The organism is Bacillus sp. DB-2, assembly GCF_003315125.1.
Lineage (GTDB): Bacteria > Bacillota > Bacilli > Bacillales > Bacillaceae_G > Bacillus_A > Bacillus_A mycoides.
In genome coordinates this window covers 115,344-173,014 of the sequence record NZ_QNRN01000014.1, presented here as the reverse complement: position 1 = coordinate 173,014, position 57,671 = coordinate 115,344, and the positions used below count along the sequence as shown (strand labels likewise).

The window sequence follows — 57,671 nt, the reverse complement described above, 5'->3', positions numbered from 1 at the left end:
AAGAAATATAAGAAAAGCTTTCTGCATATTGCAGAAAGCTTTTCTTATATTTCTTTTTCACTTTTTATTTTTTTCATATATATGTATATAAACAAACTAGGAATTAAAAAGCAAACAAACATAATAAGTCCTGTTATACTAATTTCCTTTATCGAAATATCCGGTGTTACAATGATACAAATAGCTAAAATCCCAATAACAATCCCTACTGGAATTAATAATAGTTTCATGAAATAACTACGAGATACTCCCCCTGTATGCTCATACACTTCCACCGAATTTTTTAAGTTTAAAAAGTTAATAACTATTATCCCGCCCATAAATACCATTAATAAATCCGAAACACTTTCATACCCTGCCCCTTGCAAGACGTAACGGTAAAAAACAATGCCTAGTATGACGACATTTTGTAAGATGAAAGCCAATCTAATATGTTTTAATCCCTCAATCATTAAACGTTCATCTTTCACGATTTTCACCCTATCACTCCTTTTCCTCCCAAAACAAATCATTCAATGTTTTATCTACTGCATAACAAATTTTCAAACATAAATCTAAAGATGGATTGTATTTCCCCTTCTCAATTAAACTAATTGTTTGCCTTGTGACGCCTACGTTTTCTGCTAATTGTTGTTGTGTTAAATCTAACTGAACACGTGCGACTTTTATTTTACTTACAGCCATTCATGTTCCTCCTCTGCCTTTATTGTAACATATATATTCCATTAAGTAATTTATATTTTACGTAATTGATTTGTTTTTTTCACTTTATTATACACAAAAAAGGAGCCTCTCATAAGAAGACCCCTTTCCTATCTCTATACTATAAGAATAAATGACATCCAAATAAAATTGTAAATAAATATAGTAACGGATGTACTTCCATCCCTTTCCCCTTCACAATTTTTAATACTGGATACACTAAAAATCCAATTGCAATTCCATTTGCAATACTAGACGTTAACGGAATACCAACGAAAATCAAAAATGCTGGTAATGCATCTTCAAATTCATTCCAATTAATATCACGAATGCTTTGTGCCATTAAACTACCTACAATAATTAATGAAGGAGCTGTAATAGCAGCTACACTTGATAAAGACGCGATAACAGGGCTGAAAAATGCCGTTATAATCGTTAGACCAACAACTACAATACCTGTTAATCCAGTTTTACCACCTGCAGCAATACCAGCTGACGATTCAATCGTTGCTGCTGTTGGGCTTGTTCCGAAGATAGAACCTGTCGTTCCGCCAATCGCATCTGCAATAAACGCTTTGCCAAAACGTTTCTCTGTATTATCTGTAATTAAACCAGCTTGTTTAATTAAACCGAGTAATGCACCTGTCGTATCAAATAAAAGTACAAGTAAAAATGAAAATACAACACCATATAATCCATACTGAATTACATCTGAAAAAGCATTGATTGGATTTGAAACGATAATACCCTCTGGTAAATGAGGCATCGCTACAATTTTATCCTCAAACTTCAGTTGCCCCGTAAAGAAGGCGATAATTCCTGTCACAATCATACTAATAAATAATGCACCACTCACACGTAATACCATTAATACTGCCGCTAAAATTAAACCAATTAAAGTTAAAATAACGGCTGGAGAATGAAAATCACCAATCGTAACTAAGTTAGATGGATGATCCACGATAATTCCAGATAGACGTAATCCAATAAAAGCAATAAATAGTCCAATTCCACCTGCAATTGCATGTTTTAAACTGTCAGGAATTGCGATAATTAGCTTTTGCCTAAATGAAGTGAAAGATAATAAAAGAAAAATGATACCTGTTACAAATACTGCCGAAAACGCAATGACATACGTAATCCCCTCTGCCTGTTGAACGACAGAATAAGCAAAATATGCATTCATCCCCATAGCTGGAGCAATAACAATTGGATAATTAGCTAAAAACGCCATACATAGCGTCCCAATAACTGTCGCAATAATAGTTGCCGTAAACGCTTGATCAAATGGTACACCTGCATCAGATAATATTTTCGGATTGATGACAAGAATATACGCAAATGTAAAAAAAGTTGTGATGCCCGCTAAAAGCTCTTGCTTCACAGAAGTGTTATATTTTTGTAATTGAAACATGGCTATGTACCCTTCCTACACCTGAATTATTATCACACATTCTTTTCTTACTAGTATGTGAGAAAATATAATACTTAATCTTAACAATCAATAAAAAGAAGAGTCAATATATTCTCTAATAGTGAGAATTTTAAGTTTAAGTCTGACAAGTTCAGATGTAGTACAGTTCATTTTGATTATTTTTGTAGCATAACAGATATAAATGTTTTATAATTTGAAATAGTTAAATATTTAGGCAACTCATTCTACAAGGGGGATTCTTCTTATGCAGCACACAAACAAATCTGGAACTTTAAATCGAGGTTTAAAAGAACGACATATTACTTTAATGTCACTCGGTTCGGCTATTGGCGTTGGGCTATTTTTAGGATCTGCTTCTGCTATTAAACTAGCTGGTCCTTCCATCTTACTAGGTTATATGATCGCTGGACTCGTTATTTTTTTCATTATGCGAGCGCTCGGAGAAATGGCAATTGAACAACCGGTTGCCGGCTCTTTTAGTAAATATGCTAATGATTATATCGGCCCACTTGCTGGCTATATTACTGGTTGGAACTACTGGTTCTTATGGGTTGTTACTTGTATGGCTGAAATTACGGCGGCTGGAATTTACATGCAGTACTGGTTCCCAGATATCCCGCGCTGGACTTGGGCACTACTCGCTCTATTATTAATGAGCGCTTTCAACTTCTTATCAGTAAAAGTATTTGGAGAACTTGAGTTTTGGTTTGCTCTCATTAAAATTGTCACAATTATCTGTATGATAGTGATTGGCTTTGGTATTATTCTATTCGGATTTGGAAATGGCGGCGTTGCAACTGGTATTTCAAATCTTTGGGAACATGGGGGCTGGTTCCCAAATGGCTTCTCTGGATTATTGCTTTCCTTACAAATGGTATTATTCGCTTATCTAGGCGTTGAACTAATTGGTGTTACGGCTGGTGAAGCTCAAAACCCGAAGAAAACACTCGCAAAAGCTATCGATAACGTATTTTGGAGAATCCTAATCTTTTACGTCGGGGCATTATTCGTTATGATGGCAATTTATCCATGGAACGAACTTGGCGAGAAAGGAAGTCCATTCGTATTAACATTCCAACAAATCGGCATTGCAAAAGCAGCAGGTATTATTAACTTTGTTGTATTAACAGCTGCACTTTCTTCTTGTAACGGTGGTTTATTTAGTACAGGGCGTATGCTATTTACACTAGCACAACAAAAGAAAGCACCTGAACGATTTGGACGTTTAAATAAAAATGGCATTCCAAGTCAAGGTATTATAGCAACTGCGATTGTTTTACTCGTTGGCGTTATATTAAACTATCTTGTTCCTGCAAAAGTGTTTACATGGCTAACTAGTATTTCAACTTTCGGGGCAATTTGGACTTGGGGTATAATATTAGTCGCTCAAATTAAATTCCGTAAAGGATTACCAACTGAGAAAAAAGACAAGCTAACGTATAAAATGCCTTTACATCCATTAAGCTCTTACTTCTCACTTGGCTTCCTCGCACTTGTACTAGGTATTATGGCGTATTCAGAAGATACACGAATTGCATTAATCATTGGCCCAATTTGGCTTATCGGCTTAGCTATCGTGTATTACATGAAAGGGTTTCATAAGATCGATGAAACACCTAATTCAAAAATTAGTTAAACAAGCTATCCCTTCCTTATTAATTGGAAGGGATTTTTTATTGCCTATATAAATATTTCTCAACAAAATTCACGTTATTTTTACAATTTTTTAATATTTTTTACGTTTTCTGTCTTTATTTTTTCAGAAAAATAAATTACATTATTAAAGCACATATATTTATTATTAGGGGGATTCTTCTATGAAGAATAAAAAATGGATTACATTTTCTTTAGCAACAGCAATTACACTTAGTATGGGGAGTTCGTTCATACCGTCTACTTATGCCGAAAGCTCTGTAGACCCAGCTCCTGAAATTGCTGCAAAGGTTGTAAATCAAAACAATGGGAAGAAAGTATTATTCGATAATACGCACGGTCAAACTGCCGGGACAGCTGACTGGGTTATTGATGGCGGCTTTTCTGATTTCGGAAACGGCATTGCCCAAAACGGATATCATGTAAAAGAACTTCGTAAATCAACACCTATTACATACGACGACTTAAAAAATTACAACGTGTTTATCGTTCCAGAGGCAAATATTCCTTACAAAAAATCTGAACAAGACGCAATGTTACAATACGTGAAAAATGGCGGCAGTATTTTCTTCATTGCCGATCATTATAATGCAGATCGTAATAAAAACCGCTGGGACTCCTCAGAAGTGTTCAATGGATATAGACGCGGGGCATGGGATAATCCAGCAAAGGGAATGTCTAATGAAGAAACAACTTCACAAGCTATGCAAGGAGTAGAAAGCTCTGATTGGCTATCCGATAATTTCGGTATTCGCTTCCGTTACAATGCACTTGGTGATGTTTCAGCTAAAAATATTGTCTCACCTGTGCAATCATTCGGAATTACAACTGGCGTTTCATCTGTAGCAATGCATGCCGGCTCTACCCTTGCGATTACAAATCCAAAACTAGCGAAAGGCCTTGTATATCTTCCAGAAAATCCATCAAAATGGAATAACGCTGTTGATAGCGGCGTTTATAACGGTGGTGGCGTTGCAGAGGGGCCTTATGCTGCTATTTCGAAAGTTGGCCTTGGAAAAGCAGCCTTTATTGGTGATTCTTCTCCTGTTGAAGATGCTACGCCAAAATATGTTCGCGAAGATTCAGGTCAATCAAAGAAAACTTATGATGGTTATAAAGAAGAAAACGATGCTGTTCTATTAGAAAACATCGTGAATTGGTTAGCGAAGCAAGAAACATTTACAAGCTTAGATCAAGTGAGTGGTTTACAGCTTGATGCCCCTACAGCTCTACAAACATTTGAACAACCAAGTTTATCAACAGAACCACAACCAGAACCTTGGAGTGCACCAAGTCAAGGTTACCAGTGGTTCAATACAAATACTTTCAAACCAGGTTCATACGGCTATAACGGTGCAGTGACAACGAGTGATTACGTAATTACTCACCCTAGCATTCTACCAAACAATGAAGTGTTCCAAATGACGATTCAAGTAAATAACTTATTACCAAATACAACGTACAATAATTATTCTTTAGGTATTTTCACAACTGGCGGAACACAGGTAGCAAAAGTTCAAAATACAAATGGCACTTGGCCGTCTTCTTTCGGATATAGCAGTACATTCTCTTTCATAACAAATAACCAAGGATCTGCTGAAAAAATTGTGAACGTACAACTTGCCCCAAATACAACTGGACAAGCAACACTTCGCCTAAGACAAAACACAACAGCTAAATATAATGAGGCTGTAACGATTGGTAAGAATTAAAGTAAAGTAAAAGAAAAGGCAATCCGTAAAGGGATTGCCTTCTTCTCACTTCTCTTCTTTTGAGAAAAACATTCTTGAAATAACGATACCTATACTACCTACGATTAAGAATAACACCGCCCTAATCATCATCGACACCTCTGGTAGGTCGAGAAGGAATAACTTCCCTACTGTTACTACTAATACGACTAATCCAGCATATAATATTTCGTTCATCTGTCTATAACGGCCAAACCAAACTGCAAATAAAGCATATACCATCCATAATAATGATACAGATACGCTAATTATACTTCCATCTGTAGAAAGAACTTCACCGATCCTAGTAATTGTAATAAACACAATAACCATTAACGAGTAGAGCGCTATAGAGTACACATATTTACCAAAACTCGCTAACACTTCTTTCGCTTGTCTCATGCAATAATAGAACGTTCCTATCAAAATAATATGAGCGACAAATCCTGCCGAAATGAAATGATCAAACGGGCTAAAAATCGTCTGCACCATTCCAATCGCATAAATCGTTGCACTTACATACAATTTAATATTTTGCTTTACTTTAATAGCAGTAACCATACCGAGGAAACCTTGTAACAATAATACGATTGCTGCATTCACCAAACTGTACTCGTATAAAATTGCTAAACTAAATGACCCCATTGCAAATCCAAATATTAGATTTGAAAATACAGAATGTTTATTCTTCCTATATTCAAGTACAAACATAACAGCATGCACAAATGCACTTATAACTAATCCCCACGTTGTAAATTCAGGAATTTGGGAGATAGCTAAAATAAAGAAAACTGCATTCGCACTAAATATCGCCAATCGTGCTTCTTGTATAAAACTTCTCTCCGAAAACATATGCCAAAATAATAGTAAATGAATTGCACCGTATACAACTGTTAACTGTACTTGCACATTCTCTACTAATATTGACATAACAACAAAGAAGACAAATAGGACAATTGCCGCAACAACATAAGAAATCATATACAAGTACTTATAACGGTTTCTCAATGCATACCATAATAGGCTAATTGTTAATATCGTCTCATAACTAAAGAAAATATACGTATTAGGAGTCGTACTATTTAACAAGAAAGGAACAAAAAATGCTCCCACCGCCACGAAAATAGCGAGATATTCTGATCTATATCTTTTCGCTAAATAAATCCCTAAAATAACCCATACAATATTACAGATAAACGCAATACTTGCAGGAATAAACTCATATAAATAATGTGCCGCAAACGTTGTTAAAACAATACCTGTAATACTTCCTCCAGCTAATACTAATCCTAACGATTGCCGCTCTCGTTTAATTTGAATATCCCCTATATAATACAAACCGATAGATAAGGCGATACCAAACACAATTCGTATCGCTGGTGTTAATAAACCAGCATCTACCCCTGCTTTAAATAACCAAATAACGCCAAGTAGCATAATACCGACAAATATACGCGGCAACCATGTTTGGCAAAACTTAATAATATTGAATGGTTCCGGTTTAAAAACAGATATATTTACTTGTTTTTCCTCAACTTTTTGAACAGGCTCTTTGATTTTCACTACATCTTCTTGTAACTTTTCATTACTTACCGCTTCAATATATTCTTTCTTTTCCTTATTAACATTTTGTTGAACTTTATCTACTTCTATTTTTCTTTGTTTCGCTTTCAATTCATAAAGTGTCTCTTGCATCGTTTCAATTGCCGTTTCGAGTGCTTCTATTTTCTTATTCAAATCCTCCTTCATACGCTCCCCCCTCATCACTCATGTAAAAGCTATATATTACCAATTACCCTTATCATACTATTAGTCTATTCATGTTCGATACTATTTTTCAAAAAAAAGAAAGGTGTTTTCCGAAATAGGAAAACACCTCTTACTTATTTATTCTTATTTATAGCAATACTAGCAATCATACCGAGGCAGGCACCTACAAATGCCGGAACAATCCAACCTACACCTTCTGTATAAAACGGAAGAACTTTTAGTAGTGGTGTCCATTTATTCATCAGTACACTTTTGTTTAAAATATCAATCGCACTAAATAACGCTACGATTCCAATCGTGACCGAATATACGTATACATACTTTCCAATATACTTATGGAATAACCCTAAAATAATAAGCGTTAGTGCAACTGGATAAATAAATCCCAGAATCGGTACCGATACTTTTAAAATTTGCGTTAATCCTAAATTAGCTAAAACCATACTAACAAAACTTAATATAAATGCCCAAACTTTATAAGATACTTTCGGAAATACACTTGCAAAAAACTGACTACAAGACGTAACCAGCCCAATTGAAACACATAAACATGCGATAGTAAAAATAAGGCCTAATAATACTACTCCGCCTTGTCCAAATAATGTCGTCATAACTTGTGCTAACACTTTCGCACCGTTATCAAATGTACCCAATGAACCACTAATTGAACCAACATATCCAAGAATGACATAAATAATAGTTAGTAATAGTCCTGCTCCAATACCAGCAATACTCATATATTTCGCTAAACCTTTATCATCCGCTACACCTTTTGCACGCAGAGCATTTGCAATAACAATCCCAAATATTAAAGCTGCTAACGCATCCATCGTTAAATATCCATCTAAAAATCCTTGGAACATAGGAGCTTGTCCATAATTTCCTGCAGGCTCTTTCACACTGCCTACTGATGTAAACATACTTTTTATAAATATAATAGCAATCATACATAATAATAAAGGCGTTAACACCTTTCCAAACAAGCCCATTAATTTAGACGGTGATAAACTTAACCAGTAAACAATACTAAAGAAAATAGCCGTGTACAATAACAAAACTACGCTACCCGCTTCTGGGAACAACTGACCTGGCCCCATTTCAAAAGCTAAACTTCCTGCACGTGGTATACCAAGACCTGGTCCAATAAATAAGTACACAATACACGGAAAAATAATTGCAAATGAAGAATGAACCCTGCCCGCTAACGTTTGAAAACTCCCTGCTTTCGCAATAGCGATAACACCTAATATAGGAAGCCCTGTTGCTGATATAATAAAACCTAACAATGCAATCCATACATGTTCTCCTGCTTCATATCCAAGGAAAGGTGGAAATATAAGATTTCCGGCCCCAAAGAACATAGAGAATAACATAAGACTAATAAGCAAAATTTCTTTTTTCTGTAACAATTTCATTTCTTTCTCCTTCTTCAATTTCACCTTACATGAAATCAATTCCACAAATAAAAAAATGCGGTAATCCGCTTCCTTACAAAGAAAACATAGTCCATAGTCTATCACAAAAGAAACACCCATTCTATAGCTATTTCCCTTTTCAAATTTCTTCTGAAAAATCAACCTTTATTGACTTATAATAGTTAATAAGGTAAAATATTAATCATGCAATACTATTAACTTTGTTTTTTGCTTGTGTCAGGAGGAAAATATTATGGAATCAGCGATACAACTAGAAAGAGAACAACAAAGAAAAAAGAAACATCCTCCAGGTTTATACTTACTCTTCTTTACAGAAATGTGGGAAAGATTTAGTTACTATGGATTACGAGGATTATTAACATTATATTTAACAACAGCTTTAGTAAGTGGTGGTCTTGGGTTTAGTCCCGCTTGGGCACTCTCTATTTACGGATTTTATACTGGTGCTTGTTATTTCACACCATTGATCGGTGGATACTTAACGGACCGTTTTCTAGGCAAACGAAAAGCCATCACAATTGGTGGTATAACAATGGCAATCGGTAACCTTACACTATTTGCCTTGCAAAACCAAGTCGGTCTATACCTCGGATTAGCGCTTATTATTATCGGTAATGGATTCTTCAAACCGAATATCTCTACACTTGTTGGAGAATTATACGAAGAAAATGATCCAAAACGTGATAGTGCATTTACAATATTCTACATGGGTATTAACGTCGGTTCATTTTTAGCTCCACTCGTTTGCGGGTTTTTATCAGAAAATTTATTCAAAACAACAGTAGATGGCGTTGCTCATTTCGGATTCCGTTACGGTTTCTTAGCCGCTTCAATCGGAATGATCATTGGACAAATTTTATTTACAACACTATCAAATCGCTTCCTTGGTGATATCGGTAAAAAACCAACTCGCGATTTGCAAACGGATGCTGGACAACAAACAATAGGAAATACACCGTTAACAAAAAAAGAAAAACAACGTACAACAGTTATCGTCATTTTAACATGCTTTGTTGTCTTCTTCTGGGCTGGATTTGAACAAGCTGGTAGTTCGTTAACATTATATACAAACAAATTTGTAGACCGCTCTGTATTCGGATGGGAAGTTCCAACATCTTGGTTCCAATCGGTCAATCCGTTATTTATTATTTTACTTGCACCAGCTATTTCAGCATTATGGGCGAAACTGGCAACTAGAAAAAATGGTGACATGAAAATCCCAACAAAAATGGGACTTGGTATGATCTTACTCGGTATCGGTTATATTGTTCTTGTTATCGCTACGTTAAAAACAGGCAGTGACGAACATAACATTACAGAAAAAGCAAACTTACTATTTATCGTCTTTACGTATCTTTTCCATACGTTAGGTGAGCTATTCTTATCACCTGTCGGGCTATCAATGGTTAGTGCTCTTGCTCCAGTAAAACTTGCTTCTTTATTAATGGGAGTATGGTTAGCAAGCTCAGGTATTGCTAATATTTTAGGCGGACAGCTTGCAAGCTTCACAACTTCACTTGGATATGCTGAAGTATTCACAGTTATTGGCGCTGTGGCGATCGTTTTAGGTTGTGTTTTATTATCAATTTCTAAGAAATTAGTGAAATGGATGGATTAAAAAAGAAGGTTCACTCTTTAAAGAGTGAACCTTCTTTTTTCTTTATTTCTTAGCCTTTGTTCCTACTAAATCACCAGCAACAACGTAACGCTTAGAATTATCTTTCACAGATACACATGTAATAAGCGTTATCTCATCTTTCCCATGATCCTCTACAACTTCCCATTTATCAGGAGTTACTTCAGATACACCAGTAACCGCATATTCATATTCGTTTTCATTATCATACAAATACATTTTATCGCCTTTTTTCAAAGTTGCTACATCACTAAATAAAACACCTTTTTTAGACATGTTATGTCCTGCTAATGCATAATTTCCTTTTCCCATTACTTGATTTTCTTTTACTGTTGCTGCACCTGATAATAGGTTTTTCTCAGTAGAAGATTTTAAAACAGGAAGTTCTAATGAAACACTCGGGATCGAAATACGACCAATTACTTGTTTCTTATCTAATGATGCATTCGCTACTTCTGCCAAGTCTGGTTGATCAATTTTCGAAGCATCTACAAATTCCGTCTCATGTTTTTCATAATCCATCTTTTGAACAGCCTGTACATTTTTAGTCTGTTTTTTTTCAGCCTGATATCCATCATAAAATGGCTTTCCGATTAACACACCACCTACAACAAATAGAAGGATTGCTACTATACTATAAATTCTTTGCTTATTCATATACAATTCCTTTCCCTTACAAAATCTTACTCTATATAAAATGATAAGATAATATTGCTATATGTACAAGTGTAAGCTGAAAAGAAACCTTCTTGCCGATGCAAGAAGGTTTCTTTTTAAGCGATTTTATTTCGATATAAGGATACGTGAAAAATCGTCATTTGAATAAAGAAAATACTAAATCCAATATATATCGGATATGCAGGAACATATAGATTAGCAATTGGAGAAAGAGTTAAAAAACCAACCGCACAAGGCAACACGTACCATAGTGACATAAATGTAGTACGACAAGCCTTTTCTGTAATTGCCTTTTCTCTCTCATCCTCTTGAGGAAATAATAGTGGAAACATCCAATACGAGAGCTCTTTATATTTTTTCTTTTGAATTTTATAAAGAACAGTCGATACAATACCAAATATTAAAAGTAATCCTAGCGGCATTAAACTCAGTGAAATTTCAGATGGTACTCTCTCCGTTTGAATAAAATTAGCGACTTCAATAGTAAAATAATACAACTCAATAAACGCCCAACCTGCTAATACCATTAAAAGTACATTTAGCATATAAGAAAATACGAGTCTATTCATCCTCTTCCCCCTCCTTATTTAAAACAAACACATCTTCCATCTTTAACTCGAATACATCACAAATCGTCAATGCTAGTAACAATGAAGGAACGTAATCCCCCTTTTCAATTGCTGCGATCGTTTGTCTCGTCACTCCGACTTTTTCCGCTAATACACTTTGTGTAAAATTAAAACGCGCTCTTAATTCCTTCACTCTATTTAAAATGGTCAAATTTACCACCTCTCACCATTATTGTATGATACTCTTAACAAAATGTAAACTCAACTTAACATTATTTTTACAAAAAAATCCAACTTTACGTTTTGTAAAGTTGGATTACGTTTTAGTTTAAAATTGTAACTTTAACATTTTTTCTGCCCCAATTACTAGACGAAGCTTTATCTGGCATTAAAACATCGATTTTGTGACCTTTAATCGCGCCACCAGTATCTGCTGCAATTGCAATTCCATAGCCTTCAACATTTACAGTAGATCCTAATGGAATAACAGATGGATCCACCGCAATTAATTTCATTCCTGGGTTTGCAGTTAGATTATAACCGCCCCATGCAGAATACACTTGTTGACCTGCTGCATAACCATTTTCAGATGGATCTGCTGTATAAGCTGTTGCGTGTACATACATTTCTTTTCCGCCAGCAGTTACTTTAGGCTGTTCAGGCTCTACTTTCGAACTATTATTAGCAACTGGTTCAGCTGGTTTATTAGCTTTTTCTTGCTTTTGCTTTTCAGCAACTTCCGCTTGCGCTTTCGCTAAAGCTTCTTGCTCAGCCTTTGCAGCTGCTTCCGCTTTTGCACGCTCTTCCGCTGCAATTCTTGCTGCTTCTTGTTCACGAGCGATTGTTTCTTGTACTGCCTTCATATTTGATTCAATTTTAGCCTTTTCTTCTGCTGCTAAATTAAGTTGGCTTGCAACCTGATTATATTTAGCTTGAACTGTTTGTAAGTTATCTTGACGTTTTTTCAAGTTATCTTGCAAATCAGCTTGTGCTTTTGCTAATTTTTGTTTATCTACTACTAAAGATGCTTCTTTTTCATCAATCTCTTTTTTATCTTCTTCAATTTGACGAAGATCTTGTTCTTGTAGACGTAAAATTTCTTTATCTGCTTCTAGAATAGTCGTAACTGCGTTCATACGTTGTATGAAATCTGCAAAGTTTTTTGATTCTACAACAACTTCTACTACTAAACTCGTATTTGAGCTATTTTGAACAGAAACCATACGTTTTTTCATAATATCCTTACGAGCAAGGACTTTATCTTCTAAAACGACAATTTCGTTCTTTTTTTGTTCAATCTGCTTATGTGTTTCATCGATTTTACGTTGAATAGCAGCTTGATCCTCTTTATTTTTTGCAATTGTATTATTTAAATTATGTAGTTCATTTTCGATACCTTGAATTTCTTTACTAACAGCTTGCTTCTCTTGCTCTTTCTTCTGCATATCTGCATCGTTTTGCTGCAATTGCTGTTGCATGTTGTTAAGTTTCTCGTCGTTTGACTCTGCTTTTACAGCGACTGTACTAGAAAGAACGATAATTCCTGCTAATACTAGACTACTGATTCGCTTAAAATAGTTCATAATCCGACTCCCTTCTTATACAGTTATACATGATTTATTTTACAGTTTGTTTACAGGACCATTAAATACAGTTTATTTTTCATGACAAAAAAAGAGAATTGTGAACAAAATGTAATAGATTCTTAAATATTTAACAATTCCTATATTTAAAAATTATAAAAGATGCTAAAATCCAAATATAGAGAAATTAAAAATCCCAAAGGCGGTTGAATTAAATAAAATGTTTACTCAAAAGAAATCACTCCAACATAAAATTGATCAACTAGAAACTCATATACATGAACTAGAAGCAGAATTAAAACAAAAAGATGTGGAAAAACAAGAAATTATATCTTCTATCCATAATCGTGTAAAAAGCGTTATGCAAGAGCACGAACTTGTAAATAGCCAACATCATACACTCCAAAACTTAATTCAACAATTGAACGCATGCTTTGAAAATGTTTCTATGCGTACTACACATTCCAACGAATTAAATAACGAAATGCTACAAAAAGAGCAAAACTTAATTCAATCTATTGAAGAAATTATCGATTGCTCTAATGAAGGAAAAGAATCCGTTCATCGCTTACTCATTGTAATTAATAGATTAGGTGAACAATCTCAACGTACTTCTAATAGTATGAATCATTTAAGCGAACGCTCTAAAGAAATTGAACAAATTGTAGAAGTGATTCAAAACATTGCAGCACAAACAAATTTACTAGCGTTAAATGCAAGTATTGAAGCTGCACGTGCTGGAGAACACGGTAAAGGATTTGCTGTTGTTGCTAATGAAGTAAGAAAACTAGCTGAAAGTACAGCTGAAAGTACAAAAAACATCGGTAACTTAACGAAAAAAATTCAAGAAGAAATTGAAAAAGCATATGAAAATACAAAAGATAATTTACATTTAGTTGATGAAGGTGTAGAAATGAGCGCTGATACTAACGCTAGAATTGAAAATATTTTAATGATGATTCAAACATTACAAAGTGGCGCTACAAATGTTATTAAAGCTATCGAAAACCAAAAATCTTGTAATGATGATATATTAAGAGAATTTGCAAACACTCAACAAATGTTCCAAAAATTAAATACTACTATTATGAGCCATATTCATGATGCTGAAAAAGTCGATGTTCAATTGACTAAAGGTCTTCAAGAAACAGTATCTTCTCATTAACAATAAAAACCCCTTATATCGCTATAAGGGGTTTTTATTATATTTCGAATATTTATTCCTTCTCAATATTCATCTATATCTTTGTTATAATGGAAAAGTTATTTCTTTCGACTAATACACAAGGAGGATGTTATGGAACAATTTTATTACATTTTAAAATATTTAATTCTTGGTCTATTCCAAGGACTAACAGAACCAATTCCGATTTCTTCAAGCGGTCACCTCGTTTTAGCACAGCATTTGCTAGGACTAAAAATAGAAGGATTTAGCTTTGAGCTACTTGTTAATTCAGCTTCATTATTAGCTGTATTACTTATTTATAGAAATGACTTAATTCGTCTAACAAAGAATGGTCTATCTTATATATTCACAAGAGCAGAAGATGCAAAATCAGATTTTTTCTTTATTATTTACCTTGTTATTGCAACCATTCCAGCAGGTGTAATTGGAGTTTTATTTAAAGATTATATCGACCACTATTTAAAAGGTGTTAAAATGGTTGGGGTTTCCCTTCTTATTACTGCTATCGGCCTTTGGATTATTCGAAACTTGCGTGGACGTAAAAGTGATGGCGACCTTTCTATGAAAGATGCAATCATTATTGGTCTAGCACAAGCTTGCGCACTAATTCCTGGTATAAGCAGGTCAGGTGCTACAATCGTAGCAGCAATGTTACTTGGTATGAAGCAAGAAACCGCTCTTCGTTTCTCATTCTTACTATACATCCCTGTTAGCTTAGGTGGTTTATTGTTAAGTATTACAGACATTGCAAACGATCCAAATTTAGATACATTATTTGTACCTTATATTGTTGCTTTCATCGCAACATTTGTCATGACATATATTTCATTAAAATGGTTTATGAACATTATGGCGAAAGGAAATTTAAAATATTTCTCTTTCTACTGTATTATCGTAGGTGTGCTAACTATCATTTTCTTATAAAGTGAAACTTTAATCAGTGGGGGTTTTGTTCATCCCCCCTGATTATTAGCCCTCACCAATCGGGATTTTACGGGCAGCAGGGCTCCCACCTAACTTCTTTGCTCCGGCCGAATTTTGAGGTGGAAGTTTTACTGCCCACAAATAGCGGGATAAAAAAAGCCTCTTACTGCCCTCATACAGTAAGAGGTTTTTCCTTATGCATAAACTTTCTTTTCCTGACAATACAAGCGAATAACATGTGTATTTTTTTGAAACAAATCATGTGTTAAGCGAATAATAATAAAATTTCGTTTTGTATTATCATCATGAACAAAAATCTGTTCTCCCTCTTGAAAACGCCACGCGCTTTCAAAAGTTGTAATATGATCCCCACTTACAGAAAAAAGCTCATATCGCATGTCTTGTACCCTCTCTCAACTTATAATAATCATAATATCCTTATATTAAATTTAGTATAACTTAATTTCGATAAAATTTGTAATTCTTTCTATTTCGAAATATTTTAACTTTGTTTTAAACTCCTTTTAGCGCTATAATGATAAACGAATTTTCATTGAAAGGAGTTTCATTTTGACTGCATATTTATTTCCAGTAAAAACAGCATTTATTTTATTTCCTATTTTAGCAATGTTTCTCTTAATCCCTTTTTTAATATTTAATTATCAAAAATACGGTTATTTAAATAAATGGCGTTCATTTATTTTGTATTCATTACTACTCTATTTATTAAATGCCTATTTTCTTGTTATTTTGCCGTTACCACAAACGTATGATACTTGTAGCCTACAACCCGCTAATACACAGCATATGCAACTCTCACCATTTTATTTCATACAAGAGATTAGTAATCATACATCGGCAATTTTAACGAAACCTACTACTTATTTCTTGTTATTAAAAGAATCTGCATTTTTACAAGTTGCTTTTAACGTTCTATTAACCGTTCCATTCGGTATTTACTTACGTTATTATTTCCGACGTAGTTTCTTCCAAACAGTGTGCATTTCTTTTTGCCTTTCACTGTTCTTTGAATTAACACAAGTAACTGGATTATATGGTATTTATAATTGTGCATATCGCTTATTCGATATCGACGATCTGTTTTTAAACACACTAGGCGGCGTAATCGGTTTTATCATTGCACCAATATTTACGTACTTCCTGCCAAAAACAAGCGAATTAGATAGTCATATTGATTTGGAAACGAAACCAGTCGGATTCGTTCGTCGTCTCCTCGCTATGCAAATTGATTGGATTTTCTTATCTATCGTTGTACCTTTCATTAAAAACAAAGGAAACTCACTATTTATTTCTAACATCCAATCTTATACAAATGTATACGAATTCCTTTTCATTACATGTTCAATCTTAATTTACTTTATTATCATCCCATATTTTACAAATGGAAGAACAATAGGGAAAGCGTTGCTTCGTATTTACATTAAAGGACAAGCAGAGCGTATTACACTAAAAGAATTATTCATTCGTTACGGTATATTCTATTTCATTTTAGGTGGAATCAATTACATTCTTTCTAGTAGCTCTATTTTAAATCATACAGAGCCTTTAGTATTACTAGTTATACTGTTATTCCAATTTGTAATTAACGGGCTATTTATTATTCATGTTTTATTACATGTATTTAGCAGTGATAAATTACTATTTTACGAGCGTATTAGTCATACAAGAAATGCAATTACACTTAAAAAAGCTGACAAATACTAATTTGTCAGCTTTTTTTCATAATCGTAAATAACTTTTCTGTATAAGGGCTTAAAAATATTCCTGTTTCATCTAGTGACTTCCTCACTTTTAGAAACGAATGCAATTCTGGATATATATTTTGCAATTTTTCGTACGTTAACGTATGCATTTTCCCCCAATGCGGGCGCCCTTCATACTTTAGAAAAATTTTCTCCACTTCACCAAAATAAGCGGCATACTTCATACCTTTATACATATGAACAGCTATATACGCTGAGTCTCTTCCATACGCTGGACTGAGCCATATATCATCATCTCTCACATACCGGCATTCAATCGGGAAGTGCACCTTATACTTTTTCTTTTCAATAAGATTTGAGATTTCTTCTACAACAGCCCTCATATACTTTGAAGGGACACTATACTCCATTTCATAAAATGGAACCGTACGTGATGTAGCGAATACTTCATAGCTCGGGCCTATTATTTTTGTGTTTGGTACGGCCTTAGCTGATAATCGACTTACTGCTTTACTTATAGAAGGAAACCATTTACACCCTTTAGATAACAAAGAGAACATCCTATTTTCAAGTAACTCCACCTTTAGTTTATGCCATTTCAAATCACTTTCTTTACTCGTTGTTTCATTTGTAAATTTCACTTGCACCTCATCTGAATAAGGAAAAACGAAAAATTCAAAATGACGATTCTTCTTATATTCTTCTATTTTGTTCATTACAGTAGACAATGATTGTTTTTCACTTTCATAAACGAGAGAATACGCTGGGATAACCTTCAATTTTATCTTTACAATGATACCTAGCATTCCAAGTGACAACTGAAATGCTTTCCAATATTCGGCGTTCTCGGTTTCTGAACAAACTATACTCTCACCTGTTGATAAAACTGCCGTGATCTCTATAACTTGTGTTGATAAACTCCCAAATGTAACACCCGTCCCATGAGTCCCCGTACTAATCGCTCCTGCAATAGATTGTGAATCAATATCCCCTAAATTTTCTTGCGCATAACCTTTTTCCTGAAGTAACTTCCCTAAATCATGTAACTTTGTTCCCGCCCATACTTCGACAACCATCTTCTCTGCATCAATATTCCCAATGCCCTTCAATTCATCTAAAGAAACTAAAATTTCTTCCGTTTGCACAAGAGGTGTAAACGAATGCCCTGAACCGACAACACGAATTTTCTTTCCTTTTTTTCGTGCAAGCCCTACAACTTCTACTACATCTTGTATACTTTTTGGATACATCGTATAATGTGGCGTTCCTTCTACATTCCCTGTCCAATTTCTCCATTTTTGTCCCTTTATAGAAAGCATCGTCCATCCCCCCGATATGTTGAATACTCTCCAACAATTTCCCCTTGTTTAATGCGATACAAAATAGGAAAACGCTCATATAACTCCCCAGCTTTACTATGGCGAAACAAGATAGAATCTCCTATATCCACTCGTTCCTCGCCGTTATAAAAAATTGGCGTTTGCACTTCACCAGCACCTTCTAAAGCTAATAGTTTTGCACCATGCGGCATCCAAACCTCAGGCTCTTTATCTTTACCAACTGCACCTGAGGCAATATATCCGCCACCGAGGCAAGTATAAATAAAAGGATCCGGTTTACGTACAACTGGTAAAGCAAATCCGACAGCTGGCTGAAATTTTACTTCTTTATAATAATCAAATAGTTTCGGGGAATAAAAAGCAGAACCTATTGTAATCTCTGAAACTGAGTTATCTTGCTCAGTTGTTTTTATACTTCCTGTTCCTCCCCCATTTACAAATCTTAGTTTAATACCAAGGTTTTGTATTTCTTTTACGATACGTCCCCTTCTTTCTTTAACCTCTAATACTGATTTCTTCTTTAAATACGAAACCACTTTACTTTTCATCCATTGATTCGGTATATGATCCCCCACCCCGGCAATTTGAGCTTCATATCCCATTACACCATCTAGTATTAAATATGATGAGCCCTTCACCTTTTCTACTATTTTCAAAGCGCTCTGCACATCTTTTACCGGGGATCTTTTTACACCAAAATGAATTTTTAAAAAACGACTACTCATATCAATATCCAAACAAACGCGAAAACACCCTTTAGACTTCTCAGCAATCTTTTCTAAATAAGTAATATGGTCTTCACAATCCACCATACAAGTTATAATGTGCCCTTGCTTTGTTAGCAAACTAATTTCATGTAAAGCTCTTTCATCATAAACAGGATATCCGAGCAATAAATCATTAAATCCTTGTTCAATTAAAAACAAAGCTTCTCTAGGAGAAAAACACATAATACCTTGAAACCGATTATTTGCAGCTAAAATCTTTTTCATAACTGGAACAGAGCGTAATGATTTACTCGCTATACGAATTTTCTTATCTCCACTTAACTCTATAATCGATTGAATATTCCTCTCTAAAGCCACTTCATCTAAAAATGCACACGGTAATGGAACTTCCTTAAAAATTCCTCTATCCACATTTTTCTCTCCTCTTCTATATATGTCTTATACATATTGGAAAGAAAAAATGATTTTCCTGTTTTCAAATAAAAAAAGTTTCTTCTTCACGAAGAAACTTTTTTAAGACTACTCTATTTCATAGAAATAGTCGCCTCTACTGGATAATGATCAGAGTAATCATTATATGTATATTCTTTGAGCCATGACGTAACAGTCCATTGTGGCGATTTCGACTGTAACACCTTATTCTCTATATACGATGGATTAGCATGGTCCTTACTTGTAATAATATAATCTAAATACTCGGCAGGGCTATCGGGGAAGTTATATTTCGCAATACTGTTTGTCGTCGCATCCCAAGTTGCAGTATATCCAGTATAAGATGGAATAGAGGCGTGCAATGTTTTGAACATGGATGCGTACTCTGAGTCACTATTATTCTCAGCATTTATTTTATTTACATTCATATCACCACCAATTAACACATACTCGTTATTTGGTATATTTTTATTTTTAATAAACTCTTGAATTTCTTGTAGCTGTTTTGTACGTACAGATGCTGGTGAAGTTTTCCCACACATACTGTCCTCAGCTTGTAAATGCGTCCCAATTACATGAACGAAACGATCATTCTTCTTAACTTTTGTGTATACAAACCCTTTATTTGATAAGTTATCTGGTCCGCAGCCTTTTTCGAATACATATTGAATCTTTTCAACAATTGGCCATTTACTCACAATCGCCACACCTCCATCTTCAGGAGTCGAAGATGAATAGTTTCCTAACGTCTTATCCCACTCGCTTCCACTACTACGACCTAATACTGCCGTTTGATTTGGATATTCTTTCTTCAAATTTCCTAATAAGCGATTTGAAGCACTATTATCAAACACTTCATTTAATATAACAACATCTTGATTCTTTATATAATCTGCCGCTCCAATTAAATCAGCACGCTGACTTTGCCCCCAGTTGGGATATAGGTTTGTTGATAGCATGTATACATTATGTGTCATAACTTTTAACGTATCATTTTGATTTGTGGACATTTCTGCTTGAACGGAAGATCCGCTATATAAAGCTGCTAGACCAATCCCAAAGCTTAGTACACCTTTTAGCAATTTACTTTTCACAATTCATACCCTCCGTTTACTGTATAGTGATAAAAAGGCCAAATACTCTATTCTGAGATTTGACCTTTCTCCAATACTTAACGATTTCCGTACGTATCAAACCAAAGCTGAATATATCCAGCTGTTACACGTTGCGCTTCCGTTAATCGCTTACCAGTCATTGGTGTAACTTCAGCGCGCCATTTGTCGGCATAACTTTGTGATACAGCAGCTTGCACGAACCAACTTTTCGTATTACTATTTACGATACCAGGGAAATCTTGTTTCGCAGCTACCGCAGCACCATGAATCCAATCTTCAGGGTTTGTACCTTTCCAATTCCAATATCCATTTCCGTCCGTTACTTTGTAATTATCTTTGATCGTATCTACAAAATTTTCATATTTAGAATGGAATCCTTGTGGATAAGAAATATTCGTAAAGTTTGCTGCATGCATCGGTTGATTTACATCCCCTAAATAATGAAGAGATAACCCTAAATAGAAGAATGCTTGTTTCATATCTTTATTTTTATAAGATTCACCAGCTAATTTAAAATACTTAGCTCCAGTTTCCTTCGCTTGCTTTGCAAGTGGAATGTATGTACTTCCATCGTCTGGATCATAGAAATGTGACGCAAATGTACTATTGTCATAATAAGGATTTTCATAATCAGCAGAATAAATGCCATTTTCTAAATCTGTGCGCCATTCATTTAATAGCGCTACTTCATCTTGTCTTACAAGTGTTGTATTACGAGACATAATATCAATAGCACGGTTTACAATCCATAAATGAGAATTTACACCTTCTGAGTGTTTATCTTCCGCAGACCAATACTGAGTAATAATCGCTCTACTTTCTTCATTCTTTTCATGTGCAAAAGCTACATTTTGTAATGGCGCTACTAACGTAATAGCTGCTGCTAAAGCAAGTACTTTCTTTTTCATCTGAAATCCTCCATTTTATAATAGAATTATTGTAAAGATTTTTGTTAGGATCCTACGATGTCTTACGGTTAACCTATGACTAGAATATCCCACCTTTCATGAAAATTCTATCAATAAATTAAAATATGCAGATGTTCATATCATTATAACTTTATACATAGTGAATATAATGAATGAATGCTCTTATATTGTAATAAAGTATTGTTAATCTACTGCAAATGATTGTCTAAACTAATGTAAAAAAAGAGTAAAGCATCCACATGCTTTACTCTTTTTTTCTATTCGATAATATACTTGGCAGCTGTACATTAACTGCCAACTTATGAATAAATCCAAATACTAGTCCAATCCCAATAAATATGTATAAGATTGTAAATACCTTTCCGAAATCAGTTTGCGGACTAAAATTCCCATCACCGACAGTCGTCAACGTAACCACACTAAAATATAAAGCATCAAGAGGACGTAATCCTTCAACTGTACTATAAAAAATCGTACCAGATGTTAATGTTAAAAATGTTAATACGAATAATACTTGAAATTCTTTATCTTTCCACGCTCGTAAACAAGCTTTTAACATCCGTTTCAATGTCAACATAAATGAAAGCATTAGACTTCCCCTTCCAAACAAAATACCTGTAGTTAAAGGAAAGTCTATCACCTTTCTGTATAGAAAAAAAGTAGCCCTCTTCTATTTCTAGAAAAGGGCTACTTTTTACTATTCTCTATTATTTAGGTGAAACAAGAATTTTCACTTGTGTTTTATCTTTTACAAGTGCTTCAAATCCTTCTTCAACAACTTGATCCACTGTGATTTTTTTCGTAATTAATTTCTCTGCTTGAATTTGGCCAGAGCTAATTAATTTAATAACAGCTGGGAAGATATGACGGTATCCAAGAATACCGATAACTTCTTTTTCTTTTAATACAAGGTTGTTTGGAGTAATTGTCGCATCTTTTTCCCACACACTAACAATTACAGTTTGGCCTTCAAAGCTTGTACTTTCAATCGCTTGACGAAGTACTACTTCAACACCTGTTACTTCAAAACTCACATTTACACCTAAACCATTTGTTAGGTTACGAATTTCTGCTAGTACATCTTGAGTTGCTGGATTTAATACGTAGTCAGCACCTGCTAATTTAGCTAGCTCTTGACGTTCTTTAGAAAGTTCCACTGCGATAACAGGAGTTGCTCCTGCTGCTTTTGCTGCTTGGATTACAAGAAGCCCAATCGGACCACAACCAAATACCGCTACAGCTTCTCCCTCTTTTAATTTACTTTGACGTACTGCATGAACTGCTACTGCTGCTGGTTCTACAAGTGCACCTTGTTCATACGTCATTTCATCAGGAATATGGTGGACCATATCTTCTGGTACTACTGTATATTCAGAGAAACCGCCGCCTTCTCCGCCAAGACCGTGGAAAACAAGTTGTTCACAAACATTGTAATGTCCGTGTTTACAAGCTTCACATTTACCACAAGAATAAATTGGTTCTACAACGACGCGATCTCCCACTTTATGAGAAGTAACGCCTTCACCGATTTCAACTACCTCACCACTAAACTCATGACCTAAAATAACCGGTGCTTTTACGTGTGTTAATGGGTGCTCTTCTGTTGGAATAAAAATAGGTCCTGCTAAATATTCATGCAAGTCTGTTCCGCAGATACCACACCATTTAACTTTAATCTTAACTGCTCCTGGTCTTACAGTTGGTTCTGGTACTTCTTCTACTCGTACATCACGTTGATTATGCCAAAGTAGTGCTTTCATTTTATACATCCCTCTCTACGTATATACTTAACCTGGTGAAGTTTACAAATCTATTATAATACTTCTATCCATATATTTCAAAAAAACAATCTCATTTCCACTAAATTTTAACAAATAACGTTCAATATTTTGTCACTTTGTACTTTTTTCCACATCTGTTAATGCTAATTTCATTGCGGTTGAAATTAGCATTATGCCATAATAGCATAGGAGAGGTGAATATCGCTTGAAATATTTTATTTACTTTATTGTTATCGTAGCGTTTTTAGATACATTTTCACAATTACCTATTATGAGTACTTTCGCTCAAAGTCTTGGAGGAACCCCTCTTGTTATCGGGCTAGTTATCGGTATGTACTCATTCGCTAATATGATCGGTAATATTATCGCTGGAGCCGCTGTCGATAAATTTGGTGCAAAAAAAATCCTTTATATAAGCATGGGAATTACGAGTTTCATAGTCTTGTTATACACCGTTGTTCAAAGTGGTGAACAACTATTAGTTGTGCGCTTTATGCACGGTTTTAGTGACGGATTTTTAATTCCTGCTGCCTTTACGTTTTTATCAAAGCAAACGAATTCAGCAAGGCAGGGTAAAGCAATGGCTCTATCTGGTGCCGCTGTTGGAACAGCTGCAATCGTAGGACCTGCTTTCAGCGGCATTATGAAAGCAACAGCTGGTATAGAGTGGGTGTTCATTACTATTTCTATTTTAATGGTCCTTGGTACAATCGTATCTCTATTCTTCTTACCAAATAACGTATCAAGAAAAGATACATCAAGAACACAAATGCTGAACAAAGAAGATATGATGGAACTATTGAAATCAGAACCGTTATTACAAGCATATATTGGTGCTTTCACACTAATGTTTTCACAAGGGATTGTCACTTATATGTTACCAGTAAAAGTTGAGGCATTAGCACTTAAAGCATCTACAACAGGCATGATGTTAAGTGTATTCGGAATTACCGCTATCCTCTTCTTCTTACTGCCAACAAATCGCATTTACGATCGATTTAATCGTTCCAAACTAATGCTAATCGGGATTGCAGTAATGGCACTAGCGTTATCTTTACTCGGATTATTTGCAACAAAAGGCATGCTCTTTATCGTTATGATAATTTATGGAATTGGATTCGCTATCCTCTTCCCAGCAATTAATGCTTTACTTGTTGAAAATACAACAGATAGTAACCGAGGGAAAGCATTCGGATTGTTTTATGCATTCTTCTCGTTAGGAGTTGTTGCTGGCTCCTTTACAGTCGGAGCAATCGGGGCATCGCCTAGCGTCAGCTTCGTTATCGGAACTGCATTCTTGTTAACATTTGCTGGAATGATTTTTGTAAGAAGCAAAGTAAAAAAGACAATGATGGGTTAATTCCATCATTGTCTTTTTTTTAAATGCATATTGATATAATCCGTAATATAACGGAAAAGTTGGGATAATGCCAATTAATTTAAATACAAAAGGTAATGGCTCATCTTTCTCTTCATATAATCGTAAAACAAAAACTGCAGTTAAAGTCCAAATGATGCTAAATACGAAGATGCATTGCCAAACGATCGGCTTCAATATTTGTACATCAAAAACAAATCCAAATAGTCCTATCCATGTAATAATAGACACTACAAAATCAAACTTTTGAATCGGTGTTTGAAACATCCCTCTCACTAGCGAAGTAATAGCTAATATCGCTACAATTACCAAATAAATTTTCCACAACATAATGATAATCTCCTATTCAATTCAACTTTTAACTTTTAACTTTTAACTTTCAATAAACCATATTTAATGAATAATATGGCATTATATTTTTCATAGAAATAATACAACGGATAACAAAATAAGAAGAAAATAAGTACGGTTGGTACATTGTCTATAATAGAAAAATGTTTTACTAGCAATTCTTTAATACTCTCTCCAATAATAATAAACAGTGGGATAACACAGATTGCCGCTAATATTAAACATGGTGTTATCCTCATTTCTTTCAGCTTCACCTTACAATGCGGACACCTTAATGAAAAAGGATGTGGGATGTCGATAATATGTTGTGCAGTAATATTCTCTTCACATTGTGGACATGCAATTGTTTCTTTCATTTGTCCCCCCTCCTTTCTACTCATCAAAAAAGAGTTCTATTAAATAGAACTCTTTTTATTGCCTAATATATATTACTTTTGTATATAACCAAATATCAATGTAAATAAACTTACATATAAATGCAATACTACTTGCTCCTTTTAAAAAAGAAAATGAATAAATATCGACGATACTTCGACAATTTCCTCGGAAATATTTCTTTTCCACACATAATTTGATACACTACATATGGATAAACACTTGTATTACATAAGCTAAAATAATAACTTAATGTACAAATAAAAGAGCACACTCTTCATATGAAGAATGTGCTTTTATTTTATCCCGCATTAACGTCTAATCCAAACAGCACCTGCAGACTTATCATCTGCTTGTCCAACAACTTGGAATTTAAGGCCAAGGTTTGGAACTTTGCGTCCTGCGTCAGCAATTTGCTTATTACTGTATACCTTTGAATCATCAAACGTTGTAACACCTTGTAATCCAGTATAATTAAACTGTCCTCGTGTAAATGAATTTACACTCCATGAAGGTGTTTGATCAAATGAAAATGCAGCATCTGCAATTTGAATTCCAGTATTACCGTATGCTGGTTTCCCACCTAAATTTCCAACAATCGCTTCTGGATGAGAATCTACAACACCAAGGAAGCCTTCACCTGGATGTAACCCAACCCAGTTATCTTTGAAACTATCATCTGCATACCAAACGACAAGACCTGTATTATATACCGGACCTTTTCCCGCTTTTAATCCATTATCTGATCCAGCATAGTTTCTCCACTCTAGATAATAATAATGGGGTTTCTGTTCTGTCCCATCAGAAACAACGAATCCATTTAACTTCATTTTAGACTGTCCTTCTGCGTCATCTGAAAATACTACTTGTCCATCAACTGTTACATTTACATTATCCATTGCGAAACCTTTATATGTTAAAGCTGGATCTGTAATATAGTCGAATTGTAGTTTAACTTTCTTCCCTTTAAATGGACTTAAATCGTATGATTTATCAATCCATTTTCCATCTGTTGTATCTTTATCTTCTTGGACTATGTTTTCTCCCAATCTATCAATTAATGTTTTCGTTCCATCTTCAGTTACAGCATGTACTTCGATGAAATCACACTCTGCTTCTAGTTCATAATTCGCTTTATAATCAAATTTTGCATTTGTTCCTTTTGTTAAATCGAAGAATGGTGTTTCTAATGTCGTATGAATATCATCGCCTCTTGTACTATAGTATGCACGCTTTCCAAATCCAGGCTTAATTGTTTCAATACTCTTACCTGGTAAGTTGACACGTACGACACCTGGACGATTTGATTTTGTAACACTTTGATCAATATATGTAGGAACGCCTACACCACTCTTAATTTTATCGTAATCTACTTCTAAAATTTTCGCCCAGTTTCCACCCATATTCTTTTGTAAGAAATCTTTATTTTGTGGTGAAAAACTAGTTGGCTCTGTTCCTGCGATTTTTCCTGTCCAGCTACCTCCACTCATTAATGACCAAGCTTCGACAGGTGATCCCATTCCAGTATAATTCGTATCATACTCATCTGGTAAACCAAGGTCATGTCCAAATTCATGTGCAAACACACCTACTGCACCGTCTTCTGGTTCAATTGTGTAATCATGAGCCGCTACTTTTCCATCCCAATAAGGTACTTTAGCTGTTGTTCCTTCAATCGCTACTGGATCCCTTGCTAATTTAGATCGATGTGACCAAATTGCATCATCTCCTAATTTACCACCGCCAGCTTCTTGACCAACACCGGCATGAATTACCATTAAATGATCAATTACACCGTCCGGTTCATTAAGATTGCCATCGCCATTTGTATCATAACGGTCGAACTGATCGAATTGTGATAAATCTAATCCTTTATCCGCTGCAGCTTTTAATGCTTCTTTCACTAAATCACGCGCACCTTTTGGTCCTTTATTATCGTGACCGCTACTACCATCAGCACCGTAATCAGCAGCTTTTCCTGGCACAGTTAGCCACTCCGTTACATATCCGTCTGTCGTATAACTACCACCAGACTGCTCTTCATAATATTGTTTAAACGTTTTTACTTTCGAACCATCAAATAATGTGTACGGTTCATTACCAAATAACATTTTTTGATAATGCTCTCTACTAAAGTCATTCGAATACATATATCCTGGTGTTTGATCAATATTATTATGTTTATAATCACTAAATTCAACGAGTAATACTAATACTTTATCAGTTCGAACAGACCCTTTATACGGCGCTTGCTTTGCTTTAGAAGTTGGGACTTGTCCATTCAGTTGTTTTTTATTTGGTTCTGGCTTTTGCTCAGGACTCACATTTTTTTCAGGTTTCTTTACTTTCTCCTTTTCCTCCATTTTCTTCTCTTTTACTTTTTTCACGAAATCAGATGCCTCTTTAGCAGTATCCGCTGGAAGAATTTCTTTATTTGCCTGATCCCCTTGCTTCTTTTCAATATATTGCTCTACGGCCTTTTTTGTCTCTTCTTTAGACGATGCTGGATTAATTGTTCCTCTTTCTTTCAGCGCTTCCGCTAAACGATCTTCTTGAATTAAGTTATGATCAATTGGCGTTGTAGACACACCTTCTTTTGCTGACGTTTCTGCATATGCTAACGGAGCACTCATTACAGCTGAGCATCCGATGAGTGTTGCGATCGTTAATGATGACAACACTTTAAATGGCGCTTTTTTTCTCATTTTAATCATCCCCTTGTATCAATCTTAAACTTCAGATAAAAATATGTAATCTATCCTCCCTTGTATAATAAAAGACATGATTCTATAAGAAATAAGCTTTCTGTTATAGAATCATGCCCTCCAGTTTTCTGGTCAGACCCTCTATCTTTTTATGTCGAAATGTGAAAAATAAAGAGTGATTTGTATATATTAAATAGCTTATATTAAAAATTTAAAAGACAATATGCACAATTGCATGAAAATTCTTTCAAACAAAAAAAGAACCCAAGTTAATTAAACTTGGGTTCTCCATTTCGTATTATTTCTCTTGTGTTTTTTCCCAATCAGCTAAGAATTTCTCAATTCCTTGATCTGTTAATGGATGCTTCACTAATGAAGCGATTACGTTTGCTGGGATTGTTGCAATATGTGAACCGTTTAATGCTGCTTCTGTTACATGAACACTGTGACGGACAGATGCTGCAATGATTTCTGTTTCAATGCCGTGAATTGCAAAGATTTCTGCGATTTGGCGAATTAAGTCCATACCGTTATGACCGATATCATCTAGGCGACCTAAGAACGGTGAAACGTATGTCGCACCAGCGCGAGCTGCAAGTAATGCTTGCACTGCTGAGAATACTAATGTAACGTTTGTACGAATTCCTAAATCTGAGAATGCTTTTACTGCTTTTAAGCCTTCTGTTGTCATTGGAACTTTTACAACAACGTTTGGAGCGATTTTTGCTAACTCTTTTCCTTCTTCAATCATTTTATCAGCTTCTAAGCTAATTACTTCTGCGCTTACAGGTCCTTCAATAAAGCTGCAAATTTCACGAATACGCTCATGGAAATCTACGCCTTCTTTTGCTACAAGTGATGGATTTGTCGTTACTCCAGCTACTACACCTAATGCATTTGCCTCTTTAATTTCGTTAATGTTTGCTGTATCAATAAAAAATTTCATTTGTTATTCTTCCTTCCTAATTTTCATTTTATATTTATTTATTTTTTCTTAATAAGCTCTAATTCAATCGGAATAAATTTGTCCACTTTTTTACCTTGTGTTATCTCTTTCGCTGTTTCCATCGCCTTCTCTCCGATTAATTCTGGTTTTTGAGCGACTGTTGCTGCCATACGCCCATCTTTAACCGCTTTTACAGCATCATCTGTTGCATCAAATCCAACAACAACCACATCTGTTTTACCAGCAGATTTCAATGCCTCAATTGCGCCTAATGCCATTTCATCGTTATGAGCAAACACTGCTTTTATATCGCTATTTGCTTGCAAAATATTTTCCATAACGGATAATCCTTTTGCACGATCGAAATCAGCTGCTTGTTTTGCTACTACTTTTAAAGACTTATCAGCTACGTTATGGAATCCTTTCCCACGCTCACGAGCAGCAGACGATCCAGGGATTCCTTCTAACTCAGCAACATTTGTTCCTTCACCAACTAACTCCCGAATGTAATCACTAGCCATTTGACCACCTTCTATATTGTTGGAAGCAATATGAGAAACAACTTTACCTGAATTCGCAACCCGGTCTACTGTAATAACAGGAACATTGGCTGCATTAGCTGCACTTACCGCTGAAGCAACAGCATCTGAATCGGTTGGATTAATAACAATTACATCGACACCTTTTTGAATTAAATCTTCAACATCATTTGTTTGCTTCGCCGCATCATTTTGTGCATCAACAGCAATTAATTCAATGCCGCTATCTTTTGCCTTCTTTTCTGCACCTTTTTTCAACGTGACGAAAAATGGATTATTTAAAGTTGAAACAGAAAATCCAACTTTAATAGTTTTATTTCGACCTTTATCGCTAGAATCCTTTGCCCATTCTGGTGGTTCCATTGAACAACCAGCAGTAACTACCATGATGCATGCAACGAGTATCAGTAACCATTTTTTCATGAATTGCCCCTCCATTACGCTTCTTTTCGACGATCAATTAGTACAGCTAGTAAGATTACAAGTCCTTTTACAACTTGTTGGAAGAAAGAAGATACACCTAATAAATTTAAACCGTTATTTAGTACACCAATAATAAGCACACCGATGAATGTACCAACAATCCATCCTCTTCCACCTGAAAGACTCGTTCCTCCTAACACAACTGCAGCAATTGCATCCAATTCGTAAGAAGTACCAGCAGTCGGCTGTGCAGAATCTAACCTTGATGTTAAGACAATACCTGCAAGCGCTGCCAAAATTCCGGAAAGACCGTAAATCATTACTTTAATTCTCGTAACATTAATACCTGATAAAGCTGCCGCTTCTTCATTTCCACCAATCGCAAACGTACGGCGACCAAACGTTGTTTTCTTTAAAATAAAGTACAGTACTGCAAAAGCGATCATCATTGTAACGGCTGGCACAGGAATACCAAGGAAATAACCACGGCCAAACATTTGGAACATTAAATGATCACCAAGACCGGTGATCGGACGTCCGTCCATATAAACAAGCGTCAACCCGCGAAAAATAGTCATTGTTGCTAAAGTTGCAATAAACGGAGCTACTTTTCCCTTCGCAATAATAATACCGTTTACAATCCCCATTGCAAGACCTGCTAATAATCCAACTACCATTGCAAGGAACGGATCCATGCCACTTGCCATCATTCCGGCAACAAGTGCACTTGATAATGCTAAAATAGAACCTACCGATAAGTCAATACCCCCTGTTAAAATAACGAAGGTCATTCCAAATGCAATGAGTGCATTAATCGATACTTGGCGCAGTATATTAAATAAATTTGGAATTTCAATAAATGCTGGATTTAAAGCTGTAATTACCACGATAATTAATACTAACCCAATTAAAGAACCAAGTTGTTGTAATACATTCCCCTTCTTAGCCATATCTTACTCTCCCCCTGTAGCTAGTGCCATAATAGACTCTTGCGATGCCTGATCTTTCTCTAAAATACCACCGATTTTCCCTTCATGAATAACGAGAACACGATCACTCATTCCTAAAACTTCTGGAAGCTCAGACGATACCATAATAACGGCATCACCCTGCTCAGTAAGCTTATTCATAATAGAGTAAATTTCCTTTTTAGCCCCAACATCTACACCTCTCGTTGGCTCATCTAAAATGAGTAACTGCGGATGAATCCCTAGCCATTTTGCAATTACAATCTTTTGCTGATTTCCACCAGAAAGAGATTTTACAGCTTGCTCTCCGTTTGCTGCTTTCACATTAAGAAGCTTCATCATATCCTCTGTAAATTGCTGTTCTAAAGCTTTATTAACAACGCTTCCCTTTGAAAGACTTTCTAAATTTGGTAAAGCTAAATTTTCACGAATCGAAAAATCTAACACAAGCCCTTCAGATTTTCTATCCTCTGTAATAAAGGCAATTTGTTGTCTAATCGCATCAATTGGACTATCAATTTTTACTTCTTGTCCATTCATGAAAATTTTTCCTGAATCGAGCGGTTCATATCCAAATATTGCTTTCATAATATCCGTGCGACCAGCTCCCATCAAGCCCGCAACACCAAGGATTTCACCTTTTCTAACTTGAAACGAAACATTTTCAAATTTCCCCTTTTTCGTTCCGTTACGCATTTCAAAAATCACTTCGCCAATTTGACTATTTCGCTCTGGATAACGTTGACCAATACTGCGCCCCACCATCATGCTAACTACTTCATCAAATGATGTTTCTGGAATTAATCTCTTCCCTACATATTCTCCATCACGCAAAATCGTAATGGCATCACATATTGAAAAAATTTCTTCCATCCGGTGTGAAATATAAACGAATGAAACGCCCTCTTTACGTAATTTATTAATAACAATAAACAGCGTTTCAATTTCGCGATCTGTTAATGCTGCTGTAGGTTCATCCATAATAATAACGCTCGCCTTTGTCATTAATGCTTTAGCAATTTCAATAATTTGCTGTTGTCCAACTGATAATTCACCTGCTAGCATAGCACCTCTCACATGTAGACCAAGATCTGCTAATTGTTGCTGGGCAATCGCATTCATTTGACGCGTACGTAAAATGCCCGTTTTCCCATACATTAACTCTTTTCCAAGAAACATATTTTCAGCTACCGTTAAATTCGGTAATATGTTCAACTCTTGATGGATAAATGCAATACCATACTCTTCAGCTTCTTTCGCATTTTTAAAAGTTCGTTCTTTCCCATCAATCATGACTGTTCCACTGTCTTTTTTATATACACCTGTTAAAATCTTCATGAGCGTCGATTTCCCCGCTCCATTTTCCCCCATCAATGCATGGACTTCTCCTGTTTCAATCATAAACTGTGCGTTTTTTAGAACAGGATTACCACTGAACGCTTTTGAAATGTTCTTCATTTCAATATGCATTCTCATCACATCCCTCTATTAAAAAATCACGCCTGCATGTAAAATAACATTCGCATAAGGCGTTGCTTCTCCTGTACGAATAATCGCCTTCGCTCTCTTTGTATGCTCTTTAAATTCCTTATGAGACACATATTCAAATGCTGGCTCTATTAAACGCATCTCAACTTCTTTATTTACCACGTCATTATTCATAATGACTTCTTCTGCCAGCGTCACTTTTTCAATTGCCATATCATCAGCAACTACTTGTAATACGTCTAAAAAGCTAGGCTTTCCAATTTCAACTGCTAAATCAATTCGTTTTACTCCATCAGGAATCGGCAACCCGCAGTCTGCGATTACAATCGTATCTGTATGCCCAAGTGAAGCAAGGACTGCCGCGATTTCACTATTTAATACACCGTGTTTTTTCATCCAACAATCACCTGCACTTCACGTACTCTATCTCTCGTCGGCATACCGCCCTGTGCCCCAAGTTTCGTTACAGAAAGACCACCAGCAATATTAGCAAAACGAATAGCCTTTTGAAGTGTTTCTCCTTCAGAAAGCGCAACTGCTAACGCGCCGTTAAATGTATCACCAGCTCCAGTCGTATCTACTACATCTACAGCAATACTTGGAACTTGAACAACTTCCGTTCCATTATGGAAACGAACACCATTAGACCCTTCTGTCATCAATAGCTTATTTGGATATTTAGCCAGTAACTCTTCAATTGGTGATGTGAAATCATTTAATACGATGCGACATTCATGTTCATTCGGCGTAATATAAGTCGCTTTTTCTAAAATATCTTCTGATAAAAATTGTGCTGGAGCTGGATTCAACATAACTGGAATTTTATGCTCCTCACAAATAGCTAGAACGTATTTTACTGTTTCAAGCGGAATCTCTAGTTGAAGAACAACCATATCTGCTTTTACAAGAAGGTCTTTTGAACGATCTACAATCGACTCATTTACAAGAGCATTTGCTCCTTGTACGACAACAATACTGTTATCCTCTTCTGCTAAAACGATATGAGCGATTCCTGTCGTCCTATCTGTAACCGGTACCACATAGTCGATAAAAATGCGTTCGTTCTCCAAATTTTTTCTAACTACTGTTCCGTAATCATCATTTCCTACTGCACCAACCATCGCTACATTTGCTCCTAATCTAGCTGCAGCAACTGCTTGGTTGGCCCCTTTTCCTCCTGGTATCGTATGAAACGCTTCACCAATTACTGTTTCTCCTGCTTTCGGCCGTATTTTTGAAACAGCCACTAAGTCCATTGAAATGCTACCTACTACTGCAATATTTGGCATCTGTCTCATCTCCTTACTTCGTTGTATTTCGTTCTATAATTTCAATCGGTAAACGATAATGTTTCTCTTCTAATGGATTTCCTTCCATCTGCTCTAACAACAATTCTGTTGCAATTTTCCCCATTTCATAAATTGGCTGTGCAACAGTCGTAATAGATGGATACATCATTTCAGTTAAAGAAATCCCATCGAATCCAATAATTTGTAAATCGTCTGGAATAGAAATTCCCTTTTGAAGTGCAGCCTTTACAACGCCGATTGCAATTAAATCATTCCCAGCAACAATTCCATCAATATGCGGATATTCTTCTAATAATTCCACCGCGACCTGTTCACTATTAGCTGGATCGAATGTACTCTCTGCAATCATATAAGAAAGATTATTTTGCGTAATAACGTCTACAAAACCTTCAAAACGTTCATTAGCTGTGCTCACATCACGCGGTCCGCGAATATGTGCAATATGTTTACACCCTTTGTCTATTAATAACTTTGTCGCCGCCTGGCTCCCTGCATAGTTATCTGCATATACAGTAGGAATGCGCTCATTAAACATACGGTCAATCGCAACAACTGGAATAGACAAATTCATGTAATTAACACTATTTTGTGGATTCGTTGCTACAATAAATCCGTCCACATTATTTTGTCTAAGCACATCAATGTATTGCTTCTCTTTTTCTAAATTTTCATCAGAGTTACAAAGTACAACTGTGTAACCTTGCTTATGTGCTACATCTTCTACAGCACGTGCAACTTCCGGAAAGAATGGATTCACGATATTTGGAACAACTAAGCCAATTAAACGAGACTTTTTATTATATAAAGAACGCGCTACTGTACTAGGTTTATAATCTAGCATTTCAATTGCTCGCTCTACTTTTTTTAATGTATCCTCATGAACATATCCATTTTTATTTAACACTCTGGAAACGGTCGCAACAGATACCCCTGCTAATTTTGCAACGTCTTTAATCGTACTCATTCTCTTTTCTCCTCACTTCATGTAACCGTTTACATAAAATAATATAACGCATTTATAAAAATACGTCAATCATTTCTAACTAAAAAGCTTTTAAGGTTATACTCAAAAAAAGCATCGCCTTATGGCGATGCTTTTTTATTACGAATATGATACAGTTTTTTCCTTTTCTTCTACAGCAGGCTCTTCAGCACCTTTTTTACGATCAGACAGTTTAATTTTCTGTAAGAAAATCGTAAAGATAGCACCTACTACGATAAATACCAATCCTGTTAAGAATACAGTATGAAGTGAGTCCACTAAAGAGCTTTTCAAAATTGGTACGATGCTATTAGAAAATGCTTCTGGCATTTGTTTTAATGCCTCTGGACTAAATAGCATAGAATATAAACTTTGTGGATCTGTATGAATCATATCTTTAAATTTTGTTACCATTTGTCCCGCTTCTTTTGGGAATGTGTCTAATACAGGTACTAATTTATTTGTTAACGTTGTGCCTGAAGTGTTATTCATAATTGATCCTAAAATTGTAATCCCAAACGTTCCACCGATTTGACGGAAGAATTGACTTGATGATGTTACAACGCCAAGATCTTTTTTCGGGAAGCTTTCTTGTAATGCTAATGTTAATATCGGCATAACAAGACCCATTCCTAAACCGATAACCATCATATAAGAAGTAGCGGTAAGCTTAGTTGTGTGCATATCCATCGTTGTTAATAACCAGAAACCACTAGCCATAATAAGCATCCCTGTAATAATTTGTGGTTTCACACCAATTTTTAATACAAGCTGACCACCAATAATACTCATAACGATCATTGTAATCATCATCGGTGTCATAATCGTTCCTGATTCAGCAGCACTTACGCCTACAATTCCTTGCATAAAGAACGGTACGAACATAATTGCTCCAAACATTCCGATACTCATAAAGAAACCGATCGCATTCAGTAGTGTAAATGTGCGGTTTTTAAAGAAGTGCATCGGTAAAATTGGTTCTTCAGCCTTCGTTTCAACGATAATAAAGCTAACAATACCAATGGCAGCTAGTGCAAATAACCCGATAATTTGCCAAGAACCCCATGCATAATCTTTCCCGCCAAACGTTAACGCAAGTAATAAACTTACAACACCGAGAATCATCGTGAAGATTCCAGCGATATCAATTTTAATTGGTCCTGTTTGTTTATGTGCTTTTAATCCCATTGCAATAAAGATTGTCGCTAAAATACCAACTGGTAAGTTAATATAGAATACCCATCTCCAGTTCACTGCGTCTACAATCCAACCACCAACTTGTGGTCCAATTACAGAAGCAAGACCGTATAAAGCACCAAAAATCCCTTGCCATTTAGCACGTTCTTTTCCCGTGAACATATCTCCGATAATAATCATAGCCATTGGCATCATAATACCGCCACCAAGACCTTGAATACCACGGAAAATAATTAATTCTGTCATACCGTTGGCCATACCACATAACGCTGAACCAACCATAAAGATAATTAATCCTGCTATATATACGTTACGACGCCCAAGTAAATCCGCTAATTTACCTGCAATCGGTACAACCGTTGTTGATGTTAACATATAAGCTGTTGTTAACCATGTCATTAAACTTAATCCACCTAGTTCACCGACGATACGCGGCATTGCTGTACCAACGATTGTTCCGTCCAATGCAGCAAATAGCATTGCGATTACTAAACCGATTAACAACAACTTTCTATTCTGATTTTCTTGTTGCTCCATGTAATCTCCTCAATTCCTCTTAGTTTTTCTCTTTTTTCTCTTTTTTCTCTGGTTTCCCGCAAATAATTGTTTCTAGCTTTTCAAAGAGGCGCAACAAATCTTCCCTCTCTTGTAATTCTAAGTGTGAGAAGTATTTTGCAATATGCTCATTACGAGCCGCCATCGCTTCTTCTACTGTAGCTTTCCCCTTCTTCGTTAGCTCAATGACAACAACGCGGCGATCATTATCGTCGTGATAGCGCTCTACTAACCCATGATCAATTAAACGATCAGTCATTACTGTAATCGCGCTCGGTTTCACGTACATTTTCTCCGCCAATTGTGTCGCTCTTGAAGCTCCGTAATGATCTAAAATCTTTAAAATATAAAACTGCGGTGGTGTAAGTCCTGATGCTTGCATTTGTTCTAATAGCTCTGTTTGCATTTTCTTTCCTATAGCGAATGTAAGAGCTTGAATCTTATCAATATGAGTCATATCATTTGGCATGTTATCCACCTCTTATTTAAGCAATAAAATATTTAACGTATTTAAATATTAATCCCACAAACAAAATACGTCAACAACTTTCTTTATAAAAACGTTTACATTCTTGTCACAAAGTTGTATAATTTTCGTCGAAGTTAATATTGACAGTCACGGAGAATCGGAGTATATGGCTATGAATCATAAAGAAGGGAACTTTTTTATATTTCATAGCCTTTTTGTATTCTCTCTGTCTTAAAACGCTTCCAATTAATTAGGGGAGGATTTTCATTTTATGTTTTTCACACAATTATTTAAACCTGCGCCCCACGCAGAACGCTTACCAGCTGATCGCACTGATAGCGAATACCGCAAATTGCGTTTGCAAGTATTCTTAGGCATCTTCATCGGTTATGCGGGTTACTACTTTGTTCGAAAAAACTTTTCACTCGCAATGCCATACTTAATCGAACAAGGCTTTAGTAAAGGGGAACTTGGGGTTATCCTTTCAGCAGTATCTATCGCTTACGGATTAAGTAAATTTCTTATGGGTATCGTATCCGATCGTTGTAATCCTCGCTACTTTTTAGCAGCTGGGCTATTTTTATCCGGTATCATTAATATTATTTTCGGCTCATTTTCTTTCATTACAACGAGCATTATACTTATGTTTGTACTTCAGTTTTTAAATGGATGGGTACAAGGTATGGGATGGCCTCCTTGTGGTCGTACGATGGTTCACTGGTTCTCCATTAGTGAACGTGGTACAAAAATGTCTATTTGGAACGTCGCTCATAATGTCGGCGGCGCGCTTATGCCTTCTCTCGTTACATTAGGCTTATATTTCTTTGCAAATGACTGGAAAAGTATATTTTACTTCCCAGGTATTCTTTCAATTTTGGTGGGGATTTATGTATTAATTACGATGAGAGATACACCTCAATCTTGCGGATTACCTTCTATTGAAGAACATACTGGGGAATATCCATCAGATGAAAAAGTAGCGGACCGTGAACGCGAACTTTCGGTAAAGGAAATTTTATTTACATACATATTAAACAATAAGTTTTTATGGTACATCGCTATCGCTAATGTCTTTGTTTATTTCGTTCGTTACGGCGTTGTAGACTGGGCTCCTACTTATTTAGTAGAAGAAAAAAGCTTTACTCACAGTAGCTCACGTACAGCTTATGCTCTATACGAATGGGCTGGTATTCCAGGTACACTTCTTTGCGGATGGATGAGTGATAAACTATTTAAAGGGCGCCGCGCACCTGCTGGCATTCTATTTATGGTCGGTGTATTCATTGCCGTTCTTATTTACTGGCTAAATCCTGCTGGGCATCCAATCATTGATAGTATCGCACTTGTTTCCATTGGATTTTTAATTTACGGACCTGTTATGCTAATTGGTCTTCACGCGCTTGACTTAGCACCCAAAAAAGCTGCTGGAACTGCCGCTGGGTTAACTGGGTTCTTCGGTTACCTAGGGGGAGCTACTTTTGCTAGCGCAGCTATGGGCTTTATTGTAGATGGATTCGGATGGAACGGCGGATTCATTTTGCTCCTTGCTTCTTGTGTGCTTGCAATGTTCTTCCTTGCTCTTACTTTAAATACAGGATCTGCTAAATCAAAAGAAGTTTAAACAAAATATAATGTGTAGAAAAATAAACATAAAAATAGCTCTTAGCATGTAAGTAAATGCTAAGAGCTATTTTTTATTTATCGTTCTTCTCTTGCTATTTATATTAATCATTTCCCTTCTATTCATGCGATTAAAACATTTGCTGAAACATCTTTATTAAAACAGCTAACATAACAGATCCAGCAAATCCACCTAAACAAATTAAACTTACCCCTTGGCTATAAGACAAATTTTGAAATGATTTCATACCTTCCATCCTCCCTATATCCCCATTGATATTCTTATTGTATCAATGGGAAAAATTTCATAACATCGATTTCGCTGACAGGTAACTTACAAATTTGTAAGTTAACATTTTTTTAAACTTATATATATTCTGTCCACATTCTCCCTCTTAATACATCAAAAAAGACCTCGAATTATATCAAGGTCCTGCTTACACTACAGAATATCTCACTTTATTTTATAATCATAACCGGGCATTTCACACGCTTTGCTATTTTATGACTTACACTACCAAGCACCATCTCTTGCAGTGTATTTAGCCCTCTACTCCCAGCAATAATAAGATCTATATCTCCTGTATTTACATATTGAACAATCGTATCTCCTGGATCGCCATGTAGAATCGTAATTTTGTAGGAAATGTTCTCTTTCTTTAATAAACCCTCAATCTCTTTTAATTTATCTTTTCGACTAGCTGATATTGTTTCTAAATCCGTTTGTCCTTGTATAATATCTGACTTTGCCGTTCTATTATCTACTACGTACACAACTTCAACATGTGTTTCTTCGTTAAATTTCGCAATATATGTTGCATGCTCGGCTGCTCGAAGTGCATGTTCAGAACCATCGCATGCTAATAAAATTTGTTTGTACATATGCTGAATCCCCTTTTCGTTATCCTACCCGTATTATATAATAAAGCCCCCTAAAAAGGAGGCTTCTAACTAGCAATTCTCTTATTATAAGTAGCTAAATTCGCAACGAGCTTCGAGCTACGTTCATTTAACCCTGTGATCCTTACTTTCACACCGTTCTGTTCATACTTCATTATAACTTTATCAATTGCCGCTACTGCTGAATCATCCCATACGTGTGCGTTAGTAAAGTTCATCTCAATTTCTTTCACATCTTCATTGTATGAAAAAGCATTTATATACTCTGCCGTAGATGCGAAGAATAGTTGGCCGTGAATTTCGTATATTTTCTTATTTTCAATATACAAATGTTTCACGTGAATCTTTGCCATATTGAATGCAAATAAAACTGCACTAATTATCGTTCCGATAATTACACCTAATCCTAAATTATGTGTAATTAGGACAATCACAACTGTTACGATCATAACAAATGCGTTTCCTTTTGGTACTTTATGAATCGTCGCTACAGAGTTCCAATCAAACGTCCCAATCGAAACCATAATCATAACTGCAACTAAAGCTGCCATCGGAATATGAACAACGTAATCACCTAAAACAAATAGCAATACGATTAAAAAACCACCGGCTACAAACGTCGATAATCTCCCGCGACCACCTGATTTAATGTTAATAACAGATTGTCCAATCATTGCACATCCTGCCATTCCTCCGAAGAAACCAGCAACAACGTTCGCAATCCCTTGTCCACGTGCCTCTTTATGCTTATTACTTTCCGTATGTGTCATATCGTCTAAAACCGACGCCGTTAATAATGACTCTAGTAAACCTATAACCGCTAGCATAACTGAATACGGTAAAATAATTGCTAATGTCTCAAGTGTAAATGGAACATCAGGAATACTAAAGAACGGTAATTCTTTCGGTAAGCTTCCCATATCCCCTACTGTTTTTAACTGTAATCCGCTCATAAGTGCAATGCTTGTCACAATAATAATTGAAATAAGTGTAGACGGAACAGCCGTCGTAATAAGTGGAAATAAATATATAATTGCAAGTCCTAATGCGACAAGTGCATACATTTGCCAAGTTACATTTTTAAAATGTGGCAGTTGTGCTGTAAAAACTAAAATTCCAAGTGCGTTTAAAAAACCACTCATAACAGATTTAGGAACAAACTTCATAAATGAGCTAAGTTTGAACACTCCGAAAATAATTTGAACAATACCTGTTAATATTGTCGTAGCAAATAAATATTGCAAACCATGATCCTTTACAAGAGTGACCATTAATAACGCCATCGCACCCGTTGCCGCCGAGATCATCCCTGGTCTTCCGCCGACAAACGAAATTGTAACCGCAATACAAAAAGCGGCGTATAACCCAACGGTCGGATCTACACCTGCAATAACAGAAAAAGCTATCGCTTCAGGAATTAATGCTAAAGCAACAACAACCCCCGATAGCACGTCCCCTCTCATATTTGAGAACCATTCATTTTTTATAGTTTGAAACAAAGTAACACTCCTCTACTCTTTTATCATTTGATTTTCTCCATAAGAAAATCAGGGCCGACTGCACGAAGGCTATTATATAACGAGCAAAGGATGTTGTGCTATGTAAAAGTTTCCTAAAGAAAAGACGCTACCTTAGCAGCGTCTTTTCTCATTTCATTAATGTCCACCGTGACCTTGACCACTTTCCTGAACAATTTCTAACCTCTCATCCAATATACCTTGTGTTTCAAATGAAATATCACTACTACTTCCTAATAGGAAACCATGGTTATATGGTCCAAGTGTTGGATCATCTTTAAACTTCGGCTGAATAGTAGCAAGGAAGTCATAAACTGGTTGTGAAGCTTTTCCTTCCTCAAGCAAAACAACAGGGGCATGTTTACCCATATGTGAAAACGGTGCTCCCGCAATTGCTAAGTCTGGTGTTTTGCTTGAAACAAATGACAAACCGTGACCTGGTTTTGTGAATCCCCAGCCAAATTTCGTTTTTTCATCTTTAAATTTCGCAAATGCAACCGAATTTTCTGTTGGAGTCTCCCCACTAATACGGGTCACTTTTCCGTATTTATTTAACTCTTTTTCTACTTCTTTCGAAACGATTTTTTCTGGTCCTAACACATATATATTTGCTTTATCTTTTCTCATCTTTAATGCCTCTATTGTCGCTTCTGGCACTTTATTTTTTTCAGTATATAGAAGAGGTTCTGGCATATGAGAAATCCAATTTACAGCTGGTGTTGTATATAAACGTCCTTCTTCTTCAGACGAACCGATAATAACGCTATTTGGATAATTCCCTGTTATATCGGCATATTCTTTATCAACATCTTTAGCAAATTTAGCTGGGTCCGTTTCTTTTATTTGCTTTACTTTATATTCTTTTAATTGCTCTAGGCTAGATGCCCCTATATCCCCCATCACCATAATTTGCGTTCCATCTTTCGTTCCGAGCGGATTTAATCGTTTTATTTCTTTTAACGTCATTTCGGGTACCTTTTCTTTTTCTATAAATAAAATCGGTCCGTTATTCGGGTGATGAATAAGATCCGCACTTGCAATACCTAATTGCCACTCGTTCACTGGCACTAAAATAATAGCGCCTGGCTGATTCTCTTTATGCGTTGCTGGCCATATCGTTTGCGAAGTTAATACTGCCATTTGCAGAGGATCATTTGTATTTAATCTCGTTACATTTTTTAAACTTGTCGTTAATAAATCATTCGATGCACCTTGATTCATTTCTTTCGGCGCAGTTACCTCCTGATTCATTTTCATTTCCTTTTGCTCTGTTTTCTTCTCTTCTGTAGATTCATGATTTTTATGATCTGTACTCGTTTGTCCGCATGCCGCAAGACCGACTGCTGCAATTATTGTTATCCCCAAAATTCGGATCATCTTTTTCACTATATCGCCTCCGTATTATTCGTTTTCGAGCCAATATTATTACCTAAAATGGAATTTCAACTTTACAATAACAAGCAATTCTGAAGAAATTATGCAGATGCATTATAATCTGCACCATTTCTTCATGATTTTGACTTACAATTTAAGTAATAACTACAAATGCGGAGGTACTCTATGATCGATATACTACTCGTAGATGATGAACCGAGAATGCTTGAATTATTAACGCTTTATCTTACTCCAATCGGATATAACTGCGTATGTGCAGTATCCGGAGAAGAAGCTATTTCACATATAGAAAATCGAAACTTCAAATTTGTTTTACTCGATATTATGATGCCAAAGATGGATGGGTGGGAAACTTGCAAAAGAATTCGATCATTTAGTAACGTTCCTATCATTATGGTAACTGCTCGTGATCAAACGGTAGATGTCGTTCAAGGGTTAAAACTTGGAGCAGATGATTACGTGACGAAACCATTCCACGAAGAGGAGCTCTTCGCAAGAATTGAAGCTGTTTTACGCCGAACCAATCAACATGCACAAATCCAATATCACGGCATTTTATGGGATGAGGCCAAGCATTTCATTTCTGTCCATAATGAAGAACTTCTTCTCACCCCAATCGAATTCTCTTTACTCGGATTATTTTTACGTCATGTGAACTACGTATTAAGCCGTGATCAGCTCATTGAACGAATTTGGGGATTAAATACAAATACAGAAGATAGAACAGTCGATTCACATATTCGTAATTTACGTGATAAATTACGAAAAGTAAATTTCCCCATTGATCACCATTTAAAAACTGTTTACGGAGTAGGATATCGATGGATTGATATTGAAAACTAAGGAGCAAAACGATGAAGCGAATTTCTATTCAACTCGGATTTTATTTTCTAATTGTTACACTTTTAATCGAAAGTGTTCTATTTGTCTTGCTCTATTATAGCCTTGTAAACAATAGAGTGAATGAAGAAATGACTGCTTTATTAAAGCGTGGAAATAGTCACCGAGATGTCCTTGAAAAATATTTTGACAGGCAAACAATCTCCCATGTTGCTTTAATGGAATCCGAAGCTGAAACAACTGTTATTATTACAAATGCAAATAAGGAAATACTAGCTAAATCCAATGAAATAAATACTACTATAAAAAAACATATTGAAGGAATGCAAACACGAACAGATCATGATGGAGCAATTATAGAGAATCATTGGAAAACATCTAATTATATATGTACAGTTAGCCCAATTGTAGTGGCAGGAAAAACGGAAGGCTATGTATATATGTTTCTCGGGACGGAATCAATCGAAGAAATGGTTAACGGGCTCACACGGCAATTCATTATCGCTGGAGTCATTACTTTCCTATTAACAGCCATCACCATTTTTCTATTATCACGTTTGTTAACAAAACCATTGTTACACATGAAACAAGCGACTGAAAAAATGAGTAAGGGCGATTTATCCGTTTCATTAACAACTACTCGAAATGACGAAATTGGTGAACTAGCACAATCTATCCAAACTCTCGCAAATGATTTACATTATATGAAAACGGAGCGAAGTGAATTTCTAGCAAGTGTTGCTCACGAATTACGAACACCATTAACGTACGTAAGAGGTTATGCTGACATTGCATTAAAAGAAAACACACCCCCAGAGCAACGTTTACGATACTTATCCATTATAAAAGACGAGTCTGATTATATTACAAACTTAGTCCAAGATTTATTTTCACTCGCTCAAATGGAAAAGCATAACTTTTTCATTCAAGTACAGGAAGTGCATTTACACACCTTCCTTACTCGCATCACTGAAAAAATAAATGTGATGTACGGAGAAAAACAAATTAAAGTTGTTTTCACATGTCCTTCCTCACTCTTAGTAAAGCTAGATGAGCAACGCTTTGAACAAGTTATGGCTAACATTTTAAATAACGCGTATAGACATTCAAAAGAACATTCTCATATAAATATTTCTGTTACAGAAGAACATAAACGTATTTCCATTACAATTGAAGATGAAGGCGAAGGTATTCCGCCTGAAGACCTCCCTCACATTTTCGATCGCTTTTACCGTGTTGATAAGGCGCGCTCTAGAGCTACAGGAGGCACTGGTTTAGGGCTCTCCATCGTAAAAGAAATCGTAGAACTACACGGCGGGAATATTACTGTCACAAGTGAAATTGATCACGGATCTTGCTTTACAATTTCATTGCCATCTATATAGAAACACGACTATCATCAATAGTCGTGTTTTCTTATCCTTTAGGACTTTACTTTATAATATAAATTTACGAATTGGCCAAAACGTTTCGTATCCGTTAAAGTTAAATTAATTTCTGGATTCTTTTCTTTAAATAACGGAACTCCAGAACCTAATATGTGAGGTGTAATCGTAACAACATATTCATCAATTAAATTATTCTTAAAGAACTCTCTCAGTAGACTCCCTCCACCGACCATCCATATTTTAGATCCTTCCTGCTCTTTCAACCTTTTTGTAAACTCTAATACATCTTCATTTACAAACTCTACATGTTCGTTTGAACCTTTTTCTGAATTAGAAAAAACATAACATTTTTTATCTAGGTACGGGAATGTTTCCGTATGCTCTACCACATAATCGTACGTTCTCTTTCCCATAATTATCGTATCAATTGTTTCGTACATTTCTGTATAACCGTTGTCTCCCTCACCTGCTGTTTCCATTAACCACTCTAAATCATCATCTTCTTTCGCGATAAATCCATCTAAGCTCGCTGCAATAAATAAAACAATTTCACGTGACATATCTTTTCCTCCTTACAGCTTCTATTGATAAAATCATCTTATAAGCACTATACTAACCATAAAACATGACAACTTATGTCATGTTAAAAAAGAAAAAGGTGATATCCTTGTCAAAAGCAAAACGTTTACTAGACATTCTTATATTTGCTTCTACGAAAAAAACATTTACAGCTCAAGAAATAGCTGATGAATTTAATATTTCCGTTCGTACGGTCCATAGATATATTTTAGATTTAAGTGATATGGGATTACCCATTTACGCTGAACAAGGTCGTAATGGAGGATATAAAGTATTAACAAGCAGCATGCTTCCCCCCATTTTATTTACCGAAGAAGAAGCGGTCTCCATCTTTTTTGCTTTCCAATCTTTAAGCTACTATCGTAACTTGCCTTTTAATACAGAAATCAATTCTGTTACTCATAAACTGTATAGCTCTCTACAAAATGATGCGAAAGCTAAAGTTGATAAAATACGTTCTTATATCGCTTTTTGGAATCCGAAGAGAACAATTGAGACAACTTTTTTAAACGAAGTATTAACAGCGGCTATTGAAAATAAAAACTTACACTTTCAATACGAGTCTAAATCGGGGATTAAAACAAAACATGTTCATCCTATCGGTGTATATGCTCACGACGGTTTATGGTATTTGCCATCCTATGACTTTAGTAGAAAAAAGGTATTACTGTATCGCGTCGATCGTATTCTTTCTATATTATCAACGGAAGAAAATGAAGATACATTCATAAATTTAGAAGAATGGTTTGCCTCTAACTCTGACGTAATAAACATTCCTACTCCGTTACATGTTTTATTAACGACAGAAGGCGTGCGCCAATGTAAAAGCGTTCCCTACCTTGAAGAGTTCGTTATAGTAAACGAAGATGGGACAGGATATATAAATACAACAATTGATAAAGGAGAAATCAACTTTATTACGCCTTTATTTTATAGACTTGGAAAAGATGCACAAGTTTTAGAACCGAAAGAATTAATAGATGGTTTACGTATACGTGCGAAAGAGATTTTAAATATGTATGAAGACTAAAAAGCGTAAGAAAATTCCTCTTACGCCTTTTCAGTATGGAGTATTTGCTCTATCGCTTCTTTTAACAATACCTGTGCCTCTTCAAAGCCATGACTCTGGTTCTCTCCCGGCTGCACCGTATAAAACTCAGCAAACGAACGCTCTTTATATCTCGGTACAATATGCATGTGATAATGAGTTAACTCGTTAAAGATTCCACCATTTTGACAAATTGTAATTCCGTCTGGTTTATATAATGCCTTAATCGCTTTTGCAATAAGCTTAGAAGCATCCATAATCGATTTCGCTACAACATCATCTAATTCGTCCACTTCTAAAACATGCTTCTTTGGCACAATTAAAGTATGTCCTGGGTAGAAAGGCGCATGGTCTAAAAAACAAGTTACATAATCATCTTCATACACTTTATATATAATTTCTTCTTCATTTGCTAATTTACAACCTAAACATTCCATCATGCTTCCCCCTCTGCCAAAAACATAAAAACGTGAGCGCCCTATTCTCACGTTTTTATGTTTCACTTTACTAATTCAATTGTTTCTGTAACTTTTATACTATCCTTTACCGATTGAACAATCGTGCAATTTTTCACTGCAAGTTGTAGCGCCTTGTCCAATTGTTCTTCTGTAATGTTTTGCGCTTTAATTTTATAGTGCAAATGAACACTTTCAACTGGTTTTGATAAAGCTTCACTTCTACCAATTTCAGTTTCAATTGTAAACGTATCGTATGTAATACGTTTCTTTTCTAAAATTGTTCGGAAGACAATTGCACTACATCCTGCGATAGAAGACACGAGTAATTGTAACGGTGAATATCCGTTTTCTTTTCCAATCGCTAATTGACCATACGATAAATCCGCCTGTATATCATCGTGTTTGATTGTTAGTTTCATTTGGTGTCTCCATCTCCACTTTCATCGGTTTCTGCCGTTTCTTATTTATATAATAATATATGTAGCAGAAAATGATAAATGGAATACCACAATATAACGCCATTCGTTGTTCTGGAATAAACGCTAAACTAATAACAACGATGCTATTTGTAATTAAAGCTAAAATTGGAACAAGCGGGTATAGTGGTGTTCTATACTTTAAGTCCTCTAATTTTCCTCCGCCTTTTAAATACTGACTTCTAAAGCGAAGTTGTGATAAAGCAATAATGATCCAACTTGAAACAGCCGATAAACCAGCTATAGATAATAAATACATATATACTGTATCTTCTGCAAGGAAACTTGTTAATAAAGATAACGCCGCTACAGCAATCGTTACGACTAACGCTGTAATCGGAATACCACGTTTATTTACTTTCTTGAAAGAAGCTGGTGCCATTCCTTCATTTGCAAGTGACCATAGTATACGCGTTGCTGCATATAACCCTGAGTTCGCTACAGATAGAAGAGCTGTAATAATAACGAAGTTCATAATATCAGCTGCATATGGAATACCGATTTTATCAAATACAACTACGAATGGGCTTTCAATTATCCCTGCTTCTTTCCAAGAAATTAACCCTACTAAAATTGTCATTGTTAAAATGAAGAATAACATAATGCGCCATACTGTATTACGAATCGCACGTGGAATTGTTTTTTCAGGATTCTGACTCTCTCCTGCTGCAATCCCGATTAACTCTGTTCCTTGGAAGGAAAAGTTAACTGTAATCATCGTAAGAAGCACTGCAGCTAGTCCATTTGGGAATAGCCCACCATCACTTACAAAGTTAGAGAAAAGAGGCGCTGCTTCTTTTCCATCGTATGGTAAGAATCCTAGTAATGCGCTACCACCAAGTAAAATGAATGCAATAATTGTAACTACTTTAATACTAGAGAACCAAAACTCTAATTCAGCATAACTCTTCGCTGATATTGCATTTGAAGCATATAAAATAACTCCGAATACGAGACACCATACCCAAACATCAACATTCGGAAACCATCTTTTCATCATTAAACCGATCGATGTTAATTCTAATCCTACTGTTACTGCCCATCCAATCCAGTATAGCCAACCGATCATAAATCCAGTTCCTGGTCCAATAAACTTCGTCGCATACTTTTGGAAAGATCCTGAAACTGGCATTGCTACCGTTAGCTCTCCAAGACAAAGCATTGTTAAATACATAATAAATCCGCCCACTAAATATGAAAGGATGGCTCCCCCTGGTCCAGCCTGATTAATGGTGTAACCTGAACCTAGAAAAAAACCAGTTCCGATTACACCACCTAGTGCGATCATAAATAAATGTCTACTCTTCATCGTACGATGTAATTGCTCATTCGTTGTTTGCTGCATCTTAATCCTCCCCCTACAAGTACCCCTATCTCTTTTTAAAATTTTCTGATAATAAAAATATACACGAAAGCGATTACAATTTCTATATAAAATTAAAACTTTTCTGATAAAACAATATAAAAATTCAAATATTAAGAGCTCGCAATACTAATTTGAGGAAAAAAAGGATTTATAAGGAAAAAACTCTTACATTTTTTTGTAAGAGTTAACGTATTTCTAATCTTCTAGATAAAATTGATAAACCGTAGTTTACAACAAAATACATACAGGCTGCTAGTATAAATGTCGGAATCATATAATTTACATTCTGCCCGCTAATAATTTGAGCATTATGCATAAGCTCTGGCAATGATATAACAACCGCTAATGACGTATCTTTTAACAATGAAATAAATTGACTAACAAGCGGGGGGACCATTCTTCTTAATGCTTGCGGCAAAATAATATGCCAAAGCGCTTGCACATACGTTAATCCAGAAGACCTTGCAGCCTCAATCTGCCCTTTTTCGATAGATAATAGACCGCTTCGAACAATTTCAGATATCATTGCCGCTTCAAATATTGTTAAAGCAACAATTGCAGCTGTTATAATTTCTAACTTCAATCCCGCTTCCGGAAGTGCAAAATACGTAAAAAATATAATTAAAAGTAGCGGTAAATTTCGAATGACTTCCACGATAAAGCCTAATGTTTGTGAGACGACAGGTATTTTCGTATAGCGCAATATTCCTATTACACTACCAATAATAAAGCTAAGTACAATTGCTATGAGCGCTACCTCTAACGTTATGAGTAATCCTTTTAATAAAAAGAGGATATGATCACCTGTTATCGCTCCTTTAAAATCCATTTATACCGCCTCCTTTGCCAAGCGTTTTTCTAAATAACGCACTAGCATACTTAGCGGAATTGTTAATACTAAATAAAACATCCCGACAAATATATATACATCAAACGTAACGAACGTCTTCGTTGAAATTAAGTCTCCTTGATACATTAAATCCGTTCCAGCAATAATTCCGAGTATTGAAGAGTTTTTTACTAAATTGAGAAATTGATTTCCTAGAGGAGGAATGACGATTTTCATCGCTTGAGGTAAGACGACATGATACATCGCTTGCGTATAAGTTAATCCTGAAGAACGTGCTGCTTCCATTTGACCTTTCGCGACTGATAAAATACCAGCACGAATTACTTCCGCAATAAAAGCCGCTGTATAAACTGTAAGTGCAACTGTCCCTGCTACAAAACCGTTGAAAGTAATTCCTATTACAGGCAAAGCAAAATAGAAAATGAATGCAATTAATACGAGTGGAATATTTCTAACAAACTCTACATAGGCAGAGCCAATCCAATTCAAAATACGAATAGGTGAAATTCGCATCACTGCCATAACAATTCCTAAAACAAAACTTCCTATTAGTGCAACTACACTGGACATAACCGTATATTTAAATCCTTCTAAATACATATCAATGTTATTCGTTAATATAGAAAAATCAGGCACATATTCTCCCCTCTTTCTTTACAAGAAGAGGATGAGTACTCTCATCCTCTCACTCTTACTATTTATCATGAGAAATAAAGTTTCATTTTACTTCTCTTGTTTTTGACCAATCCATTTTTCATACAATTTATCGTATTCTCCATTCGCTTTCATATCTTTTAATAAACTATTAATCTCTTTCGTTAAATCGTCTGCACCTTTTTGTACTGCAATTCCATACGGTTCATCCGTGAAAATTTTCCCTACAACTTCATAATTAGAATCTTGTTTTGCCATTCCGTAAAGAATCGCATTATCTGTAGTTAAAACATCGCCTTTACCTGCTTTTAACGCTGTAAATGCCTCACTATAATTCTCAAACTCTAATACTGTTGCTTCTGGTGATTTTTGGCGAATGTTATTTGTAGATGTTGATCCTTTTACAGCTAATACTTTAACGCCTTGTTTTATATCATCAATGCTCTTAATATTGCTTCCTTTTTTCACAAGTAACGATTGTCCTGCTTTAAAATATACATCTGAGAAATCTACTTCTTTTTTGCGTTCTTCCGTAATTGTCATTGTCGCAATAATTGCATCAATATCACCATTTTTCAGCATCGGAATACGTGTTTTAGACGTTACTTCTTTCAGCTCTAGTTTCTTTTCATCACCAAGAATTTTTTTCGCAAGTGCCTTCGCGATATCAATATCGAATCCCTCTACTTGCCCTGTTGAAGGGTTTTTCAATCCAAATAAATTCGTATCATTCTTCACTCCAACTACTAACTTCCCGCGCTTCTTAATTTGCTCAACAGCTCCGCCTTGCTTCGTATTCGTTTCTTTCGCCTCGTCTTTTTTCCCCCCGCACCCAGCAACAATAAACACGAATAAACATGAGAATACGATTAGGGTAAACAACTTTTTCATCTTAAGCATGAAATTCCTCCTTTAATGATTTAATACCCGGCTTAAAAATAGACGTGCTCTTTCTTGTTCAGGATTTGCAAAAAATTGTGATGGTGTTGTATCTTCGATAATTTGACCGTCATCCATAAATAAAATTCTATCTGCTACCTCATGTGCAAATCCCATCTCATGTGTGACGACGACCATCGTCATTCCTTCTTTAGCCAGCGCTTTCATAACATCAAGCACCTCTCCGATCATCTCTGGATCAAGAGCGGACGTAGGCTCATCAAATAGCATAATTTTCGGTTGCATCGCGAGCCCTCTAGCAATAGCTACCCTTTGCTGTTGACCTCCGGATAATTGATGAGGGTATACACCTGCCTTCTCCGAGATTCCTACTTTCTCTAAATAAACCATCGCTGTTTTTTCTGCTTCTTCTTTTGAAGTTTTATTTACTTTAATTGGTGCTAGTGTAATATTTTGCAGAACTGTTTTATGTGGGTATAAGTAAAAATGCTGGAAGACCATACCAATATTTCGGCGTAATTCATTCATATCTGCTTTTTTATTGTGTACATCTGTATTTTGTACGATTAACTCTCCATCAGTAATCGCCTCTAACTGATTTATACACCGAAGCAATGTACTTTTTCCTGATCCTGAAGGACCAACAACTACTACCACTTCACCTTTTTTCACTTGCACATTAATATTTTTCAAAACTTGGAAGTTACCATAATATTTATTTACATTACGAAACTCTATCACCATACTCCCCCCTCTCCTAAACAAAGCATGTACATTCTTTTTATATTCAAAAATAGGCAAAAAAATAACTTTCATCTTCATTTTGTCCATAAAAAAGAGCAAAGGGATTTCCCTTTGCTCCTTCATTTCTATTCTCTTAAGATACTTCTTCTTTCTTGTCTTTCCCGTATTCATGCTCCCAGAAATCAGCATTTTTAATTCCTAATTTCTGCGGATCGAATACTGGATCTTTTCCTTCTTTTTTCTGCTTTTCATAATCCTTTAATGCGATCAATGCCGGTTTTTGTAATAATAGAATCGCAATAATGTTAACCCATGCCATAATTCCTACACCAATATCTCCTAAAGCCCATGCTGTTTCTGCTGTTTTTACACAACCGTAGAATACAACTCCTAAGAATACAAACTTTAGTACGATAGACATCCAAGGACGGTCTTTATCACGATTTAAGTAAGCTATATTCGTTTCTGCAATGTAGTAATAAGCCATAATTGTTGTAAATGCGAAGAATAGTAAAGAGATTGCTACGAAACCGTTTCCAAATCCAGGGAAAACAGATTCTACTGCTGCCTGTGTATAACCAGGACCTGGCTGTGCACCATTTAATTTATTGACGATAAAGTTTTTTCCGCTTGCATCAAATACGTTATACATGCCTGTAATAATCATCATAAATGCTGTTGCTGAACAAACAAATAATGTATCAATGTAAACGGAAAATGCTTGTACTAACCCTTGTTTAGCTGGATGCGATACTTCAGCTGCTGCTGCTGCATGGGCCCCAGTTCCTTGCCCTGCTTCGTTTGAATAAATACCACGTTTTACACCCCAAGAAATTGCTAAACCAATAATCCCGCCAAAAGCTGCTTCTAATGCAAATGCACTTTTTAAAATTAACATGAAAGCGTCTGGTAATTTTTCAATATTCATAGCTACAATTACACAAGCTACTAAAATATAGCCAAGTGCCATAAACGGTACTACAACTTGCGCTACGTTAACAATTCGCTTAACTCCACCAAAAATAATAAGTGCTAATGCCGCTACTAATACCGCCCCGGATACAGAAGTATTAATACCAAAAGCTGTTTCTAGACTTACAGCAATACTATTCGCTTGAACACCTGGAAGCAGCATTCCTGTTGCAAGAATTGTCGCTGCAACGAATACTAAAGCGTACCATTTAACACCTAGTCCTTTTTCAATGTAATAAGCAGGTCCACCGCGGAATTGTCCTTGATGTTTCGTCTTATATATTTGTGCTAATGTAGATTCTACATAAGCCGATCCTGCTCCTAAAAAGGCCACCGCCCACATCCAAAAGACAGCTCCTGGACCACCAAAGGCAACAGCCGTTGCAACACCTGCAATATTTCCTGTTCCAACGCGCCCTGATAATGAAAGTGCTAAAGCTTGGAACGAAGAAACACCCGCATCCGATTTTTCCCCTTGAAATGTAAGTTTCACCATTTCTCCTACATGTCTTACTTGTAAAAATCTTGTTCGAATGGAGAAATATAGACCTACTCCTAAACATAAATAGACAAGTGCTGGACTCCAAACAATATTATTTATCCAACTTACGATAGCTTCCAACTTTCCCCCTCCTTCTTTATAAAGAATATTCAGAATATATATAAAATTATAAGTGTATACCGAATCTATAACAATATTATTTTAATAAAATAAACATATTTTTGTATAAAAAAACAAAGTATATATTTATTTTATATACTTTGTTCCCTTATCTCTGTATTATATATTCACTATTGCCTCTTGCTTTATAATTCTTTCATACAACTCATCTGATAACTTTTGAAAATCCTCTGGCATATCTTTCCCCTTAAATTTCTTTTGAATCGTACCGTATAGGCCTATATCACGTAACCGTAAAAATAACGGTAACGATTCATACCAACTATCCGCCAGCCTGTGCTCATATTCGTACCCCTTTCTTAACACTTGTAACTGTTTACGAGCAAATTTCGTCTTTTTCTCCAATGTCCACGGTGTAAAAAGAACAGAGTAATAAAGAACCATTGCCAAATCATGAATGAAGTAATTATAGGCAGCGTCATCAAAATCAAAGATTGTTAGCCCTTTTCCATCATAATGAAAGTTACCTGGATGAATATCACCATGCATAAGCCCGAATGTTTCTCTTTTAACCGGAAGAGCCTTTATTTCCTCCATTAATACAGTGGCAATCCCTTTCACCTTCTCATCTTCTAATCTATTAACAATGCTACTTTCATCCTCTTCCCACGTATCACGGTAGTCTGTTTTAGGATAATCCATTGTAAGGCGGTGCAGCTGTCCAATCGCTTTTCCCCACGCTTCAAAGTAAGCATCTCCCCAATAAGGCGATTCTTCTCCTTTTACTTGCTCACCTTGTGCATATGTAAATAAAGACGCAAAAAAGAAAGTGCCATCTTCCGCTCCAATTTCTTCTACAAGGTTTTGAGATATTGAATTACGAGGTCCCGCCACTTTTGCCCCATGCTCCGCAACATACCGTAAAAAATCTAGTTCGGCCTCTACCTCTTTTTTAGAACGATGAGAAGAATGGGTTAAGCGTAATACGTAACCTTCATTATTTTTACCCTTCGCCTTAAAAATATAATTTTCAAAATCACCAAGTGGCTTTTCTTCCACCGTTACATGATATACCTTTGCTGCTCTTGTTAAAATCTCTTTTGTAAAAACACGTTCTACCGCTATTTCCATTTGTATCCCTCCTATATATCTTCTTAATTCGACATAAATGTAAGAAGTACTGCTATGAAATTAAATAGTGCGTGTGCAATCATAGCCGATAAAATAGAATTTGTTTTTTCATATAACCACGCGAATACTACACCGCTTAAAAAATTCACCGGTAATGTGTTATATGTTGGAATATGAACAACGGTAAATATTATTGAACTTATAATCACCCCGCCCAATATGCCATATCTATCACGAAAAAACGTATAAAAAACACCTCGATATAAAATTTCTTCATAGATTGGTGATATAACTGCTGCTCCAATTACCGCGATACAGAACGCATATATTGATTTATCATTTTGGATCGTCTCCGTTTTACTATTTTCGAAAGAAATCCCCAGTTTCTCCATTATCATTAATACTCCAACACTCACTACAATCAAACAAATAACCGCTACAAATGTCCACCATAAATCTTTCCATGAAAGCTTCCGAATTCCAATATCTTTCCACGACAGTTTATATCTTTTTATGCAAAAAAGATAAACTACAAATGTAAATATCACTGCCATTATAAGTCCCATTAATACTCCAGCATATAATGAGTTCCCTAGTATTTTTAAAGCATAATCGTAAAAAAGAGATTCAATCATTACTGGTACAATCAGAAATACGAAAACAAATAAATATAAAATTTCTTTCCATCCCCACATACATTTTAAAGTCATCTACACCATCCCCCTATATCCTATTTTCTTTAGTATAAAAGATGACGTAACGTAACTTTCAAGCTACTTTTTTTAAAAGAATATAAGCATAATTTTTTCATAAAAAGCAAAAATTAACAGTGATAATTCAATTCTAAAAGGGTGGGCCTTATGACAGAGCAAAGCAATAACCAACAAAAAAATAAAACGAAGCATATGTTTCCATCACTTCCGGAAAATATTAATTACATTGAAAATAAGCTCTGTCATTCAGATGATATAAAAAAATTAGATGTCCCTTTCCAAAATGGAAAAGGAACAATTATATATATCGAATCTTTAGCAGACCCAAATTTAATTCATCAATTAGCTCTTGAACCATTATTAACTCGATCGGATCTGTCTTTAGATAAAGCTTTTGCCACATTAAATATGAAAAAAGAAACAAATTTAAATTATGGTGTGCAGCTTTTATTACAAGGTAAATCTTTATATTTTCATGAACACGTCGACAGTTTTTGTATTTTCGAAACAGCTCTATCTTTAAAGAGAGATATAACAGAACCTGATAATGAAGGGATTGTCCGTGGACCGCATACTGGTTTAGTAGAAGATTTAGCAACCAATTTAGCTTCTATTCGTAAACTCATAAAAAGTCCACATGTCGTCGTTAAATATTTCACACTCGGTGAAGAAATGCATACGAAAGTGGCAATTGCTTATATGCAAAACATAGCTAATGACGATCTAGTTACAGAAGTAAAAAGAAGGTTAGAAACGATTAAGACAGATGCACTTATGCCTCCAGGATATATACAAGAATTTATAGAGGATACGTCTTTCTCACCCTTTCCGCAACAATTAAATACAGAGCGCCCAGATAGAGTCGCAGCAAATTTAATGGAAGGACGAGTTGCTATTTTATCTGATGGAGATCCAACTGCACTTATCGTTCCTGTTACGTTATTTGCTTTCTATCAATCACCAGATGATTATAATAACCGCTGGATTGTCGGTTCTTTCATCCGAATGATTCGCTTAGTCAGTTTCTTGATTGCCTTTCTCTTGCCCGCTATATATATCGCAACAGTTGCTTTTCATCCTGATGTGTTGCCGCTCGAACTTGTTTATACGATTAAAGCTTCATTAGAAAAAGTGCCACTTCCTCCTATTTTTGAAGCTCTCTTAATGGAATTAATCTTTGAATTATTACGGGAAGCTGGTATTCGCTTGCCAAGCCGAGTTGGACAAACAATCGGTATTGTAGGTGGTTTAGTAATTGGTGATGCAATTGTAAAAGCCGGTCTCGTTTCTTATACAATGATTATCGTTGTAGCTTTAACTGCAATCTCATCTTTTCTTGTTCCATCAAATGATATGAGTTCCGCAGTTCGGATTCTTCGTTTTCCGTTAATGCTCCTTGCTGCCATATTCGGCTATGTAGGAATATCATTCGGTCTCATTATAACTTTCGTTCATTTATGCCAGTTACATTCATTTCATACCCCCTATCTTTCTCCTGTTGCTCCGATGCGGATAAAAGATATGAAAGACTCTTTTGTACGACTACCAATTTGGTCATTTTGGGAACGACCACATGATTCAAAACCGAAAAAAATGCAACGACAACATGTAACGAGAGAGGATGAGAACGGTGACAAACACGCAAAGTAAAATTTCACTTGTTCAATTTACCTTTTTCGTTATTCAATGCCAAATCGGAGTTGGTATACTTTCTCTACCAAACCGTCTTCACCCAATAGCGAAAGGTGGCGGATGGATTTCTGCTCTCATCGCTGGTCTTGCAATTCAACTTATTATTTTACTTATGTGGCTTTTCTTAAAACGATTTCCTGATGCAGATATGTATGAAAGTGTTTGTATGCTATTTGGGAATAAGTTTGGAAAACTATTAGGTTTTGCTTATGTTTTTTATTTTACCCTTATCGGTATGACGGTTATGTTAAATGCTTGTAATGTCATTAAAGTTTGGATATTACAAGCAACTCCTTGGTATGCCACCCTCATGCTATTTACAATAGCTTGTTGTTACATAGCTTATAATACGTTCAAAGTCATCGTACGGTTTTACGTCATGGCTTCTATTCTCATTTTACCAATGGCTCTTTTAATTGCCCTAGGGCTTACACGAGCTGATTTTTCTTACATTTTTCCAATTACAGAAGCCGGATGGTGGAATATTATTCAAGCATCAAAAGAAACCATTACAGCTATGTATGGTTTTGAGATTATTCTTATCGCTTTCCCAAAAGTAAACGGGAGTTCTGTGGCAAAACTGAAAGCAATTTCTATCGCTAATGGATTTGTAACTCTTTTTTATACTTTTACTGTTTGGATTTGCTTTATCGTATTTAGTCCAAAACAAGTTGAACTTATTCCAGAGCCAGTTGCTTACTTATTGCGTTCTCTGCATATTGGGATTATAGACCGAACCGATTTACTATTCATCCCAATATGGATGATA

55 protein-coding genes and 2 pseudogenes (2 of these 57 cut by a window edge) are annotated in these 57,671 nt (G+C 35.6%); 14 read left to right on the top strand and 43 right to left on the bottom strand.

The window, feature by feature from the left end; translation table 11 throughout:
- A protein-coding gene (locus DET63_RS22765; RefSeq protein ID WP_113937930.1) for a GNAT family N-acetyltransferase crosses the window boundary here: on the top strand, positions 1-11 show its end. It extends 427 nt beyond the left edge of the window; only the last 11 of its 438 coding nucleotides appear in the window; its start codon lies off the left edge, out of view; its stop codon occupies positions 9-11.
- A 33-nt stretch (positions 12-44) separates the two neighbouring features.
- Here DET63_RS22765 and DET63_RS22760 read toward each other — a convergent pair whose 3' ends face one another.
- The 3 genes from DET63_RS22760 to DET63_RS22750 all read right to left on the bottom strand — a co-directional run bounded on the left by DET63_RS22760 (position 45) and on the right by DET63_RS22750 (position 2,116).
- A complete protein-coding gene (locus DET63_RS22760; RefSeq protein WP_113937929.1) occupies positions 45-479 on the bottom strand; it encodes a hypothetical protein in 435 nt (144 codons plus the stop codon).
- Positions 480-483: 4 nt separating this feature from the next.
- On the bottom strand, positions 484-684 hold the full coding sequence (locus DET63_RS22755) for a helix-turn-helix transcriptional regulator (protein WP_113937928.1): 201 nt from the start codon (positions 682-684) through the stop codon (positions 484-486).
- A gap of 139 nt (positions 685-823) precedes the next feature.
- A complete protein-coding gene (locus DET63_RS22750) occupies positions 824-2,116 on the bottom strand; it encodes an NCS2 family permease (RefSeq protein WP_002029772.1) in 1,293 nt (430 codons plus the stop codon).
- A 265-nt stretch (positions 2,117-2,381) separates the two neighbouring features.
- Here DET63_RS22750 and DET63_RS22745 point away from each other — a divergent pair, with 265 nt between their 5' ends.
- Positions 2,382-3,773, top strand: a complete 1,392-nt coding sequence (locus tag DET63_RS22745; protein ID WP_002125290.1) for an amino acid permease — start codon at positions 2,382-2,384, stop codon at positions 3,771-3,773.
- 181 nt (positions 3,774-3,954) lie between these two features.
- Positions 3,955-5,502 (top strand): DNA-binding protein, encoded by a 1,548-nt coding sequence (locus tag DET63_RS22740; RefSeq protein ID WP_113937927.1) that lies wholly within the window; start codon positions 3,955-3,957, stop codon positions 5,500-5,502.
- Positions 5,503-5,547: 45 nt separating this feature from the next.
- Here DET63_RS22740 and DET63_RS22735 read toward each other — a convergent pair whose 3' ends face one another.
- Both DET63_RS22735 and brnQ1 read right to left on the bottom strand, forming a co-directional pair.
- Positions 5,548-7,269 carry a DUF2339 domain-containing protein gene (locus DET63_RS22735; RefSeq protein ID WP_113937926.1) on the bottom strand — a complete coding sequence of 574 codons (1,722 nt, stop codon included), beginning with the start codon at positions 7,267-7,269 and terminating at the stop codon, positions 5,548-5,550.
- Between the two features lie 134 nt (positions 7,270-7,403).
- Positions 7,404-8,705, bottom strand: coding sequence for a branched-chain amino acid transport system II carrier protein BrnQ1 (gene brnQ1 / locus DET63_RS22730; RefSeq protein WP_395923019.1), 1,302 nt, complete (start codon positions 8,703-8,705; stop codon positions 7,404-7,406).
- Positions 8,706-8,958: 253 nt separating this feature from the next.
- Here brnQ1 and DET63_RS22725 point away from each other — a divergent pair, with 253 nt between their 5' ends.
- Positions 8,959-10,344: a peptide MFS transporter gene (locus DET63_RS22725; RefSeq protein WP_002090906.1), complete on the top strand. Its 1,386-nt coding sequence runs from the start codon at positions 8,959-8,961 to the stop codon at positions 10,342-10,344.
- 42 nt (positions 10,345-10,386) lie between these two features.
- Here the strand turns inward: DET63_RS22725 and DET63_RS22720 are convergent, their stop codons facing one another.
- The 4 genes from DET63_RS22720 to DET63_RS22705 all read right to left on the bottom strand — a co-directional run bounded on the left by DET63_RS22720 (position 10,387) and on the right by DET63_RS22705 (position 13,192).
- On the bottom strand, positions 10,387-11,019 hold the full coding sequence (locus DET63_RS22720) for a class A sortase (protein ID WP_078206595.1): 633 nt from the start codon (positions 11,017-11,019) through the stop codon (positions 10,387-10,389).
- Between the two features lie 116 nt (positions 11,020-11,135).
- Positions 11,136-11,609 carry a DUF2178 domain-containing protein gene (locus DET63_RS22715; RefSeq protein ID WP_113937924.1) on the bottom strand — a complete coding sequence of 158 codons (474 nt, stop codon included), beginning with the start codon at positions 11,607-11,609 and terminating at the stop codon, positions 11,136-11,138.
- A complete protein-coding gene (locus tag DET63_RS22710; protein ID WP_002167109.1) occupies positions 11,602-11,820 on the bottom strand; it encodes a helix-turn-helix transcriptional regulator in 219 nt (72 codons plus the stop codon). Before DET63_RS22710 ends, DET63_RS22715 begins: the two co-directional genes overlap by 8 nt.
- A 112-nt stretch (positions 11,821-11,932) precedes the next feature.
- Entirely contained in the window at positions 11,933-13,192 is a 1,260-nt protein-coding gene (locus DET63_RS22705) for a 3D domain-containing protein (RefSeq protein ID WP_002134418.1), read from the bottom strand.
- A 661-nt stretch (positions 13,193-13,853) separates the two neighbouring features.
- Between DET63_RS22705 and DET63_RS31085 the strand changes: the two are divergent.
- Both DET63_RS31085 and DET63_RS22695 read left to right on the top strand, forming a co-directional pair.
- Positions 13,854-14,357, top strand: a pseudogene (locus tag DET63_RS31085) (methyl-accepting chemotaxis protein); the annotation flags it as partial.
- A 132-nt stretch (positions 14,358-14,489) separates the two neighbouring features.
- The gene (locus DET63_RS22695) at positions 14,490-15,302 is read left to right on the top strand and encodes an undecaprenyl-diphosphate phosphatase (protein WP_113937922.1); all 813 of its coding nucleotides are present in this window, start codon (positions 14,490-14,492) and stop codon (positions 15,300-15,302) included.
- 194 nt (positions 15,303-15,496) lie between these two features.
- Here the strand turns inward: DET63_RS22695 and DET63_RS22690 are convergent, their stop codons facing one another.
- Positions 15,497-15,700, bottom strand: coding sequence for a hypothetical protein (locus DET63_RS22690; protein ID WP_002134416.1), 204 nt, complete (start codon positions 15,698-15,700; stop codon positions 15,497-15,499).
- 172 nt (positions 15,701-15,872) lie between these two features.
- On the opposite strand from DET63_RS22690, the gene DET63_RS22685 reads away from it, so the two are divergent.
- The gene (locus tag DET63_RS22685; RefSeq protein WP_113937921.1) at positions 15,873-17,027 is read left to right on the top strand and encodes a VanZ family protein; all 1,155 of its coding nucleotides are present in this window, start codon (positions 15,873-15,875) and stop codon (positions 17,025-17,027) included.
- Between the two features lie 4 nt (positions 17,028-17,031).
- Here DET63_RS22685 and DET63_RS22680 read toward each other — a convergent pair whose 3' ends face one another.
- From DET63_RS22680 to bdhA, 6 genes are all read right to left on the bottom strand, one after another.
- On the bottom strand, positions 17,032-18,345 hold the full coding sequence (locus DET63_RS22680) for a D-arabinono-1,4-lactone oxidase (RefSeq protein ID WP_113937920.1): 1,314 nt from the start codon (positions 18,343-18,345) through the stop codon (positions 17,032-17,034).
- Positions 18,333-19,505: an amino acid deaminase/aldolase gene (locus DET63_RS22675; protein WP_113937919.1), complete on the bottom strand. Its 1,173-nt coding sequence runs from the start codon at positions 19,503-19,505 to the stop codon at positions 18,333-18,335. The genes DET63_RS22680 and DET63_RS22675 overlap by 13 nt, the downstream gene beginning before the upstream one ends.
- Before the next feature lie 113 nt (positions 19,506-19,618).
- Complete coding sequence (gene sph, locus DET63_RS22670; RefSeq protein WP_113937918.1) at positions 19,619-20,620, bottom strand: sphingomyelinase C; 1,002 nt, start codon at positions 20,618-20,620, stop codon at positions 19,619-19,621.
- A gap of 77 nt (positions 20,621-20,697) precedes the next feature.
- On the bottom strand, positions 20,698-21,549 hold the full coding sequence (gene cerA, locus DET63_RS22665) for a phospholipase CerA (protein WP_002134404.1): 852 nt from the start codon (positions 21,547-21,549) through the stop codon (positions 20,698-20,700).
- Positions 21,550-21,814: 265 nt separating this feature from the next.
- Positions 21,815-22,159, bottom strand: a complete 345-nt coding sequence (locus DET63_RS22660) for a potassium channel family protein (RefSeq protein ID WP_000948239.1) — start codon at positions 22,157-22,159, stop codon at positions 21,815-21,817.
- A 118-nt stretch (positions 22,160-22,277) separates the two neighbouring features.
- Complete coding sequence (bdhA, locus tag DET63_RS22655; RefSeq protein ID WP_000645834.1) at positions 22,278-23,330, bottom strand: (R,R)-butanediol dehydrogenase; 1,053 nt, start codon at positions 23,328-23,330, stop codon at positions 22,278-22,280.
- Positions 23,331-23,556: 226 nt separating this feature from the next.
- On the opposite strand from bdhA, the gene DET63_RS22650 reads away from it, so the two are divergent.
- Positions 23,557-24,711 carry an MFS transporter gene (locus tag DET63_RS22650; RefSeq protein WP_113937917.1) on the top strand — a complete coding sequence of 385 codons (1,155 nt, stop codon included), beginning with the start codon at positions 23,557-23,559 and terminating at the stop codon, positions 24,709-24,711.
- A 21-nt stretch (positions 24,712-24,732) separates the two neighbouring features.
- On the opposite strand, the pseudogene DET63_RS22645 reads toward DET63_RS22650, so the two are convergent.
- The 12 genes and pseudogenes from DET63_RS22645 to DET63_RS22590 all read right to left on the bottom strand — a co-directional run.
- Positions 24,733-25,059, bottom strand: a pseudogene (locus DET63_RS22645) (hypothetical protein); the annotation flags it as partial.
- A 35-nt stretch (positions 25,060-25,094) separates the two neighbouring features.
- Positions 25,095-25,436, bottom strand: coding sequence for a hypothetical protein (locus DET63_RS22640; protein WP_002029794.1), 342 nt, complete (start codon positions 25,434-25,436; stop codon positions 25,095-25,097).
- A 330-nt stretch (positions 25,437-25,766) separates the two neighbouring features.
- A complete protein-coding gene (gene inhA2 / locus DET63_RS22635; RefSeq protein WP_113937915.1) occupies positions 25,767-28,160 on the bottom strand; it encodes a M6 family metalloprotease immune inhibitor InhA2 in 2,394 nt (797 codons plus the stop codon).
- A 298-nt stretch (positions 28,161-28,458) separates the two neighbouring features.
- Entirely contained in the window at positions 28,459-29,106 is a 648-nt protein-coding gene (fsa, locus tag DET63_RS22630) for a fructose-6-phosphate aldolase (protein WP_000667669.1), read from the bottom strand.
- A gap of 38 nt (positions 29,107-29,144) precedes the next feature.
- A complete protein-coding gene (rbsB, locus tag DET63_RS22625; RefSeq protein ID WP_002125255.1) occupies positions 29,145-30,068 on the bottom strand; it encodes a ribose ABC transporter substrate-binding protein RbsB in 924 nt (307 codons plus the stop codon).
- 14 nt (positions 30,069-30,082) lie between these two features.
- Positions 30,083-31,018 carry an ABC transporter permease subunit gene (locus DET63_RS22620; RefSeq protein ID WP_002029798.1) on the bottom strand — a complete coding sequence of 312 codons (936 nt, stop codon included), beginning with the start codon at positions 31,016-31,018 and terminating at the stop codon, positions 30,083-30,085.
- 3 nt (positions 31,019-31,021) lie between these two features.
- Positions 31,022-32,506: a ribose ABC transporter ATP-binding protein RbsA gene (rbsA, locus tag DET63_RS22615; protein ID WP_113937946.1), complete on the bottom strand. Its 1,485-nt coding sequence runs from the start codon at positions 32,504-32,506 to the stop codon at positions 31,022-31,024.
- Between the two features lie 18 nt (positions 32,507-32,524).
- Positions 32,525-32,920, bottom strand: coding sequence for a D-ribose pyranase (rbsD, locus tag DET63_RS22610; protein ID WP_113937914.1), 396 nt, complete (start codon positions 32,918-32,920; stop codon positions 32,525-32,527).
- The gene (gene rbsK, locus DET63_RS22605; RefSeq protein WP_113937913.1) at positions 32,917-33,813 is read right to left on the bottom strand and encodes a ribokinase; all 897 of its coding nucleotides are present in this window, start codon (positions 33,811-33,813) and stop codon (positions 32,917-32,919) included. The genes rbsD and rbsK overlap by 4 nt, the downstream gene beginning before the upstream one ends.
- A gap of 13 nt (positions 33,814-33,826) precedes the next feature.
- On the bottom strand, positions 33,827-34,798 hold the full coding sequence (rbsR, locus tag DET63_RS22600) for a ribose operon transcriptional repressor RbsR (RefSeq protein ID WP_113937912.1): 972 nt from the start codon (positions 34,796-34,798) through the stop codon (positions 33,827-33,829).
- Positions 34,799-34,936: 138 nt separating this feature from the next.
- Positions 34,937-36,550 carry an MDR family MFS transporter gene (locus DET63_RS22595; RefSeq protein WP_113937911.1) on the bottom strand — a complete coding sequence of 538 codons (1,614 nt, stop codon included), beginning with the start codon at positions 36,548-36,550 and terminating at the stop codon, positions 34,937-34,939.
- Positions 36,551-36,569: 19 nt separating this feature from the next.
- The gene (locus tag DET63_RS22590; protein ID WP_002029807.1) at positions 36,570-37,037 is read right to left on the bottom strand and encodes a MarR family winged helix-turn-helix transcriptional regulator; all 468 of its coding nucleotides are present in this window, start codon (positions 37,035-37,037) and stop codon (positions 36,570-36,572) included.
- A gap of 271 nt (positions 37,038-37,308) precedes the next feature.
- Here DET63_RS22590 and glpT point away from each other — a divergent pair, with 271 nt between their 5' ends.
- Positions 37,309-38,658 (top strand): glycerol-3-phosphate transporter, encoded by a 1,350-nt coding sequence (gene glpT, locus DET63_RS22585; RefSeq protein WP_113937910.1) that lies wholly within the window; start codon positions 37,309-37,311, stop codon positions 38,656-38,658.
- Between the two features lie 130 nt (positions 38,659-38,788).
- Here the strand turns inward: glpT and DET63_RS22580 are convergent, their stop codons facing one another.
- The 4 genes from DET63_RS22580 to DET63_RS22565 all read right to left on the bottom strand — a co-directional run bounded on the left by DET63_RS22580 (position 38,789) and on the right by DET63_RS22565 (position 42,460).
- Positions 38,789-38,905, bottom strand: a complete 117-nt coding sequence (locus DET63_RS22580) for a DUF4027 family protein (RefSeq protein ID WP_002125236.1) — start codon at positions 38,903-38,905, stop codon at positions 38,789-38,791.
- Between the two features lie 211 nt (positions 38,906-39,116).
- Positions 39,117-39,539: a universal stress protein gene (locus DET63_RS22575; protein ID WP_002010593.1), complete on the bottom strand. Its 423-nt coding sequence runs from the start codon at positions 39,537-39,539 to the stop codon at positions 39,117-39,119.
- 65 nt (positions 39,540-39,604) lie between these two features.
- Positions 39,605-41,056 (bottom strand): SulP family inorganic anion transporter, encoded by a 1,452-nt coding sequence (locus DET63_RS22570; protein WP_113937909.1) that lies wholly within the window; start codon positions 41,054-41,056, stop codon positions 39,605-39,607.
- A gap of 156 nt (positions 41,057-41,212) precedes the next feature.
- Positions 41,213-42,460, bottom strand: coding sequence for a cell wall-binding repeat-containing protein (locus tag DET63_RS22565; RefSeq protein WP_113937908.1), 1,248 nt, complete (start codon positions 42,458-42,460; stop codon positions 41,213-41,215).
- A gap of 174 nt (positions 42,461-42,634) precedes the next feature.
- Here DET63_RS22565 and DET63_RS22560 point away from each other — a divergent pair, with 174 nt between their 5' ends.
- Both DET63_RS22560 and DET63_RS22555 read left to right on the top strand, forming a co-directional pair.
- Positions 42,635-43,312: a response regulator transcription factor gene (locus DET63_RS22560; protein ID WP_002029819.1), complete on the top strand. Its 678-nt coding sequence runs from the start codon at positions 42,635-42,637 to the stop codon at positions 43,310-43,312.
- Between the two features lie 11 nt (positions 43,313-43,323).
- Entirely contained in the window at positions 43,324-44,694 is a 1,371-nt protein-coding gene (locus tag DET63_RS22555; protein WP_098167713.1) for a sensor histidine kinase, read from the top strand.
- 38 nt (positions 44,695-44,732) lie between these two features.
- On the opposite strand, the gene DET63_RS22550 is transcribed toward DET63_RS22555, so the two are convergent.
- Positions 44,733-45,257, bottom strand: coding sequence for a dihydrofolate reductase family protein (locus DET63_RS22550; protein WP_113937907.1), 525 nt, complete (start codon positions 45,255-45,257; stop codon positions 44,733-44,735).
- Between the two features lie 65 nt (positions 45,258-45,322).
- On the opposite strand from DET63_RS22550, the gene DET63_RS22545 reads away from it, so the two are divergent.
- Positions 45,323-46,306, top strand: coding sequence for a helix-turn-helix transcriptional regulator (locus tag DET63_RS22545; RefSeq protein WP_181777950.1), 984 nt, complete (start codon positions 45,323-45,325; stop codon positions 46,304-46,306).
- A gap of 20 nt (positions 46,307-46,326) precedes the next feature.
- Here DET63_RS22545 and DET63_RS22540 read toward each other — a convergent pair whose 3' ends face one another.
- From DET63_RS22540 to DET63_RS22495, 10 genes are all read right to left on the bottom strand, one after another.
- On the bottom strand, positions 46,327-46,761 hold the full coding sequence (locus tag DET63_RS22540) for an HIT family protein (protein WP_113937905.1): 435 nt from the start codon (positions 46,759-46,761) through the stop codon (positions 46,327-46,329).
- 62 nt (positions 46,762-46,823) lie between these two features.
- Entirely contained in the window at positions 46,824-47,201 is a 378-nt protein-coding gene (locus tag DET63_RS22535) for an OsmC family protein (RefSeq protein ID WP_000778855.1), read from the bottom strand.
- Positions 47,176-48,603 (bottom strand): amino acid permease, encoded by a 1,428-nt coding sequence (locus tag DET63_RS22530; RefSeq protein WP_002010506.1) that lies wholly within the window; start codon positions 48,601-48,603, stop codon positions 47,176-47,178. The genes DET63_RS22535 and DET63_RS22530 overlap by 26 nt, the downstream gene beginning before the upstream one ends.
- Positions 48,604-48,808: 205 nt before the next feature.
- Positions 48,809-49,453 (bottom strand): amino acid ABC transporter permease, encoded by a 645-nt coding sequence (locus DET63_RS22525; protein WP_113937904.1) that lies wholly within the window; start codon positions 49,451-49,453, stop codon positions 48,809-48,811.
- Positions 49,454-50,110, bottom strand: coding sequence for an amino acid ABC transporter permease (locus DET63_RS22520; protein WP_002090963.1), 657 nt, complete (start codon positions 50,108-50,110; stop codon positions 49,454-49,456).
- An 87-nt stretch (positions 50,111-50,197) separates the two neighbouring features.
- Positions 50,198-51,028: a glutamine ABC transporter substrate-binding protein GlnH gene (gene glnH, locus DET63_RS22515; RefSeq protein WP_002125212.1), complete on the bottom strand. Its 831-nt coding sequence runs from the start codon at positions 51,026-51,028 to the stop codon at positions 50,198-50,200.
- A gap of 12 nt (positions 51,029-51,040) precedes the next feature.
- The gene (locus tag DET63_RS22510; protein ID WP_309473018.1) at positions 51,041-51,895 is read right to left on the bottom strand and encodes an amino acid ABC transporter ATP-binding protein; all 855 of its coding nucleotides are present in this window, start codon (positions 51,893-51,895) and stop codon (positions 51,041-51,043) included.
- Positions 51,896-51,905: 10 nt separating this feature from the next.
- Entirely contained in the window at positions 51,906-53,366 is a 1,461-nt protein-coding gene (locus DET63_RS22505) for an alanine/glycine:cation symporter family protein (protein WP_002010512.1), read from the bottom strand.
- A gap of 159 nt (positions 53,367-53,525) precedes the next feature.
- Positions 53,526-54,497: a phosphotransferase enzyme family protein gene (locus DET63_RS22500; RefSeq protein ID WP_113937902.1), complete on the bottom strand. Its 972-nt coding sequence runs from the start codon at positions 54,495-54,497 to the stop codon at positions 53,526-53,528.
- A 23-nt stretch (positions 54,498-54,520) separates the two neighbouring features.
- On the bottom strand, positions 54,521-55,207 hold the full coding sequence (locus DET63_RS22495) for a CPBP family intramembrane glutamic endopeptidase (RefSeq protein ID WP_113937901.1): 687 nt from the start codon (positions 55,205-55,207) through the stop codon (positions 54,521-54,523).
- Between the two features lie 150 nt (positions 55,208-55,357).
- Between DET63_RS22495 and gerKA the strand changes: the two genes are divergently transcribed.
- Together gerKA and DET63_RS22485 are read left to right on the top strand one after the other, a co-directional pair.
- Entirely contained in the window at positions 55,358-56,860 is a 1,503-nt protein-coding gene (gene gerKA, locus DET63_RS22490) for a spore germination protein GerKA (protein WP_113937900.1), read from the top strand.
- On the top strand, positions 56,841-57,671 hold the 5' portion of the coding sequence (locus DET63_RS22485) for a GerAB/ArcD/ProY family transporter (protein WP_000185782.1). 276 nt of this gene lie beyond the right edge of the window; 831 of the gene's 1,107 nt are visible here — the first part of the coding sequence; its start codon is at positions 56,841-56,843; its stop codon lies beyond the right edge, outside the window. Before gerKA ends, DET63_RS22485 begins: the two co-directional genes overlap by 20 nt.

Excerpts from the sequence above, each read along its gene's own strand:
- DET63_RS22755 (WP_113937928.1), bottom strand. The coding sequence starts at position 684 with ATGGCTGTAAGTAAAATAAAAGTCGCACGTGTTCAGTTAGATTTAACA.
- DET63_RS22750 (WP_002029772.1), bottom strand. The coding sequence starts at position 2,116 with ATGTTTCAATTACAAAAATATAACACTTCTGTGAAGCAAGAGCTTTTA.
- DET63_RS22745 (WP_002125290.1), top strand. The coding sequence starts at position 2,382 with ATGCAGCACACAAACAAATCTGGAACTTTAAATCGAGGTTTAAAAGAA.
- DET63_RS22740 (WP_113937927.1), top strand. The coding sequence starts at position 3,955 with ATGAAGAATAAAAAATGGATTACATTTTCTTTAGCAACAGCAATTACA.
- DET63_RS22735 (WP_113937926.1), bottom strand. The coding sequence starts at position 7,269 with ATGAAGGAGGATTTGAATAAGAAAATAGAAGCACTCGAAACGGCAATT.
- brnQ1 (WP_395923019.1), bottom strand. The coding sequence starts at position 8,705 with ATGAAATTGTTACAGAAAAAAGAAATTTTGCTTATTAGTCTTATGTTA.
- DET63_RS22725 (WP_002090906.1), top strand. The coding sequence starts at position 8,959 with ATGGAATCAGCGATACAACTAGAAAGAGAACAACAAAGAAAAAAGAAA.
- DET63_RS22720 (WP_078206595.1), bottom strand. The coding sequence starts at position 11,019 with ATGAATAAGCAAAGAATTTATAGTATAGTAGCAATCCTTCTATTTGTT.
- DET63_RS22715 (WP_113937924.1), bottom strand. The coding sequence starts at position 11,609 with ATGAATAGACTCGTATTTTCTTATATGCTAAATGTACTTTTAATGGTA.
- DET63_RS22705 (WP_002134418.1), bottom strand. The coding sequence starts at position 13,192 with ATGAACTATTTTAAGCGAATCAGTAGTCTAGTATTAGCAGGAATTATC.
- DET63_RS22695 (WP_113937922.1), top strand. The coding sequence starts at position 14,490 with ATGGAACAATTTTATTACATTTTAAAATATTTAATTCTTGGTCTATTC.
- DET63_RS22690 (WP_002134416.1), bottom strand. The coding sequence starts at position 15,700 with ATGCGATATGAGCTTTTTTCTGTAAGTGGGGATCATATTACAACTTTT.
- DET63_RS22680 (WP_113937920.1), bottom strand. The coding sequence starts at position 18,345 with ATGCTTTCTATAAAGGGACAAAAATGGAGAAATTGGACAGGGAATGTA.
- cerA (WP_002134404.1), bottom strand. The coding sequence starts at position 21,549 with ATGAAAAAGAAAGTACTTGCTTTAGCAGCAGCTATTACGTTAGTAGCG.
- DET63_RS22660 (WP_000948239.1), bottom strand. The coding sequence starts at position 22,159 with ATGCTTTCATTTATGTTGACATTGAAACGGATGTTAAAAGCTTGTTTA.
- bdhA (WP_000645834.1), bottom strand. The coding sequence starts at position 23,330 with ATGAAAGCACTACTTTGGCATAATCAACGTGATGTACGAGTAGAAGAA.
- DET63_RS22640 (WP_002029794.1), bottom strand. The coding sequence starts at position 25,436 with ATGAAAGAAACAATTGCATGTCCACAATGTGAAGAGAATATTACTGCA.
- inhA2 (WP_113937915.1), bottom strand. The coding sequence starts at position 28,160 with ATGAGAAAAAAAGCGCCATTTAAAGTGTTGTCATCATTAACGATCGCA.
- fsa (WP_000667669.1), bottom strand. The coding sequence starts at position 29,106 with ATGAAATTTTTTATTGATACAGCAAACATTAACGAAATTAAAGAGGCA.
- rbsB (WP_002125255.1), bottom strand. The coding sequence starts at position 30,068 with ATGAAAAAATGGTTACTGATACTCGTTGCATGCATCATGGTAGTTACT.
- DET63_RS22620 (WP_002029798.1), bottom strand. The coding sequence starts at position 31,018 with ATGGCTAAGAAGGGGAATGTATTACAACAACTTGGTTCTTTAATTGGG.
- rbsA (WP_113937946.1), bottom strand. The coding sequence starts at position 32,506 with ATGCATATTGAAATGAAGAACATTTCAAAAGCGTTCAGTGGTAATCCT.
- rbsD (WP_113937914.1), bottom strand. The coding sequence starts at position 32,920 with ATGAAAAAACACGGTGTATTAAATAGTGAAATCGCGGCAGTCCTTGCT.
- rbsK (WP_113937913.1), bottom strand. The coding sequence starts at position 33,813 with ATGCCAAATATTGCAGTAGTAGGTAGCATTTCAATGGACTTAGTGGCT.
- rbsR (WP_113937912.1), bottom strand. The coding sequence starts at position 34,798 with ATGAGTACGATTAAAGACGTTGCAAAATTAGCAGGGGTATCTGTTGCG.
- DET63_RS22595 (WP_113937911.1), bottom strand. The coding sequence starts at position 36,550 with ATGGAGCAACAAGAAAATCAGAATAGAAAGTTGTTGTTAATCGGTTTA.
- DET63_RS22590 (WP_002029807.1), bottom strand. The coding sequence starts at position 37,037 with ATGCCAAATGATATGACTCATATTGATAAGATTCAAGCTCTTACATTC.
- glpT (WP_113937910.1), top strand. The coding sequence starts at position 37,309 with ATGTTTTTCACACAATTATTTAAACCTGCGCCCCACGCAGAACGCTTA.
- DET63_RS22580 (WP_002125236.1), bottom strand. The coding sequence starts at position 38,905 with ATGAAATCATTTCAAAATTTGTCTTATAGCCAAGGGGTAAGTTTAATT.
- DET63_RS22575 (WP_002010593.1), bottom strand. The coding sequence starts at position 39,539 with ATGTACAAACAAATTTTATTAGCATGCGATGGTTCTGAACATGCACTT.
- DET63_RS22560 (WP_002029819.1), top strand. The coding sequence starts at position 42,635 with ATGATCGATATACTACTCGTAGATGATGAACCGAGAATGCTTGAATTA.
- DET63_RS22555 (WP_098167713.1), top strand. The coding sequence starts at position 43,324 with ATGAAGCGAATTTCTATTCAACTCGGATTTTATTTTCTAATTGTTACA.
- DET63_RS22550 (WP_113937907.1), bottom strand. The coding sequence starts at position 45,257 with ATGTCACGTGAAATTGTTTTATTTATTGCAGCGAGCTTAGATGGATTT.
- DET63_RS22545 (WP_181777950.1), top strand. The coding sequence starts at position 45,323 with ATGACAACTTATGTCATGTTAAAAAAGAAAAAGGTGATATCCTTGTCA.
- DET63_RS22540 (WP_113937905.1), bottom strand. The coding sequence starts at position 46,761 with ATGGAATGTTTAGGTTGTAAATTAGCAAATGAAGAAGAAATTATATAT.
- DET63_RS22535 (WP_000778855.1), bottom strand. The coding sequence starts at position 47,201 with ATGAAACTAACAATCAAACACGATGATATACAGGCGGATTTATCGTAT.
- DET63_RS22530 (WP_002010506.1), bottom strand. The coding sequence starts at position 48,603 with ATGCAGCAAACAACGAATGAGCAATTACATCGTACGATGAAGAGTAGA.
- DET63_RS22525 (WP_113937904.1), bottom strand. The coding sequence starts at position 49,453 with ATGGATTTTAAAGGAGCGATAACAGGTGATCATATCCTCTTTTTATTA.
- glnH (WP_002125212.1), bottom strand. The coding sequence starts at position 51,028 with ATGCTTAAGATGAAAAAGTTGTTTACCCTAATCGTATTCTCATGTTTA.
- DET63_RS22510 (WP_309473018.1), bottom strand. The coding sequence starts at position 51,895 with ATGAAGGAGCAAAGGGAAATCCCTTTGCTCTTTTTTATGGACAAAATG.
- DET63_RS22500 (WP_113937902.1), bottom strand. The coding sequence starts at position 54,497 with ATGGAAATAGCGGTAGAACGTGTTTTTACAAAAGAGATTTTAACAAGA.
- DET63_RS22495 (WP_113937901.1), bottom strand. The coding sequence starts at position 55,207 with ATGACTTTAAAATGTATGTGGGGATGGAAAGAAATTTTATATTTATTT.
- gerKA (WP_113937900.1), top strand. The coding sequence starts at position 55,358 with ATGACAGAGCAAAGCAATAACCAACAAAAAAATAAAACGAAGCATATG.